We start from the raw sequence: 56721 nt of genomic DNA, 5'->3' as shown, positions 1-56721 counted from the left end.
TTGGGAGCAAACAATCACTGTGGATAAGGCTGGAGATTCAGATGCTTTTAAAAAAGGTGATGTCTTAGATTATACGCCTAACAATGAAGGCTTTACTATCAAGGCACACAGTGAATTCGGTGACATTAGTTTTACAAAAAATAAATAAAAAAGGAAATTAAAGGGGAATATAAATGACAAGAGCAGAATGGTTGGACTATTTTGAGACGGTAAACGGACGTAAGCCGAGTGTTCAGGAAATGGCGGATGCTTTGAAAGCTGGAGAGTTTGTTAATGAAGCACCAGCTAAAGCTGAAGATACAGCTACTACTGAACCTATTAAGGTTGAGGCAGAAATCGTCGAGACAAGCACTAGTCCTCTACCAACAGAAACGGCACCAGCGGTAACAACAACAGCACCTTCTATGGTTGCTTTTCCAGAAGGACAAGCAGCTATGGCAAATTTGGCTCCTAAAAAACCAATGGATCCCAAAAAGAAAAAACGCATCCTAGTCTCAGTTTTGTCAGCGGTAGTCCTCGTCTTCTTATGTATCGGTGGCTTTATGACTTACCGTTATGTGACAGGTAATATTGATGGCAAATGGTACAGTAGTTCTCTAGGTAGAGAGTATAGTTCAAGCATGTCTGAAAGTTTGACAGACTTGGATAGTAAGGAGCTTGAAAAGTACTTTACAGATACTGCTGTAACCATGAAGGTAAAAGGTAGTAATGCGAAGGTGACTGCTGGCTATACTTTTGACAAGAAAACTTACATCAAGGATTATCGTGAGAGGGTTCAGAAGTCCTTCTCAGCCTTTGGAGATTTATTTAAAGCCTTCTATGGAGATTCCTTTGAAAACTATTATAGTGAGGAAACTATAGAAAAAGAACTTGATGAAGCTCTTGAAAAAGCTGCAAAAGACAGCGGTCAAAAGTATGATTCGAAGACAGGCGAAACAACGACAACCCTTTTCAAAGGGAAGGTTAGTCGCTTGGGACATAAGATGACTGTTACTTCTGTCAACAAAGACGTTGATATTGATGGTCTCAATGTGAAAAAAGGCCAAGAGCTAAAAGTGACTAAAAAAGATAAGAAAGTAACGCTTAGTGGTGATGGCAAATCAAAAGATATTACTTTCTCAACTAAGAATGACACCAAAGATAAATTTTAAGATGACATCCGGAATAGCTATTCCGGATTTTTTCATGTCTTTGAGAGGAGAAAATAGGGTGATATCCGAATGATTTTCTCACAAGTCACAATACGTGTAGAAATATTCTGACAATTATGCTACAATAGAGCCACAGACTATCTAAAAAGAGGATTTACCATGACACTTGTATACCAATCAACACGTGACGAAAATAATAAAGTAACAGCTAGTCAAGCTATTCTTCAAGGTTTGGCAACAGATGGTGGCTTGTTCACACCGTTGTCAACGCCTGAGGTTGCTTTGGACTTTGATCAATTGAAAGACGCTTCTTATCAAGAAGTTGCTAAATTGGTCTTGTCAGCTTTCTTGGATGATTTTACTGAAGAGGAATTGGATTACTGTATCACAAATGCTTATGATGACAAGTTTGATACAGCTGCCATTGCACCAGTAGTTAAACTTAAGAACCACTACAACCTTGAACTTTTCCATGGTTCTACTATCGCTTTCAAAGATATGGCCCTTTCAATCTTGCCATACTTGCTAACAACATCAGCTAAAAAGCAAGGTGTTGATAATAAGATTGTCATCTTGACAGCGACATCAGGTGACACTGGTAAGGCTGCCATGGCTGGTTTTGCAGATGTTCCTGGAACTGAAATCATTGTCTTTTATCCAAAAGACGGTGTTTCAAAAATCCAAGAATTGCAAATGACCACTCAAACAGGAGCTAATACTCACGTTATTGCCATTGATGGTAACTTTGATGATGCTCAAACAGATGTGAAACGTATGTTTAATGATGTTGATTTGCGTGAGAAATTGTTGGCTCATCATACGCAATTCTCATCAGCTAACTCAATGAACGTTGGTCGTTTGGTACCGCAAGTGGTTTACTATGTATATGCCTATGCACAGTTGGTTAAGGCAGGTCATATCCAAAACGGAGATAAGGTGAACTTCACAGTACCAACAGGAAACTTTGGTAATATCTTGGCGGCTTATTATGCACGTCAGATTGGTGTTCCAGTTGGCAAATTAATCTGTGCTTCTAATGAAAATAACGTCCTTACAGACTTCTTCGCAACAGGTACTTATGACAAGAAACGTGACTTCAAGGTAACAACAAGCCCTTCTATGGATATCTTGGTATCTTCTAACTTGGAACGCTTGATTTTCCACCTTCTTGGTAATGATGCTACTAAGACTAAAGAGCTTATGGATGCACTTGTGACTAAGGGTGAGTATACTTTGGCTGATGCAGATAAAGATATTCTTGATTTGTTTGCAGCAGGTTTTGCAACTGAGGATGAAACAGCTGCTGAAATCAAGCGTGTCTATGATGAAGACAAGTATATCGAAGATCCTCATACAGCAGTTGCCTCAGCTGTTTACGAAGCATATGTTCAAAAGACAGATGACTACACACCAACAGTTATCGCTTCAACAGCTAGCCCATACAAATTCCCACGTGTGGCTGTTTCAGCTGTCACTGGTAAAGATAGTGGGGATGATTTCAAAGCAGTAGAAGATTTGCACCAACTTTCAGGTGTAGCTATCCCAGCTGCTGTAGATGGACTTGAACATGCAGAAGTTCGCCATAAAACAGTTGTTGCGGCAGCTGATATGCAAAAAGCAGTTGAAAGCTATCTTGGTGTATAAGAATAAAAAAATAGGAGCTGAGAAATCAGCCCTATTTTTATCAATATAGAAAAGAATATTATGACAGAAACAAAGAAAATTCTAAACATAGCCTTGCCTGCTATGGCCGAAAACCTTCTACAAATGTTGATGGGGGTTGTCGATTCTTACCTAGTGGCTCAGGTGGGTATTATCGCTATATCGGGGGTTTCCGTAGCCAATAATATCATTACGATTTACCAAGCTATCTTCATTGCTCTAGGAGCCTCAAGTGCCAGTGTCATTGCTAGAAGTCTAGGAAAAGGTGATGAAAAAGCGACTAACCGAGACACTTGGGATGCTATTATTATTACCCTTGCTCTTAGTCTCATCCTTGGTCTACTTTCCATTTTTGGTGGTGGGGCCATTCTTAATCTTTTAGGTACTGAGCAATCTGTGACTCAGGCTGGTAGTCTCTACCTTGCTCTTGTCGGTGGAGGAGTGGTCTTCTTAGCCTTGATGACTACTTTTGGTAACATCCTACGAGCCAAGGGACGACCTCGTATTTCCATGGTTGTCAGTCTTTTGACCAATGTTCTTAATGCTATTTTATCTTCTTTAGCCATCTTTGTGGGACATTGGGGGATTATTGGGGTCGCAACAGCTACGGTTTTCTCTCGTCTGGTTGGGACAGTGATACTCTGGCAAGCGATGAAACTGGATGTGAAGCAGCTTGAAATTACAAAACCTTTTAATAGAGAGTTGTTGGGGATTGCCCTGCCAGCAGCAGGTGAACGACTGATGATGCGTGCTGGAGATGTGGTCATCGTGGCTATTATTGTTACCTTTGGTACAGCCGTTGTCGGTGGTAACGCCATTGGTGAAAACCTCACCCAGTTTAACTATATGCCTGGTATGGGAGTCGCAACGGCTACGGTTATCTTGGTTGCCAATAGTCTGGGTCGAGGGGATAAGACGCAGATGAAGCGTATTATACGAGAGTCTTATTGGATTTCCATCTTCTTGATGGTTCTGGTTTCAGGGAGTATCTTGCTCTTTGGCCAAGGATTATCGGGTCTCTTTACAGATAATAAAGCAGCTATTGCGGCTAGTCAGGTAGTTATTCTTTATTCTTTCCTTGGGAATCCTGTGACTTCGGGGACTCTAGTCTACACAGCAGTTTGGCAAGGTCTGGGTAAGGCTAAGATGCCTTTCTATGCGACGACTATTGGGATGTGGATTATCCGAATTTTCTCAGGATACTTCCTTGGGGTGAGTCTAGGACTGGGTCTTGCCGGAGTCTGGATTGCAACCGTTGTTGATAATGTATGGCGTGCGATCTTCCTCTACGTGATGTACCGTCGTTATCTCGTAAAGAGAAAGTTTTAAGGATAAATACTGAGGAGATACTCTTATTCAAAGGGTATCTTCTTCTTATTTTTTACAAGTAGGCTCGAATATGGTAAAATAAGCTGATAAAAACTTTTTGAGGTAGTAATTATGACTGTAAAAATCAATACAAAAGATGGTCAAATCGAATTGTCAGATGATGTCATCGCAACAGTAGTTGGCGGTTCAGCAACAGAAATTTTTGGCGTTGTCGGTATGGCAAGTAAGAGTGCTATCCGAGATAATTTTCAAGCACTTCTTGGAAAAGAAAACTACGCAAAAGGAGTTGTCGTGAAATCTACTGATGCAGGTATCACTGTTGATGTCTACACTGTTATGAGTTACGGTGTTAAGATTAGTGAGGTTTCAAAAAATATTCAAGAACGTGTGAAATTTAATCTTGAGAATCAACTCGGTATCAAGGCTGAAACAGTAAATGTTTACGTTCAAAATATTAAAGTCGTAGGAGAAAACTAGTGTCTAAAATTACAACAAGCTTGCTTCAGGAGATGGTCCAAGCGGCAGCAACACGTCTAGGTAAGCAAGCAGAATATGTGAATTCACTCAATGTCTTCCCAGTACCAGATGGAGATACTGGAACAAACATGGGAATGACTATGGATAACGGAGCTAAAGCTGTCGCAGATCAATCAGCTTCAACAGTTGGTGAAGTTGGTCAGATTTTGTCTAAAGGTCTTTTGATGGGTGCCCGTGGTAACTCAGGTGTTATCACCTCACAATTGTTCCGTGGATTTGGTCAAAGTATCAAGGACAAAACGGAACTTGACGGCCAAGATCTAGCTCATGCCTTCCAAGCAGGGGTTGAAGTTGCTTATAAAGCTGTTATGAAACCTGTTGAAGGAACAATCCTTACAGTATCACGTGGTGCAGCTTCAGCAGCGATTAAGAAAGCTGAATCTACAAATGATGCTGTTGAGGTTATGCGTGCAGCTCTCGATGGAGCTAAGGCTGCCTTGGCTAAGACACCAGAGATGCTTCCAGTTTTGAAAGAAGTTGGTGTGGTAGACTCAGGTGGTCAAGGTTTGGTCTTCATTTATGAAGGTTTCTTGTCAGCCCTCACAGGTGAGTATATCGCTTCAGAGGACTTCCAAGCGACACCTGCTACGATGACAGAGATGATCAATGCAGAACATCATAAGTCAGTTGCTGGTCATGTTGCAACAGAAGACATTACTTTTGGTTACTGTACGGAAATCATGATTGGTCTCAAACAAGGTCCAACTTATGTGAAGGACTTTGACTATGAAGAGTTCCAAAATTACTTGAGCAACCTTGGGGATTCTCTCCTTGTTGTTAATGACGATGAAATTGTCAAAGTTCACGTCCACACTGAGGATCCAGGTCTTGTCATGCAAGAAGGTCTTAAATATGGGGCTCTTGTCAAAGTTAAGGTTGACAACATGCGTAACCAACACGATGCACAAGTTCAAAAAGAAGAAGCTATCCAAGCTGCACCTTCTGCTCCTAAAGACTTTGCTCTTATTGCAGTTGTTGCTGGAGATGGGCTTGCAGATATCTTCAAATCACAAGGTGTTGACTATGTGATTTCAGGTGGTCAAACAATGAACCCATCAACAGAAGATATTGTTAAGGCTATTGAGCAGGTTAATGCTAAGAATGTTATCATCTTGCCAAACAATAAAAACATCTTTATGGCAGCACAATCAGCTGCTGAAGTAGTAGATGTCAATGCGGCAGTTGTTGAAACGCGTACAGTACCACAAGGCTTTACAAGCTTGCTTGCTTTTGATCCTAGCCAAAGTATCGAAGCGAATGTTGAAGCTATGACAGCTAGTCTTTCAGATGTAACAAGTGGTAGCGTGACCTTGGCGGTACGTGACACAACTATTGACGGACTTGAGATTCATGAAAATGATATCCTTGGTATGGTTGATGGTAAGATCCTTGTGTCTACACCAGATATGGATCAAGCCCTTCTTGACACTTTTGACAAGATGATTGACGAAGACAGTGAAATTGTTATGATTTATGTCGGCGAAGAAGGTAATCAAGAACAAGCTCAAGCACTTGCGGAAAAATTGGAAGAGGCTCACGAAGGTATCGAAGTTGAAATCTTCCAAGGAGACCAACCAGTTTATCCATACCTCTTTAGTGTTGAATAATATTGAAATAATCATTTAGGAAGTCTTAGAGCTTCCTTTTTGTTTTGTCAGTTTTGATACGGCTGGGACATCTTTTCGAAATTACAGAAATATTCTGAAAATTCCTTGACATTACTTTCCAAAGTGGTAACATATGTTGTAAGAAATTTTATAGATTGAAGGTAACATCATGAGAAGTGATATGATCAAAGTTGGTGTTGATAAGGCACCAGCACGCGGACTTTTGTATGCGACTGGGCAAGTTAAATCTGCCAAGGATATGCAAAAGCCCTTCATTGCTATTTGTAACTCTTATATTGATATTGTTCCAGGGCATGTTCACTTGCGTGAATTAGCAGATATTGCCAAGGAAGCCATCCGTGAGGCTGGCGGTATTCCTTTTGAGTTTAATACCATTGGTGTGGACGATGGGATTGCCATGGGGCATATTGGGATGCGTTACAGTCTTCCATCTCGTGAATTGATTGCCGATTCTGCAGAAACAGTTATTAATGCTCACTGGTTTGACGGGGTTTTCTATATTCCTAACTGTGATAAGATTACGCCAGGGATGATTTTGGCAGCCATGCGTACTAATGTGCCAGCAGTATTTTGTTCTGGTGGCCCTATGAAGGGTGGCGTTGATATGACTGGTCATCAAGCGACGCTATCAAGTTTGTTTGAAGCTGTAGGTACCTATCAGGCTGGAGATATGAGCAAGGAAGAGCTCGATTATTTGGAGAAAAATGCTTGTCCAACTTGTGGTTCATGTTCAGGGATGTTTACCGCTAACTCAATGAACTGTTTGATGGAAGTTTTGGGTCTTGCCCTTCCAGGTAACGGGACTATCTTAGCTGTTTCAGATGAACGTCGTGAATTGGTTCGTCAAGCAGCCACAAAATTGATGGATAACATCAAAAATAATGTTCGCCCACGTGATATTGTGACCAAAGAAGCTATCGATGATGCGTTTGCTCTTGATATGGCCATGGGTGGTTCAACCAATACTGTCCTTCATACCCTTGCTATTGCGCGTGAGGCTGGTATTGACTATGACCTTAAGGACATTAACGAAATTGCCAAGAAGACACCTTATCTCTCTAAAATTGCCCCTTCAAGTGTTTACACCATGCATGATGTGCATGAAGCTGGTGGTGTTCCAGCCATTATCAATCAGTTGATTAAAAAGGGAGCCATTAAGGGTGATCGTATTACAGTTACTGGTAAAACCTTGAAAGAAAATGTAGCTGGTGCTGAAATCAAAAATGAAGAAATTATCCATCCGATTGAGCATCCTATTTCACCAGTTGGTGGTTTGTCTATTCTTTACGGAAATATTGCTCAGGATGGAGCTGTTATCAAGGTTGGTGGTGTAGATCCATCTGTTAAAACTTTCCGCGGTAAAGCTATTTGTTGTGATTCACAAGATCAAGCCCTTGAGTTGATTGACAATGGAACAGTTAAGAAGGGACATGTCGTTGTCATTCGATACGAAGGTCCTCAGGGTGGTCCTGGTATGCCAGAAATGTTGGCACCAACTTCTAAGATTGTCGGACGCGGTCTTGGTAAGGATGTGGCACTGATTACGGATGGCCGTTTCTCAGGAGCTACTCGTGGTATTGCTATTGGTCACGTTTCTCCAGAAGCAGCAGAAGGTGGTAATATCGCCCTAATCGAAGATGGCGATGAAATCGTGATTGATCTTCCAAACCGTACTCTTGATCTGCTTGTCGATGATGTAACCCTTGAAGAACGTCGCAAACATTTGAAACCTTTCAAATCAAAAATTTCAAGTGGTTGGTTGCGTCGCTATACAGCCTTTGCTAAATCAGCCAATGTCGGCGGAACTTTGATGAGTGACGAAGAATTCGAAGAACGTAAAGCAGAACGTCAAGCACAAGAAAAAAACTAAGAACATTCTTTCCGAAGAGTTTGTGATATTTTTCTCTGAAACCCTTGCAAATTTGGTTAAAAATGTTATCATAGTATACAAGGTTTTGAATTTTTAGACAATTCGAAAAAAACAACTACTAAAGGAGGTCCATGTGAAGAAAATTGAACTTGAAGAAGCACGCTCTGGTGCTGATTTGATTCTTGATACACTTCTTGAACTTGGGATTTCAACTATCTTTGGATATCCTGGCGGAGCGGTTCTTCCTTTGTATGATGCTATTTACAAAAATGACAAGATTAATCATATCTTATCTCGTCATGAGCAAGGAAGTCTGCACGAAGCTGAAGGTTATGCCAAATCAACTGGTAAACTCGGTGTTGCTCTTGTAACGAGTGGTCCTGGTGCCACTAACGCTATTACAGGGATTTCAGATGCTATGAGTGATAGCGTACCTCTCCTAGTCTTTACTGGTCAGGTCGCAACATCAGGTATTGGTAAGGATGCCTTCCAAGAGGCTGACATTGTCGGAATTACCATGCCGATTACAAAATACAATTATCAGATTCGCGATACAGCTGATATTCCTCGTATTATTAGGGAAGCGGTTCATATTGCAACAACTGGTCGTCCTGGTCCAGTTGTTATCGACCTCCCTAAAGATGTCGTAGCTAAGGAAACAGCCTTCATCAACAATCCTGAAATTAATCTTCCAAGTTACCAACCGACGCTAAGACCAAACGAAATGCAAATCAAGAAAATCTTGAAGCAGTTGGGTAAAGCTAAGAAGCCGGTTATTGTAGCTGGAGGTGGGGTGTCTTATTCTGAATCTGCTAAGGAGCTAGTTGCTTTTGCAGAACGCTACCAAATCCCAGTTGTCACAAGTCTTCTAGGACAAGGGACAATTGCTACTAGCCACCCCCTTTTCTTGGGTATGGGTGGTATGCACGGTTCATATGCGGCTAACATTGCTATGACCGATGCTGACTTTATGATTGCCATTGGTTGTCGTTTTGATGACCGTTTGACAGGTAATCCTAAAACATTTGCTAAGAATGCTAAGGTTGTCCATATTGATATAGATCCAGCTGAGATTGGTAAAATTATTGCAGTGGACCTTCCAGTTGTTGGTGATGCCAAGCAAGCTCTTGAAATGCTCTTAGCAGAACCAGTGGTTCAGAATAACACTGAAAAATGGATTGAAAAAGTCACAAAAGACAAAGAGCGTGTACGTTCTTACGATAAGAAAGAACGTATGGTACAGCCTCAGGCAGTTATCGAGCGTATCGGTGAATTGACTAAGGGTGATGCTGTTGTTGTTACTGACGTTGGTCAACATCAAATGTGGACAGCTCAGTATTATCCATACCAAAATGAGCGTCAACTGGTGACCTCAGGTGGTCTTGGAACAATGGGATTTGGTGTCCCAGCAGCAATTGGTGCCAAAATTGCTAATCCTGATAAAGAAGTTATCCTCTTTGTTGGTGATGGTGGTTTCCAAATGACGAACCAAGAATTGGCTATCTTAAATATTTACAAGGTGCCAATCAAGGTTGTTATGTTGAACAACCACTCACTTGGTATGGTACGTCAATGGCAAGAGTCCTTCTACGAAGGGCGTACATCAGAGTCAGTCTTTGATACCCTCCCAGATTTCCAATTGATGGCTCAAGCTTACGGCATTAAGTCCTACAAGTTTGATAATCCAGAGACAATTGATCAGGATTTGGAAGTTATCAAGGAAGACGTACCAATGTTCATCGAGGTGGATATCTCTCGTAAAGAGCATGTCTTGCCAATCGTTCCGGCTGGTAAGAGTAATCACGAAATGTTGGGGGTGAAGTTCAATGCGTAGAATGTTAACAGCTAAACTTCAGAACCGTTCGGGTGTCCTTAACCGCTTCACAGGTGTTCTTTCACGACGTCAAGTTAATATTGAAAGTATCTCTGTAGGGGCTTCTGAGGATCCTAACGTTTCACGTATTACGATTATTATTGATGTGAATTCTCAAAATGAAGTGGAACAAATCATCAAACAGCTTAATCGTCAGATTGATGTGATCCGTATCCGTGATATCACGGATCAGCCACACTTGGAACGTGAAGTTATCCTAGTTAAGGTATCAGCACCAACCTCTAAGCGTGCTGAAATCTTGGCGATTATTCAACCTTTCCGTGCTTCGGTGGTTGATGTGGCACCAAGCTCTATCACTATCCAGATGACTGGTGATGCTGAAAAGAGCGAGGCGCTTCTACGAGTTATTCGTCCTTACGGAATCAAGAATATCGCTCGTACGGGTGCTACTGGATTTACCCGTGATTAAAAAATCCAACCTAAATTTGTTAACCCAGCCTTAAAAAGGCAATAAAATATTTTTTAGAAAAGAGACATATTACTATGGCAGTTCAAATGGAATATGAAAAAGACGTAAAAGTAGCAGCACTTGACGGTAAAAAAATCGCCGTTATCGGTTACGGTTCACAAGGTCATGCGCATGCACAAAACTTGCGTGATTCAGGTCACGATGTGATCATCGGTGTTCGTCCAGGTAAATCATTTGATAAAGCTAAAGAAGATGGTTTTGATACTTACACAGTAGCAGAAGCAACTAAATTGGCTGATATCATTATGGTTTTGGCACCAGATGAAATTCAAAAAGATATCTATAAAGATGAAATTGAGCCAAACTTGAGTGCAGGCAAAGCTCTTGGTTTTGCACACGGATTTAACATCCACTTCGAATTCATCAAGGTTCCTAAAGATGTTGATGTCTTTATGGTTGCTCCTAAAGGACCAGGTCACTTGGTACGCCGTACATATACAGAAGGCTTTGGTGTTCCTGCACTTTACGCAGTATACCAAGATGCTACAGGTAATGCTAAAGATATCGCTATGGACTGGGCTAAAGGTATTGGTTCTGCACGTGTTGGATTACTTGTAACAACATTTAAAGAAGAAACTGAAGAAGATTTGTTTGGTGAACAAGCGGTTCTTATGGGTGGGTTGACACACCTTATTGAAGCTGGTTTTGAAGTCTTGACTGAAGCAGGCTATGCACCACAATTAGCTTACTTTGAAGTGCTTCACGAAATGAAATTGATTGTTGACTTGATCTACGAAGGTGGATTCAAGAAAATGCGTCAATCATGTTCAAATACTGCAGAATTTGGTGACTTTGTAACTGGTCCACGTGTCATCGGTCCAGAAGTCAAAGAAAACATGAAAGCTGCCCTTGCTGATATCCAATCAGGTAAATTTGCACGTGAATTCGTTGAAGACCATGATGCTGGCTTCCCACGTTTGAAAGCTTACCGTAAAGAAGCTGAAGAGCTTGAAATTGAAAAGATTGGTGCTGAATTGCGTAAAGCAATGCCATTCGTTGGTCAAAACGACGATGACGCATTCAAAATCTATAACTAATGTGATAGTCTCAAAAACCAGTCTAGTACTGGTTTTTTGTGTTCTGAAGAGAGTAGTTGGGAATCCGACTGCTCTTTTTGGGTAAAAAAACTCACTCCATTAAGGAGTGAGAATAGCCATAAAATTAGTAAGTCAAGACAAAGTTTTTCTTCTTACCGCGACGGATAACAGTAATTTCATTATCAATTTTATCTGCATCTGAGAGGGTGTAATCCAAGTCTTGTACACGTTCACCATTGATGTAGATAGCACCGTTTTGGACATCTTCACGTGCTTGGCGTTTAGAAGGTGAAATCTTAGCGTTGACGAGAAGTTCAACGATGTTCAGATTTTCATCTCCTGAGATCTCATAAGTTGGGACACCGTTAAGGGCAACTTTAAGGTCGCGTGCTGAGAGAGCTTTAAGATTACCAGCGAAGAGTTGTTCAGTGATGTGAACAGCTTGTTCGTAGGCTTCTTTACCGTGAACCAAAGTAACAACTTCACGAGCCAAAATCTTTTGTGCCAAACGTTGGTGACGAGCTTGGTCAAATTCTTTACCGATTTCTTCGATTTCTTCAAGTGACAAGAAAGTGAAAATCTTCAAGAAGCGGACAGCATCGTCATCCATAACATTGAGCCAGAATTGGTACATTTCGTAAGGTGTTGTTTTAGTAGCATCAAGCCAGACAGCGTTACCTTCAGATTTACCGAACTTTTTACCAGTTGAATCTGTGATAAGTGGCACTGTGATGACGTGTCCAGATTTATCTGCTTTACGACGCAAGAGCTCAGTACCTGCTGTCATGTTACCCCATTGGTCAGAACCACCAATTTGGAGGGTTACGCCGTACTTATCGTTGAGTTCATAGAAATCGTAACCTTGCATGATTTGGTAGGCAAACTCAGTGTAAGAGATACCTGTTTCGATACGTTTCTTAACAGATTCCTTACTCATCATGTAGTTAACTGTGAAGTATTTACCCACGTCACGCAAGAAATCGATGAAGCTGACTGAACCAAACCAATCATAGTTGTTAACCATAACGGCTTTATTGTCACCATTTTCAAAATCAAGGAAACGAGAGAGCTGACCTTGGATTTTTTCAACCCAACCTTCAACGGTTTCTTTGGTTTGGAGGCTACGTTCAGCATCTTTAAATGATGGGTCACCAATCAAACCTGTTGCACCACCAACGAGGGCGTAAGGTTTGTGTCCAGCCAATTGAAGTCGGCGACTTGTAAGGATAGCTACAAGGTGTCCAAGGTGGAGACTGTCTGCGGTTGGGTCATAACCAGTGTAGTATGAGACTGGTCCCTCTTCAAAGGCTTTTACAAGGGCTTCTTCATCTGTGGTTTGAAAAATCAAGCCACGTGCTTTTAGTTCTTCAAAAATTGTCATGATATTCTCCAGTAAAGTATATTCTGCACCATTATACCAAAAGAAAGTAGTCCTATGCAAGCTTTGTCAAAGTTTGTTATAATAGGCTTTGAGGTATTTCTATGAATTTTGAAAAAATAATAAATTATTTTAGACGACTAGGGCAGGCTATTCGCACAAAGTCTGCTGGTCCTAGGTCTAAAAGAGGAGATAAATCTTTTAATGAAAGGAAAGCTACGACTGATTCTAAGTGGAATCGTAAGCAAGGGAGAAAGTCGCCTGAGGACCGGATGACACTCTTAGACATGGGTGATGTTTTCTTAAAAACCTTAAAGCTCTTGTCTGATTTCTTTTATGTGGTTATTATCGTCCTTACCTTGTTCGGTGCAGGAATTGGTTTGGGTTATTTGGGGAGTCAAATTGAGTCTGTTCCGTCGATTAAGGACAAAACCTTGTTGAATCAGATTAGTGAGGTTAGTTTGGTATCTTCGATGAGCTATTCCGATTCCAAGAAGATTGCGGATATTGACACTGACTTGCTGAGAACGCCTATTGAGAGTGATGCGATTTCTAACAATGTCAAAAATGCCATCATTGCGACTGAGGATGAAAATTTTAAGAAGCATAAGGGTGTTGTGCCAAAGGCAGTATTTAGGGCTTTGGTGTCATCAGTTTTGGGAGTTGGCTCTTCAAGTGGTGGTTCGACGCTAACGCAGCAGTTAATCAAGCAACAGGTAACAGGAGATGCACCAACCTTTAAACGTAAGGCGGCAGAGATTATCTATGCCTTACAATTGGAGCGTCGTGTTTCTAAAAATGAAATTTTAACCGATTATCTGAACGTTTCTCCTTTTGGACGTAATAACAAGGGGAAAAATATTGCTGGAATTGAGGAGGCTGCTCAAGGTATCTTTGGGGTATCTGCGACGGATTTGACAGTTCCTCAGGCGGCCTATCTGGCAGGATTGCCACAGAGCCCGATTGTCTACTCACCTTATACAGCTGATGGACAATTAAAAAACGCAGAGGATCTTTCTTATGGCTTGGCACGTCAACAAGATGTACTCTACAATCTTTATCGCGGTGGCTATCTAGATAAGTCGCAGTACGAAAGCTATAAGAATTATGATATCACTAAAGATTTCAAGGCTGGTGAGAAGTCTGATGCCGTAAGTCATGACTATTTGTACTATTCTGTCATGTCTGAGGCTCAGGGTGTCATGTATGATTACCTCGTTAAACATGACAAGGTATCGAGTCAAGAGTTGAAAAATGATAAGACAAAGGAAAGCTATCGTGAGAGGGCTCTTCAAGAGCTCCAAACCGGTGGCTACAGCGTTAAGACAACTATTGACAATGCAGTTTATAATGCGATGCAAGATGCTGCGAGTCAATATGGTGGCCTCCTTGACCAAGGAGGTAATAGTGGAGTTGAAGTCGGAAATGTGCTCATGGATAATGCGACCGGAGCAATTCTAGGATTTGTTGGTGGTCGTAGTTACGAAAATAACCAAAATAACCATGCCTTTGATACGGCACGCTCCCCAGGTTCCTCTATTAAGCCTATTATCGCTTATGGAATTGCTATTGATCAAGGTTTGATGGGTAGCTCAAGTATCCTTTCTAACTACCCAACTAATTTTACGGGTGGAACGCCTATTCTCCATGATGGTGATAAGGGTACAGCTATGATGAACCTACAAGAGGCACTCAATACCTCATGGAACATTCCAGCCTTTTGGACTTATCAAATGCTTCAACGTCATGATGTTGATGTTGAGGGTTACATGACCAAGATGGGTTATAAGATTGCTAACTACAATATCGAAAGTTTACCTCTTGGCGGGGGAATTGAAACTACGGTTGCCCAGCAAGTAAATGCCTATCAAATGCTTTCCAATGGTGGCGTCTATGAGAAGGGCCATATGATTGATAGTATTACTGACCGGACTGGCGAAGTTATCTATCAGCATAAATCTGAAGGAGTTCAAGTTTTTTCAAGAGCTACGGCTAGTATCATGGATAACTTACTCAAAGAAGTGGTAGTTAAAGGAGCAACAACTCAATTTCATTCTGAATTGAAAAATGTCAATGGTGCAGCAGCCTCAGCGGACTGGATGGGTAAAACAGGAACGACAGATAACTTTGCGGATGCTTGGCTGATTGTGTCAACGCCTGGTATTACTCTTGGTGGTTGGGCCGGATATGATAATAATACACCAACCAATTCTAAAACGGGTTACATATATAATTCCCAATATATGGCTCGTTTGACTTCCGCTATCTATAATGCTAATCCAGGTATTTTTAAAACGGGAGATAAGTTTAATATCGATTCAAGTGCCATTAAGGCAAGTGTGCTTAAATCAACAGGTCTTAAACCAGCAACAGTGTCTGTCAATGGTCGTAATGTTTCTGTAAGTGGTGAAATGGTTGATACTTACTGGGCTAAAAATGGACCTGGAGATACGACTTACAAGTTTGCTATTGGTGGAACCGACAGTGACTATCAAAAAGCCTGGTCTAGCATTCTTGGAGGGCATTAGGAATTGCCAAGAAAACTTGCAAAAAAGTAAAAAATTAGGTATAATGTAGACAACTATTTGTCGTCTTACTTGGTTGAAATATTGTCCAATCAAGAGATACAGCAGTTAAATCAACGTTTTTTCGGTCAGATTTAGCTGCTATTTTTGTGCTTATTTTTAGGATTTCCAAGTGTTGTAACGCATATTTAAAGGTTCTAAAAATTCACAGATTAAGTTATCGCTTATCATTAATCAGTTAAGTGGATCTTAGTGTTTAATCACTTGTCAATGGGACAAGCAACTGAAAAAGGCAGAAGACAAATATTTAAAGTGCACGACTTGCAAAGCAGGTCTCGAATGTAGAAAAGGAGTAGAAGACTTGGCAGGACATGACGTTCAATACGGGAAACATCGTACCCGTCGTAGTTTTTCAAGAATCAAAGAAGTTCTTGATTTACCAAACTTGATTGAAATCCAAACGGATTCATTCAAAGAATTCTTGGATACTGGTCTTAAAGAGGTTTTTGAGGATGTACTTCCTATCTCAAACTTCACAGACACTATGGAATTGGAATTCGTTGGTTACGAATTGAAAGAGCCTAAGTATACACTTGAAGAAGCTCGTATCCACGATGCATCATACTCAGCACCTATCTTTGTGACTTTCCGTCTTATTAACAAAGAAACTGGTGAAATCAAAACTCAGGAAGTCTTCTTCGGAGATTTCCCTATTATGACTGAGATGGGTACTTTCATCATCAATGGTGGTGAACGTATTATTGTTTCTCAGTTGGTGCGCTCACCTGGTGTTTACTTTAACGATAAGGTTGATAAAAACGGCAAAGTGGGTTATGGATCAACAGTTATCCCTAACCGTGGGGCATGGCTTGAGCTCGAAACAGATTCAAAAGACATCGCCTACACTCGTATCGACCGTACACGTAAGATTCCATTCACAACGCTTGTGCGTGCGCTTGGATTCTCAGGTGATGACGAAATTGTTGATATCTTTGGTGATAGCGAGTTGGTTCGTAACACCATTGAAAAAGATATCCACAAAAACCCAGCAGATTCACGTACTGATGAAGCACTTAAAGAAATTTATGAACGTCTTCGTCCAGGTGAACCAAAAACTGCCGACAGCTCACGTAGCTTGCTTGTAGCTCGTTTCTTTGATCCACGTCGTTATGACTTGGCTGCTGTTGGTCGTTACAAAGTCAACAAAAAACTTAACATCAAGACACGTCTTTTGGGACAAACAATTGCTGAAAACTTGGTAGATCCTGAAACAGGTGAAATCCTTGTTGAAGCTGGTACTGAAATGACACGTGATGTGATTGATTCAATCGCAGAATACTTGGATGGTGATTTGAACAAATTTGTATACACACCAAACGATTATGCGGTGGTTACAGAACCTGTTGTTCTTCAAAAATTCAAGGTTGTTGCACCAAATGATCCAGATCGTGTGGTTACAATTGTTGGTAATGCCAACCCAGATGACAAAGTTCGTGCTTTGACAACAGCGGATATCTTAGCTGAAATGAGCTACTTCCTCAACCTTGCTGAAGGTATCGGTAAAGTAGACGATATCGACCACCTTGGTAACCGTCGTATCCGTGCCGTTGGTGAATTGCTTGCTAACCAATTCCGTATTGGTTTGGCTCGTATGGAACGTAACGTACGTGAGCGTATGTCAGTTCAAGATAACGAAGTCTTGACACCACAACAAATCATCAATATTCGCCCTGTAACTGCAGCTGTTAAAGAATTCTTTGGTTCTTCACAGTTGTCACAGTTCATGGACCAACACAACCCATTGTCAGAGTTGTCACACAAACGTCGTTTGTCAGCCTTGGGACCTGGTGGTTTGACACGTGACCGTGCCGGATATGAAGTTCGTGACGTGCACTATACGCACTACGGTCGTATGTGTCCAATTGAAACACCTGAAGGACCTAACATCGGTTTGATCAATAACTTGTCTTCGTACGGACACCTTAACAAGTATGGTTTCATTCAAACACCATATCGTAAGGTTGACCGTGCAACTGGTAAAGTAACCAACGAAGTAGTTTGGTTGACTGCCGACGAAGAAGATGAGTACACAGTTGCTCAGGCTAACTCTAAATTGAACGAAGATGGAACATTTGCAGAAGAAATCGTTATGGGTCGTCATCAAGGTAATAACCAAGAGTACCCATCACACCTTGTAGATTTCGTGGATGTTTCTCCTAAACAGGTAGTTGCCGTTGCGACAGCATGTATTCCTTTCTTGGAAAACGATGACTCTAACCGTGCCCTCATGGGTGCCAACATGCAACGTCAGGCTGTGCCTTTGATTGATCCTAAAGCACCTTATGTTGGTACTGGTATGGAATATCAAGCTGCCCACGATTCAGGAGCTGCAGTTATTGCTCAACACGACGGTAAAGTTGTCTACTCTGATGCTGATAAAGTTGAAGTTCGTCGTGAAGATGGTTCTCTTGATGTTTATACTATTCAAAAATTCCGTCGTTCAAACTCAGGTACTGCCTATAACCAACGTACTTTGGTTAAGGTTGGCGATATTGTTGAAAAAGGTGATTTTATCGCTGACGGTCCATCTATGGAAGGTGGAGAAATGGCCCTCGGTCAAAACCCTATTGTCGCATACATGACATGGGAAGGTTACAACTTCGAGGATGCCGTTATCATGAGTGAGCGTCTTGTGAAAGATGACGTTTATACATCTGTTCACTTGGAAGAATTCGAATCAGAAACACGTGATACAAAGCTTGGGCCTGAAGAAATCACACGTGAATTGCCAAACGTTGGTGAAGAAGCCCTCAAAGACCTTGACGAAATGGGTATTATCCGTATCGGTGCTGAGGTTAAAGAAGGTGACATTCTTGTTGGTAAGGTAACACCTAAGGGTGAAAAAGACCTTTCTGCTGAAGAACGTCTTCTCCACGCTATCTTTGGTGATAAATCTCGTGAAGTACGTGATACATCACTCCGTGTACCTCACGGTGGTGATGGTGTCGTTCGTGATGTTAAAATCTTCACACGTGCAAACGGTGATGAATTGCAATCAGGTGTTAACATGCTTGTTCGTGTTTACATCGCTCAAAAACGTAAGATCAAGGTCGGAGATAAGATGGCCGGTCGTCACGGTAACAAAGGGGTTGTTTCTCGTATTGTTCCTGTTGAAGACATGCCTTACCTTCCAGACGGTACACCAGTTGATATCATGTTGAACCCTCTTGGGGTGCCATCACGTATGAACATCGGTCAGGTTATGGAACTTCACCTTGGTATGGCTGCTCGTAACTTGGGTATCCACATCGCAACACCAGTCTTTGACGGGGCAAGCTCAGAAGACCTCTGGGATACTGTTCGTGAAGCAGGTATGGATAGTGATGCTAAGACAATCCTTTACGATGGACGTACAGGTGAACCATTTGATAACCGTGTGTCAGTTGGTGTCATGTACATGATCAAACTTCACCACATGGTTGATGATAAACTTCACGCTCGTTCAGTAGGTCCTTACTCACTTGTTACCCAACAACCTCTTGGTGGTAAAGCACAATTTGGTGGACAACGTTTCGGTGAGATGGAGGTTTGGGCCCTTGAAGCTTATGGTGCATCAAATATCCTTCAAGAAATCTTGACTTACAAGTCAGATGACGTTAACGGACGTTTGAAAGCCTATGAAGCTATCACTAAAGGTAAACCAATTCCAAAACCAGGCGTTCCAGAATCATTCCGAGTACTTGTTAAAGAATTGCAATCACTTGGTCTTGATATGCGTGTCCTTGATGAGGATGACTACGAAGTTGAATTGCGTGATCTTGATGAAGGTGAAGATGACGATGTCATGCACGTCGATGATCTTGAAAAAGCACGTGTACAACAAGCCAAAGAAGCTGCTGAATTAGAAAAAGCTAAAGAAGAAGCTTCAGATAAAACAGAATAAATAAGCTTTAGAGAGGGAGTTCACTCTCTCTGCTAAGGTAGCTGATAAAGGTGAGAATAGCGCTGCTATTGTCAATAGAACAAAAGAAAGGTAATACTAGTGGTTGACGTAAATCGATTTAAAAGTATGCAAATCACACTAGCTTCACCAACTAAGGTCCGTTCATGGTCTTATGGTGAAGTTAAGAAACCTGAAACAATCAACTACCGTACGCTCAAACCAGAACGCGAAGGTCTCTTCGACGAAGTAATCTTTGGTCCTACTAAAGACTGGGAATGTGCGTGTGGGAAATACAAACGTATCCGTTATAAAGGTATCGTTTGTGACCGCTGTGGTGTTGAAGTAACACGTGCTAAGGTTCGTCGTGAACGTATGGGTCACATCGAGTTGAAAGCACCAGTATCACACATCTGGTACTTCAAGGGAATCCCTTCTCGTATGGGATTGACTTTGGACATGAGTCCTCGTGCGCTTGAAGAAGTTATCTACTTCGCAGCTTACGTGGTTATCGATCCAAAGGAAACACCACTTGAACCAAAATCTCTCTTGACAGAACGTGAATATCGTGAAAAATTGCAAGAGTATGGACATGGTTCATTTGTCGCTAAAATGGGTGCAGAAGCTATCCAAGACCTCTTGAAACAAGTGGATTTGGAAGCTGAAATTGCTGAACTCAAAGAAGAGTTGAAGACAGCAACTGGTCAAAAACGTGTTAAAGCTGTTCGTCGTTTGGACGTTCTTGATGCCTTCTATAAGTCTGGTAACAAACCAGAATGGATGGTTCTTAACATCTTGCCAGTATTGCCACCAGACCTTCGTCCAATGGTTCAATTGGATGGTGGACGTTTTGCGGCATCAGACTTGAACGATCTTTATCGTCGTGTTATCAACCGTAACAACCGTTTGGCTCGTTTGCTTGAATTGAATGCTCCAGGTATCATCGTGCAAAACGAAAAACGTATGTTGCAAGAAGCGGTAGATGCCCTTATCGATAATGGACGTCGTGGTCGTCCAATCACTGGACCAGGTAGTCGTCCACTTAAATCTTTGAGCCACATGCTTAAAGGTAAACAAGGTCGTTTCCGTCAAAACTTGCTTGGTAAACGTGTTGACTTCTCTGGACGTTCCGTTATCGCCGTTGGTCCAACACTTAAAATGTACCAATGTGGTGTGCCACGTTTGATGGCCATCGAACTTTTCAAACCATTTGTGATGCGTGAAATCGTTGCGCGTGAATACGCAGGTAACGTGAAAGCCGCTAAACGTATGGTTGAACGTGGTGATGAACGTATTTGGGATATTCTTGAAGATGTTATCAAGGAACACCCAGTACTTCTTAACCGCGCACCTACCCTCCACCGTTTGGGTATCCAGGCCTTTGAACCTGTCTTGATTGATGGTAAGGCCCTTCGTCTTCACCCATTGGTATGTGAGGCCTACAATGCCGACTTTGACGGTGACCAAATGGCCATTCACGTTCCATTGTCTGAAGAAGCTCAAGCTGAAGCACGTTTGCTCCTTCTTGCGGCTGAACACATCCTTAACCCTAAAGACGGTAAACCGGTCGTAACGCCATCTCAGGATATGGTTCTTGGTAACTACTACTTGACTATGGAAGAAGAAGGCCGTGAGGGTGAAGGTATGGTCTTCAAGGATATTGATGAGGCAGTTATGGCTTATCGTAATGGTTATGTTCACTTGCATAGCCGTGTCGGTATCGCAGTAGACAGCATGCCTGATAAACCTTGGAAAGAAAACCAACTTCACAAGATTTTGGTTACAACTGTTGGTAAGATTCTCTTTAACTCAATCATCCCAGCAGAAATTCCATATCTTCAAGAAACAACAAATGAGAACTTGACAGATAGTACACCAGATAAGTACTTCCTTGAACCAGGTCAAGATATCCAAACAGTTATTGATAGTTTGGAAATTAATGCACCATTCAAGAAGAAAAATCTTGGTAACATCATCGCTGAAACCTTCAAACGTCTTCGTACAACTGAAACATCAGCCTTCCTTGACCGTTTGAAAGACCTTGGTTACTACCACTCAACACTTGCTGGTTTGACAGTGGGTATCGCCGATATCCCAGTTATCGATAATAAACAAGAAATTATCGATGCTGCTCACCACCGTGTTGAAGAAATTAACAAGGCCTTTCGTCGTGGTTTGATGACAGATGATGACCGTTATGTTGCTGTTACAACAACATGGCGTGAAGCGAAAGAAGCACTTGAAAAACGTCTGATTGAAACACAAGATCCTAAGAACCCAATCGTTATGATGATGGACTCAGGAGCTCGTGGTAACATCTCTAACTTCTCTCAACTTGCCGGTATGCGTGGTTTGATGGCCGCTCCTAACGGACGTATCATGGAATTGCCTATCCTTTCAAACTTCCGTGAAGGTTTGAGCGTTTTGGAAATGTTCTTCTCTACTCACGGTGCGCGTAAAGGTATGACCGATACGGCCCTTAAGACAGCCGACTCAGGTTACCTTACTCGTCGTTTGGTTGACGTTGCCCAAGATGTTATCATTCGTGAAGATGACTGTGGAACAGACCGAGGTCTTCTTATCCGTGCGATTACTGATGGTAAAGAAGTTACGGAAACACTTGAAGAACGTCTTCAAGGTCGTTACACTAAGAAATCAGTTAAGAATCCTACAACAGGTGAAGTAATCGTAGGTCCAGATACTTTGATTACTGAAGACATGGCTGCTGCTATTGTCAATGCTGGTGTTGAAGAAGTAACTATCCGTTCAGTCTTTACATGTAACACACGTCACGGTGTTTGCCGTCACTGTTACGGTATCAACTTGGCAACAGGTGATGCGGTTGAAGTTGGTGAAGCAGTTGGTACTATCGCCGCTCAATCTATCGGGGAACCTGGTACACAGCTTACTATGCGTACCTTCCACACCGGTGGGGTAGCCTCAAACACCGATATCACACAGGGTCTTCCACGTATCCAGGAAATCTTTGAAGCACGTAACCCTAAAGGGGAAGCGGTTATCACTGAAGTTAAGGGTACTGTTATTGAAATCGAAGAAGATGCTGCAACACGTACTAAGAAAGTCTTCGTTCAAGGTAAGACTGGAATGGGTGAATACGTTGTTCCATTTACAGCTCGTATGAAAGTTGAAGTGGGTGACGAAGTACACCGTGGTGCGGCCTTGACAGAAGGTTCAATCCAACCTAAACGTCTCCTTGAAGTACGTGATACCTTGTCAGTTGAAACTTATCTTCTTGCAGAAGTACAAAAAGTTTACCGCAGCCAAGGGGTAGAAATCGGTGACAAACACGTCGAAGTAATGGTTCGTCAAATGCTTCGTAAAGTACGTGTTATGGATCCAGGGGATACAGATCTCCTTCCAGGTACACTTATGGACATTTCTGACTTCACAGATGCTAACAAGGATATTGTTATCTCTGGTGGTGTTCCTGCAACATCTCGTCCAGTCCTTCTTGGTATTACGAAAGCCTCACTTGAAACAAATTCATTCTTGTCAGCGGCTTCCTTCCAAGAAACAACACGTGTCCTTACAGATGCAGCTATCCGTGGTAAGAAAGACCATCTCCTTGGTCTTAAAGAAAATGTTATCATTGGTAAGACTATCCCTGCTGGTACAGGTATGGCTCGTTACCGTAACATTGAACCGCTTTCAGTTAACGAAGTTGAAGTTATTGAAAACATTGCTGTTGATGAAGCAATTGTGGAATCATCTGAAGACTAAAACGAAAGCAAAAGAACTCACAATGAATTGTGGGTTCTTTTCGTATTTATATGACTAGAATTTCTTCTATTTTTGATAAATATAAAATATAAGACCATTTTTTTTATCTTTTCCAGAAAATTTTGTATAATAAGAACACCAAAGATGAAGTGAGAAAGAAAAATGTACCAAGTAGTTGAAATGAAAGGGGATTTGGAACCGTGGTGGTTCCTAGAAGGCTGGCAAGAGGATATCATCAGTACTAAGGAATTTGAAAATTTTTACGATGCCCTCAAGTACTATAAAAAACTTTGGTTTGCGATGGAAGAAACCTTGCCAAGTTATATCAGCCGTAGTAGTGTCATGACTGCTTTTTGGGATCAAGAGGATAAGCACTGGTGTGAGGAGTGTGACGAATACCTGCAGGTCTATCAATCGATTGCTCTTTTGGATGATTGGCAGGAAATTCCTGAGGAGAAATATCGTCCGGGATATGAAAAGCGAAATGACCTTCCAAATCATGCCCACTGTAAAATTAAACGTTAAATAATGCAGAAGCTCGAAATTTTCGAGCTTTTTTTCATTTTCTTAAACTTTTTACGAATAGGACTATGAGGAGGTCCTTATGGTAACAGAATTTGCTAAGGAAATGATCAAAAATGCTGATAGTTGTGGGGCTCAAGACATTTATGTCATTCCACGTCAGGATAATTACGAGCTCTATATGCGAGTTGGCCAGGAGAGGAGATTAATTGATGTATATCGGCCTGATTTCATGGCTAGTCTTATTGGTCACTTTAAATTTGTGGCGGGAATGATGGTAGGTGAGAAGCGTAGGAGTCAACTAGGTTCCTGTGACTATGATTGTGGTGATGGTCAAAGGGTTTCTCTGCGTTTGTCTACCGTTGGGGATTATCGCGGCTTAGAAAGTTTAGTTATTCGTGTTCTACATTCTGAACGTCGAGAATTAGTGTACTGGAATCAAGGAATCCAGCCTATTATGGATGCTTTGGATTATCGTGGCTTATATCTCTTTGCAGGTCCCGTTGGTTCTGGAAAGACTACGCTTATGCATGAGTTGGTTCAGGAGCGTTTTAAGGGGCAGCAGGTGATTTCGATTGAGGATCCTGTGGAAATTAAACAGGATAATGTTTTGCAACTACAGGTGAATCAAGCAATTGACATGACCTATGATAATTTGATTAAGCTATCACTACGCCATCGCCCGGATGTTTTGATTATTGGAGAAATTCGAGATAAGGAGACTGCTCGAGCGGTTATTAGAGCTAGTCTGACGGGGGTGACTGTTCTTTCAACTATTCACGCAAAGAGTGTTGCAGGTGTTTATGAGCGTCTTCTGGACCTCGGTGTAGATAAGTCTGAGTTGGATAATGCTCTTCAAGGGATTGTCTACATGCGTCTGATTAAGGGAGGAGGTGTGATTGATTTTGCCAGTGAAAATTTCCAAAGCCATTCGTCAACCAGCTGGAACCAGCAGTTGGAAGGTTTGGTTAAACAAGGATATCTCACTGAAGGGGATATCCAAGGGGAAAAAATTAAAGATTAATCAGCAACTAAAGGTTATCCAGCTCTTCAAACAACTTCTAAAGGCAGGGTTTACCTTGACTGAAATCGTAGCCTTTTTGGAGCGAAGTCACTTGTTGAAAGAATCGTCCTTGTCTCTTATGAAAGCGAGTTTAATGCGAGGCGACAGGTTGGACCAGATGTTTGCGGCAGTGGGCTTTTCGGACAATATTGTTACTCAGATTGCCCTTGCTGATAAGCACGGTAATCTTCTAGGAAGTCTAACCAAGATTGAAACCTACATGCTTCGTATGACCAAGGTTCGTAAGAAACTCATGGAGGTAGCAACCTACCCTATTCTACTTCTGGGTTTCCTAGTTCTGATTATGTTGGGGCTCAAAAATTATCTTCTGCCTCAACTGTTAGAGGGGTATGGTAAGGAGAATTGGACCGTACAGTTGGTTCAGATCTTTCCCCAGCTCTTTTTTGCGACTTTGTGCGGACTTCTTGTATTAAGCTTAATTCTCTACCTATGGGTCAAACGCCAGCCAGCTCTTGTCTTTTATCGACGAATGGCAAAAATCCCTTTTATAGGCCAAACTGTCAGGCTATATACGACCGCCTATTATGCTAGGGAATGGGGAAATCTCTTAGGGCAAGGTATTGACTTACTAGACTTAGTTGCTCTAATGAAAGAGCAAAAATCAAAGCTCTTTCGTGAGCTGGGGGCTGATTTAGAAGAAGCCTTGATGCTAGGACAGAGTTTTCCTGACCGTATTGCCAGTCACCCTTTCTTCACTAAGGAACTATCCTTAATTATTGCTTATGGAGAGGCTAATGCTAGGTTGGGCTATGAGTTAGAAGTCTATGCTGAAGAGGTTTGGCAGGCTTTCTTTAACCGTCTTAATAAGGCAACAACCTTTGTGCAACCCCTCATTTTTGTTATTGTTGCTGTCGTGATTGTAATGATCTATGCAGCCATGCTATTACCAATGTATCAAAATATGGAAGGAATGATGTCATGAAAATGATGTTGAAAAAATTGAATGCCGTTAAATTACGTGCTTTTACGTTGATTGAAATGCTGGTCGTGCTTCTCATTATCAGTATTCTCCTTTTGCTCTTTGTACCTAACTTGAGCAAGCAGAAGGATTCTGTTAAAGAGACTGGAAATGCGGCTGTGGTCAAGGTCGTGGATTCTCAAGCAGAACTTTATGAAATGAAGAATAATAAGACAGCTAGCTTAGCTGCTCTTGTTTCAGAAGGTCAAATCACGCAAAAACAGGCAGATTCATACAATGATTATTATGCGAAACATGGTGGCGAAAGCCGCTCAGTGGCCAATTAGAGCCTTTACCTTGTTGGAGAGTCTGGTGACTCTAGCAGTGGTTGCCTTTCTCACTCTAAGTTTGTCAGGCTCAGTCACTGGTATTTTTCAACAGGTTGAAACGAACCTTTTTTATCTGCGCTTTGAGTACCTATACCGAGATAGTCAGCGCTTGGCAGCGGCGGAAGGGTCCAATGTGGAATTGCAGTTGTCCAAGGATAAAATCAGTAACGGAAAATCCAGTCTGGTGATTCCTAAAAATATTCATCTGGATAAGGGGCAGACGCTAGTGTTTGATGCCAAAGGAGGCAACTCTAGCCTCACAAAGATTCGTTTTTCAAGTGATAAGGAGGTGGTGACCTATCAGCTTAACATGGGCAGCGGTAAATATAAAAAGACGGTCTCTTAGAGGCTATATTCTTATCGAAAGCTTGGTAGCAATGGCTGTCTTAGTACTCGTCAGTGGTCTTATCTTGGATCAGATCAATACCAATCGTAGGCTAATGGCTAGGAATCTCCACCAACAGGAGGTTTTGAGTGTGGCAACCATGGCAGTTCAGACCAAACAGGATCAGTTGACCTTAAATGGCATCACAGTGACAGTAAAACGTAGCAAGCAAGGTATCGCGGTTTACGAATCAGGAAAGGAGATTATTCATGTCTCTCAATAGTAAGGTTCGCGCCTTTACCCTCTTGGAATGTCTAGTGGCCTTGTTGGTGATTGCTGGTTCAGTTCAAGTTTATCAAGGTCTGACCACAGTATTGGTGAGCAATGTTAAGCAGGTCAAGCAACAAGAAAGCCAAGACTGGCTTCTATTTGTTCAACAAATGGAGGCAGAATTAGAAGGTTGTCAGTTGGTAAAGGTAGAGGGGAACAAACTCTATGTCAAGCAGGATAATCAAGACTTAGCTTTTGGACTATCAAGTGCTACTGATTTTCGAAAAACAAATGCTGACGGTCGAGGCTACCAACCAATGCTTTTTAATGTAAAAGCTAGTACAATTAGCCAAAATAAACAGATAGTCACCATCCAAGTGACGCTTAAAAATGGGCTACAAAGGAGTTTTGTTTATGCTTTTGAAAAAACAGGTTAGGGGAGGCGTTCTTCTCTACTCTCTTTTTATGGCTGGCATTTTCACACTTCTTCTGCATGTTTATCTGGAGCGGGTGGTTGCTAGCTCTAGACAGAACCAAGCGCAAATGATCTCCAGTCAAAGTCGACTCATGGCAGAGATGACCATGGACTTGGTAGACAAGGAAGCAGGTGCTTTTAGTTTTTCTCAGGGAACTACGACTTACGAGGTTAAGGACAAACAAGTGATTGTTAAAGTTGCCAGTAAAGGTCAAATCAAGACCTATCGTTATGTGAAGAAGCAGGAGCAGAAATAGAAATTCTCTTTCCTTTTTGATATGATAGAAGGACGGAGGAAATCATGAATTTTGAAGCAATTGAGACAGCCTTTGAGCTGTTGTTAGAAAATGTCCAAACCATTGAAAATGATCTTGGAACCCATGCTTACGATGCCCTTATTGAGCAAAATTCCTATTATTTGGGGGCTGAGGTAGCTAATGAAGTCATCATCAAAAACAACGAGAAATTACGTGCCCTTAATCTAAGCAAAGAGGAGTGGCGTCGTGCTTTTCAGTTCTTGTTTATCAAGCTAGGGCAATTGGAAGCCTTACAAGCCAATCACCAATTTACACCTGATGCTATTGGATTTATCATTCTTTACCTACTTGAAGGTTTGACCAAGGACGACCAATTAGATGTTTTGGAGATTGGTTCGGGGACAGGAAACTTGGCTGAAACTCTTCTAAATAATAGTCAGAAAAACCTTAATTATATGGGAATGGAAGTTGACGATCTCCTTATCGATTTGTCAGCTAGTATTGCTGATGTGGTGAATTCGAGTGCAGTTTACATCCAAGAAGATGCTGTTCGACCACATATTCTCAAAGAGAGTGATGTTATTATCAGTGACCTACCTGTTGGTTACTACCCTAATGATGAGATTGCGAGTCGTTTCAAGGTTGCAGCAACTGGTGAACACACCTATGCCCATCACCTTCTCATGGAGCAATCACTCAAGTACTTGAAGAAAGATGGTATTGCTATTCTTTTGGCACCAACTAATCTTTTGACAAGCCCACAAAGTGATTTGCTTAAGAAATGGCTATCAGGCTATGCTGATATTATTGCCGTTATCACTCTTCCAGAAGCAGCTTTTGGCAATAAACATAATATGAAGTCTATCTTTGTGCTTAAAAAACAAACTGAAAATGCTCCTGAGACCTTCGTTTATCCACTTAGTGATTTGCAAAACCCAGAGGTCCTCAAAGATTTTACAGAGAATTTCCAAAAATGGAAATCAGATAATTCCATTTTCTAGCAAAACATGTTAGAATAGGACTATATTATTGAAAGCGTTTTACAAAGAGGTGGCTTATGACAAAAACAATAGCAATTAATGCAGGAAGCTCAAGCTTGAAATGGCAACTATATGAGATGCCAGATGAAGTTGTTCTTGCTAAGGGTTTGATTGAACGTATCGGCTTGAAAGATTCTGTTTCAACAGTAAAATTTGATGACCGTTCAGAATCGCAAACTCTAGATATTGCTGACCATGTTCAGGCAGTAAAAATCTTGCTTGATGATTTGATTCGTTTTGATATTATCAAGAGCTATGATGAAATCACAGGTGTTGGTCACCGTGTGGTTGCTGGTGGAGAATATTTCAAAGAATCAAGCTTGGTGGATGAAGATGCCTTGGCTAAGATTGAAGAATTGTCAGCCTTAGCGCCTTTACACAATCCAGGTGCAGCTTCAGGGATTCGTGCCTTTAAGGAGCTCCTCCCAGATATTACAAGTGTTGCTGTTTTTGATACAGCCTTCCATACATCTATGCCAGAAGTGGCCTACCGTTATCCAGTGCCTAATCGTTACTATACAGACTACCAAGTCCGTAAGTATGGAGCACACGGAACTAGTCACCAATATGTTTCTCAAGAAGCAGCTAAGTTGTTAGGTAAGCCAATTGAAGAAACTAAGATTATCACAGCCCATGTGGGAAATGGTGTTTCAATTACTGCGGTTGATGGTGGTAAATCAGTAGACACATCAATGGGGTTGACACCACTTGGTGGCGTTATGATGGGAACACGTACTGGGGACCTTGACCCTGCGATTATTCCATTTGTTATTGATCGTGAGCCTGAAATGGCAGATGCTGAGCGTATCCGTCACGTCTTTAATAAAGAATCAGGTCTTCTTGGTATTTCTGAAAAATCAAGTGATATGCGTGATATCATTGCTGGTAAGAATGCTGGCGATGAAAAATGTGCCTTGGCTTATGATCTTTATGTGGATCGTTTGCGTAAATACATTGCTCAATACTTCGGTGTGTTGAACGGAGCGGATGCTATCGTCTTTACAGCAGGTATTGGTGAAAACTCTGCGGAAGTTCGTGCTTCAGTTTTGGATGGTCTCACTTGGTTTGGTATTGAAGTGGATCCTGAAAAGAATGTCTTCGGACATGTAGGCGACATTACAACAGCAGAGTCAGCTGTTAAAGTATTTGTTATCCCAACAGATGAAGAGTTGGTGATTGCGCGTGATGTTGAGCGCCTTAAAACTAAATAAGTTATCAAAAATTTGATAAGACCAGAAAAGTTGGCCGAGTGATTGGCCAGCTTTTTTGAATGTTCTGCAAGCATCATTCGTCGATGTCTATATATGTGTAATTCAATAAGTAAAGAAAACTTTACAAAAAATGTAAAAGAGACTTTACAAAATACGTAAAGTAGACTATACTATAAATGTAAAGTTAACTTAACAAAGAAAAGTAAGGAGTTTAACTATTTGAAAATAAACGATAAGGTTGAGGTACCACATGGAAACAAAAATTCAGGAACTTCGCAAGGCTAATAAGATTAGTCAGGCAGAGTTAGCAGATGAAATGGGGGTCACGAGACAGACCATCATTTCACTCGAAAAAGGTCGCTATAATGCGTCGCTGGAACTGGCTTTTAAAATTACTAGATATTTTGGAAAGACTATTGAAGAAGTCTTTATTTTTGAGGAAGATTAAGGAGAAAAGATATGTTTAAACAAGTCATGAAGAAAATTGGTGTTATTGTTTTAGCGCTCACTCTACTAATCTTAGATTTAACACTATTAGGTGCTTTCCCGCTACTTACTCAGGATGGTAAGTTTTCACTTGTCGAGCAAATAGGTTACGGTATTTGGGCATTAGGGAGTTTGGCTATTTTTATCGTGATTGCTTATAGATTTAAACTCTTATCGCTTAAAGAGATTAATTGGAGACGTCTCGTTGCGATTGCTTCTCTTAATCTCGTCATCTTTTTCCTAGGTGATCTTCTAGGGTATTTTATTGGTCAGTTAACACACAATGCGACTATGGAAAATCAAGATGCTTTAAATGATATCTTTGCCCACGTACCATTCTATCTTCACCTAGTAGTCGCCGGTTTTATTATTCCGATTATGGAAGAAATCATTTTTAGGGGACTCTTAGCCAAGGTGCTCTTTGGAAAATACTTTAAGACGGGTCTTGTTATTTCCAGTCTTCTCTTTATGGCTGGTCACTCAGCATTTACGCTTCAGACAATTGTCATCTATGGTATTATGTCAGCTGGTCTTGCGATAACATATTATAAGACTAAGCGTATCGAGTACAGTATGGGTGTTCATATCTTAAACAATAGCATAAGTGTACTACTCAGTCTTTTCGTTTAAGGTGAATAAGTGTTTAAAGTTGTCAGTGAAAAAAGTTATATTGCTCTTATAAAGGATAATAAAGGGAGTGTTAAGATATGTTAATAAAAATGTTATTAGGAAAAAGAAAAACAGAAGCCGAGTTTAAGAAATACATTACACGAGTAGCATGTTCTCTTTTTTGCTTGGGTGTTTTGGGCTTGTTTGTTGTTCGCTCTAACAGTCTTAGTGATTATGCTCTAGGCTTAGTATTGGGATTTACCATTGGGGTTTATGTCTTGTCAATCTATTATTTTGCTACACTTACCCATCCCAAACGTCTTCATCGGATGTATATTGCTGCCTACGATGAGCGAAATAAACAGATTTTAATGGCAACAGCAGTCGCAACTCTGATTTTAGAGTTTTTGCTTATCTTTGCTTTGATTGTCCTATATGCCTTTGTCAATATTCAGTTGCCATATGTTACAGTCTTATCAGTCTTGCTCTATGGCTTAGTATTGGGATTTGCTCTTATTCGTCTCATCCTATCTAAAATAGGATAAGAGCCTATATTATCTTGAAAAATTCACCTCTCGTTCTCTTATTGTCTTGTCAAATAAGTTATATTGTATTATAATAAAGGTACAAATAAATAATGAAAAGAGGTGGATTCTCATGGACAAAAGGTCAATTCTCAAACGCTTTCTTTATTTTTTACTAGCTTTCCTAATTTTCTATATTGAACAAATTCCAACTATCTATTTAGGTGTCAAAGATACAAGGCTGGTCTGTCTCTTAGTTGTTGTCTCACTTCTCATAAGCATAGGAGCTCTTTTCTTAGGAATTCGTCTTGGGCTTTTCGAAGGCTTTAAGTCCCTTTCTTCCTTGAAGGCCTGGGGAAAGATTGGCTTGACCTACCTAGGTATTTATATCATTACTAGGATTGGTACTATAGTCATGATGATGGAAGGTGTTAGTAATAGCACCAATCAGGCAGCCATAGAAAATGCCCATATGAATCCCTTCCTTCTCATAACGTTTACAGTAATTATGGCACCAATTGTGGAAGAGCTGGTTTTTCGCGGGCTCCTCATGGGATGCGTCTTTAATCCAGATTCTATTGTTGGCTTGATTGTTAGTAGTTTACTTTTTGGCCTTGTTCATATGCCGAATAGTATCGGTGTTTGGATTGTATATGCAGGTATGGGGCTTGCCCTTGGGATAGCATATCGTAAGTTTCAAAAGTTAGAGTACTGTATCATGGCCCATATCATTAACAATAGTATTGCGGTTTCAATGTTGTTACTCTTACAATTTTTAGCGCCATATATCAAATAAAGCTCGGAATCTTCCGAGCTTTTTTCTTATAGTTTTTTGGCTTTAGCAATAGTTGTATCAATACTTGAAACCACACTATGGGTGAGGCCTGTACGCTCAAGGTCCATGAGACCGGCGATAGTAGTCCCACCAGGGCTACATACCTTGTCAATAAGATCATGTGGACTGTCGCTACCAAGACTGAGATTTTCAGCGGTAGCTAGAACAGTCTGTGTGGCAATGGTCAGAGCAACCTGCTTACTTAGGCCATTTTTGACACCAGCCTTGGCTAGAGCCTCGATAAAGAGGGCGATGTAGGCAGGGCTAGAACCTGCTAAGGCAGTGAAGGTATCAAAGTCCTTCTCAGCCAATTCAACAGTGGTTCCAAAACTGTCTGTGATTTCCTTGGCAACTGCCAAAAGGTCCTCGGATACCTTATCATTAGTGCAAAGACCAGTAGTGCTTTTGAGAATCTGAGCATTAAGGTTCGGCATGATACGAATAAGAGGAAGGTCTGGACTGGTGAGGGAAGCAAGGCGTTCCAAGGTCACTCCAGCAGCCATACTTATGATAGGTTGATGGAAATTGAGATCGGCTAGTACCTTATCAAACATGTGAGGTTTGATACCAAGGATGACCAGGTCAGCATTATCCAACAATTCCTGATGGGAAGCAGCCGCTTCAACCTCTAGTTCCTCTGCAATCTGGCGTGAACGAGCCAAGGAAGACCCTGAAATAATGATACGATGTGAGCTTGTATTTAGGCCGTTGATAATGGCTGTTGCCATTTTTCCGACACCGATAAAACCTATAATCATGGGTTACTCCTTGTCTTAGTAGTTTTTAATTAAATCTACTGTTGAACGATCCAACTTCTTAACAATAGCTTGTAAGAAAGCCTGTGCTTCTAGGAAGTCATCCATCGCATAAAGGGTTTGGTGCGAGTGAATGTAGCGGGCACAAACACCGATAGTTGTTGATGGAACACCAGCATTCTGCAAGTGAGCGGCACCAGCATCTGTTCCGCCCGCAGCACAGTAGTATTGGTATTTGATACCAGCTTCTTCAGCTGTAGTCAAAAGGAAATCTTTCATATTTGGCAACATGATGTGACCTGGGTCAAAGAAACGAATAAGTGTACCATCACCTACCTTACCTTGATTACCATAGATATCACCTGCAGGAGAACAGTCCACTGCAAAGAAAACTTCAGGATTAAATTTAGTGGTAGAGACATGGGCACCACGTAAACCAACTTCTTCTTGAACATTGGCACCAGCAATTAGAGTATTATTGAGTTCTTGATCCTTAACGTTTTCCAAGAGTTCACGAATCATGAGAACACCATAACGGTTATCCCAAGCTTTAGAAATGACATTCTTTTGATTGGCTGAGAGAATCGTTTCTGATTCAGGAATGATGACGTCACCTGGGAAAACACCGTAGGCATTTGCTTCTTCTTGGTTAGCAAAACCAGCATCAAAGACGATATCAGAAACACTAGGAAGACTTGAAGCTCCGCCACTAGCACGTAAGAAATGAGGTGGCACTGAACCTGAGATGACAGGATAGATACGACCGTCACGAGTGTGTAGGGTGAAGCGTTGTGAGCTGACAACCAGTGGGTTCCAACCACCAAGTTCGACGACACGGAAAGTCCCGTCTGCTTTGATTTCCTTAATCATAAACCCAACTTCATCCATGTGGGCAGCCACAAGCACCTTAGGGGCATTTTCTACTTGGCTATGCTTGATACCGAAAATACCACCGAGACCATCTGTTTGGACCTCGTCTACAAGTGGAGTGATGTTGTTGCGAAGGTAGTCGCGTACAGGAGCTTCAAAGCCTGAAGTAGCACTGAGCTCGGTTACTTCTTTAATTTTGTCAAATAGGGTAGTCATAAAATCCTCCTTGAGTAGTACTTGCTACTATTTTAGCACGATTCTCAAGAGATAGGTAGCCTCTCCCCATTCGTCTAAAATTATGGTAAAATGTTTCTTATGAAACGTAAAACATTGGCCTTGTTTGCTGGAGGCGTAGGAGCTTTAGGTCTCTTGGCAATGGCAGAGAAGTATAGACAGTCACGTGCAGAAATGAAGAAGGCTGCATTAATCCAAGATATTAGACAAGAATTATCTCACTTGGGGACTATCGCAGTCCTTTATACAAATCCCACTGATAAGGAAAATCCAGGGCTTACAGGAGGTATCGTCTTAGAGGATGGGTGTGCCTATAGCTTTGTTTATGCAGAGGATATCTTGACCTATGAGGAGGAGCAGGCATGATTATTCCTAAGAATCTTGAAGAATTGGCTAGCTATGTTGAAAGTGATCAAAAGGTGGTTTTCTTTTTCACTGCTGATTGGTGTCCAGACTGCCAGTTTATCTATCCCGTTATGCCTGAAATTGAAGCCCTCCATCCAGATATGACCTTTGTGCGTGTCAACCGTGATGATTATATGGCTTTGGCGCAAACTTGGAATATTTTTGGTATCCCAAGTTTTGTCGTGACTCAGAAAGGTCAGGAATTGGGACGCTTGGTCAATAAAGCTCGTAAAACCAAAGAAGAAATCAATGCCTTTTTGGCAACAGTATAAGGAGAACCCATGATTTTTGCATACAATAAGGAACAAGTTGGCGACGTTTTGTTGGTTATCTTGGAAGATACTAAGGACATCAAACGTAGCGTAGAACGTAAAGGTAAAGTGGCGCGTGTCACAGCTGATGAAACAGGCAAGACTCTTGCTTGGAATATTTTTGAAGCGTCAAGCCTCATTGATATCGAAGGTAACGGTCAAGTTTTTTTGTCAGACCAAGATGTAGCTGTCTTGAACGAGGAATTGGCTAAAGAGGGCTTTGAAGAGCGTTTGGAAAACACACAAGGTCCAGTCTTTGTGGTTGGACAAATTGATGAAATGGTTGCACATCCAGACAGTGACCACCTTAACATCTGCCAAGTGAACATCGGTGATAAGAAGGTCCAAATCGTTGCAGGAGCACCAAACGCAGCGCTTGGGCTTAAAACTATCGTAGCACTTCCTGGTGCTATGATGCCTAGCGGTGCCCTTATCTTCCCAGGAAAACTTCGTGGTGAAGATAGTTATGGTATGATGTGTGCCCCACGTGAGTTGGCACTTCCAAATGCCCCACAAAAACGTGGTATTATTGAACTTGATGATTCAGCAGTAGTCGGTGAGACTTTTGATCCAGCCAAACACTGGAAAGGGTAAATAGTAAAAGAAGCGGTAAGTAAGCCGCTTTTTTGTTTGTCATAAAGAAAGTTTATAGCTAATCATAAAAAAGAAAGATTATGCAAGTTATAATATTTTTCTTAAAATGTAATCAATATTTACTTTAGGAGGTACTTATGCTTACAACTATTCTTTCTGGTGGGCTCATTGGTCTGATATTTGGATTCATTTTGCAACGAACTCGTTTCTGCTTGACTGGTGGTTTCCGAGATATGTATATTGCACGTAATAATACATTATTTTACGCTTTTCTTATTGCAATCACAGTAGAAAGTATAGGAGTACTTTCCCTGATTCAATTAGGTATTATTGGAAACCCTTATGAAGAATTTTCCGTGTTAGGAGCAATTGTGGGTTCCTATCTATTTGGTATTGGAATTGTTCTCGCTGGGGGGTGTGCCACAGGAACGTGGTATCGTGCTGGTGAAGGTCTCCTAGGTAGTTGGGTTGCACTATTCTTTTATATGACAAGTGCAGCGGCTATGAAATCAGGATTTCTTGTTCCTTTGAATCAATTAATAGCTAAGCGATGGGTAATTAATGATGATTTAGCTGGTCAATTAGGAATTCCGGTTTGGTATCTTCTTGTTTTCTTAGTAGCTATAACAAGTTTCATTGTCATTCGAGAGTTACGTAAGCCCAGACGTCAGATTGCTACGCTTCCATCAAAATATAAGGGAGTGAGACACTATCTTTTTGAGAAAACTTACCATAAATATTTTGCAGGATTTCTGATAGGTCTTGTTGCTTTAATTGCTTGGCCTGCTAGCCAGTTGACGGGTCGTGTTGGAGGGTTAGGGATTACAACTCCCTCAGCACATCTAATTAGTTATATTATTACAGGTGATAGTAAACAGCTTGGTTGGGGTGTTTTTCTTGTATTGGGGATTTTTCTTGGTTCCTTTCTTGCTGCAAAGGGTTCTCGAGAGTTTCGTTGGCGCTTGCCAGACTTGTCAACCATCGGTAAGAGCACACTAGGGGGTATTTTTATGGGAATCGGTGCTTCATGGGCTGGTGGCTGTACGATTGGTAATGGTTTAACAGCTACAGCAATTTTTTCTAGTAAGGGATGGATTGCTTTACCAGTGACTATTTTAGGTGTTTGGACAGCTTCCTATATTATCTTTGTAAAACCCAACAAAAATTAAGAGGAGAATATCATATGGCTTTGATAAAACTTGAAACGGGTGGATTGGTATGTCCATTCCCATTGATTGATGCGAAGAAAAAAATGGCTGAATTAGCTACTGGTGATGAGTTGTTGATAGCTTTCGATTGTACGCAAGCAACGGAAAGTATACCAAACTGGGCTGCAGATAATGATTATCCTGTGACGCGCTTTGAACAAGTCGGTCCTGCTTCATGGGAAATTGTGGTTTAAAAACGTTGAGCTAGCTAAACGAGTAGAGAAAATTTAACATTCAACTGCTGTCATGAAAATATCTGAGAGAGCAGTATTACTAGAAAAGTAATAGTCTCCTATTTTACTAGGAATATTAGGACAATTTGCTTATGTAGATTGGAGTATTAGTAAGGATACTCTCAAAGGAACCTGTAAAGCTATTTAAAATAATCTATTTTTTACTTCCGCTTACGAATAGATAGGTGGAGGTAAAAAAATGTATAACAAAGTTATTTTAATTGGACGTTTGACGGCGACTCCTGAAATGGTAAAAACTGCTAGCGATAGGTCTTTTACACGTGTCACAGTTGCGGTTAATCGTCGCTATAAGACGCAAAATGGTGAGCGTGAGGCTGACTTTATTACAGTGGTTGTCTGGGGGCGTTTGGCTGAGACCTTAGTATCTTATGCTAGCAAGGGGAGTTTAATTTCTCTTGATGGGGAGCTTCGTACCCGTAAGTACGATAAGGATGGTCAAACCCATTACGTTACTGAAGTGCTTTGTTCCTCTTTCCAACTTCTGGAGAGTCGTGCTCAGCGTGCTGTTAGGGAAAATAATCCTGATAATGACTTGGCTGACCTCGTCTTGGAAGAAGAACTTCCCTTCTAGTTTATCCTTTGACTAGCTATCTAGGTCTCCTATCTTTGAAGCAACCTCTCTAAAAAATCATTATCTTGTTCCATACCTTGTTTTAAAGAATTGTTGGAGATAAAATATTAAACACTTGTTAGACTAATAAATAGTAAAATTAGATAAGACTTAGGATGATAGGTGTTTAATAGTGTAGATAGACTAGAAAAAATAGTTTAACAAGCCCTAAAATGCTGATATATCAACGTTTTGAGTGTTAAGCTAAATATTCAAAATAATGCATACAATTAACAGTTGTTTCTAATCTATATCATTGTTTTATTACCGATTTTTAAATTAAATGATAGAGGTTTCATGATAAACTATAGATGGGTAAGGAAAAAGCTATAAAAGTTACTTTTATAGTAGGCATTATTTGTTTGGAAGGAAAGTGTGAAATATCACAACTATAACGCTATCCTTGCAATTGTTTGAGACAGTTGCATTTTTGTTTATCGTTGTGAGGCCATAGGCCTATATAATGATTTCACAGACAATTGACTATGACACTCCGACTGACATATGAATTAGGATGTTAAGCGGTCGTTGACTTTTCGTCTAGCCTTGGGGGAACACATTGGTGTGATTCCTAAGACTCACCAGACTAATGTGTTTGAAGCTAGGATGATTCGTCTTAGCTTTTTTTGTGTCCTTTAAAATGGAGGTCTTCGGTATTTCTTTTCTTATGCTATAATAGAAGGACTAAGTGAGATATTGTCTCGCAAATCTTGGAACGGGAGTGACACTAATGCTTGACTTTACCCAAGAAGAGAAAGACTTTTTTATGTCTGAAGCTCTTAAGGAGGCCGAAAAATCTCTAGATAAAGCAGAGATTCCAATTGGCTGTGTCATCGTTAAAGATGGCGAAGTCATAGGTCGTGGGCACAATGCACGTGAGGAGCTCAATCAAGCTATCATGCATGCGGAGGTCATGGCTATTCAAGAGGCTAATAGGACTGTAGGCAATTGGCGTTTGTTAGATTGTACCCTCTTTGTAACCATCGAACCCTGTGTCATGTGTAGTGGGGCAATTGGCTTGGCTCGTATTCCTAAAGTGATCTATGGAGCAAGCAATCAAAAGTTTGGTGGTGCGGGTAGCCTTTACGATATCCTAAGAGATGAGCGTCTCAACCATCGTGTAGAAGTAGAGACTGGTGTCATGGAGGAAGAGTGTGCTAAGATTATGCAAGACTTTTTCCGTCAGAGTCGTGAACGCAAAAAAGAAGCCAAACGATTGGCTAAATTGGAAACAAGGCAAGATATGTAAACAAAAGTGCAAGTCCAAAGGGCCTTGCACTTTTTAATGGAAGATGAGTTTTTGTTTTCCTGAAAGCAATTTAGGTCACTCTTTCTATGCTTTATTTTTTTCTTTCTCTCTTGTTAAAAGAAAAATAGGCATAAAGAGAATCAGAGTACCAAAAGCGGACTTCAAATTAGTATCAATAATTGGTGTTCCTAATCGTACATGAAAGATAAGGTTGATTAGGAGTATCAAAAGTAGGCTACCGATAATTCCAGCTAAAGCTATTTTTACGAGTAAATAGTTATTCGTTTTAGGTGATTGATTAGCAGTAGTATCATTTGTTTGATTTTTTGTATGTTTCATGAGTTATCATCCTCAAAATCTTTGAGATGTCAGGCGAGTTCTGTTAGTTAGTGGGTGAGGTTATAGAAAGACTTACCTGCAGCATAGCTAAGGTCATAAGTCAGTTTTGCAGCAGCAATGCCAACAGAAATAGCGGCCCAAGGAACCACTCCACCTGATATAGCTTCAAGTTCTTGAGTAGTCATGTTTTTACGATTGTTAATGGTCTTAGTCATTGTTCATATATCCTTTCTTTTATCGTGCAGAGTCCATATAGCCATTGTAGGCTCCAAGGCATACCATAGTTCCAATAGGTCCTGAAGCTAGGCAGAGCCCTCCAATGGCAAGGTTGGTCTTCCATCCGCCTCCTGTTACTGAGGCTAGCTCAGCTGCCTTCATTTCTTTATTAATCATTGTCATTCTCCTTTTTTTATTTTAGGTGAGTTTTTAAATCTCATACCCTCTCACCACGAGTTAAGAGATATGTTAAACATGACTTCTCCTTTAAATAAAGTCAGCCATGTCACTAGCTTTTGGTGCTTTCCTCAAGCTATGGATTTATTATAAGGTGTCGAGAAATAAAAAAGTAGTGACATAAATGTCACCATGGTAAGTCTTATGCTTTATCGAAGTTTAGACTGATAGAAAGAAATAATAGGAATTAATAGGGGTAGGTCTAGCTAGTCTTATCATAAGTTCTCTACTTGCAATCACTTCAATTTATGGTATAATATTTTTCGGAGCAACATCTGTGCGTGAAGCGGGTCAGGGGAGGAATCCAGCAGCCCTAAGCGATTTCAGGTGTGTGCTCTTTTTTTGTGTTAAGGAGGATTTATGGCCAAATTTAGTGTTTTTAAAGATCAAGAGAGTCTTTTTGCTTGTCCTATCTGTCAAGCGCCAATGCATTTGGATTTGTCTAGCTTGGTTTGTCAGAATAGGCATACCTTTAATATCGCCAAGCAGGGCTTTGTTAATTTTTTGAGACAGACCAAGGGAGATAAGCACTATGATATGGCTTCTTTTGAAAAGAGGAGTCAGATTCTTGCGGCAGGCTATTACGATCCTATTCTAGAGGTGATTTCAGAGCGCTTGCGTGACCTTCCTGGACACTCGCACGTTCTAGATGTTGCCTGTGGTGAGGGCTATTATAGCCGTCAGTTAGCTCAAGAGTTTGACAAGGATTTCATGGCCTTTGACTTGTCTAAGGATTCAATCCTTCTTGCGGCACGTCAAAATCCTCAGAAAAACGTAGCTTGGTTTGTTGGCGATTTGGCTCAATTGCCCTTACGTGAACACAGTATCGATGTGATTTTAGATATTTTTTCACCAGCTAATTATCAAGAATTTGGACGACTTTTGTCTGATCATGGCTTGATTTTTAAAGTTATTCCTCATGAGGATCATCTTAAAGAGTTTCGCCAATTGTTACCGGAGGCGCAGGCTTATTCGAACCAGGATGTTCTGGAACATTTTCAAGAGTCCTGTGACCTTTTGGAGCGTGTGACGATTGCTAAGACTTGGTCTATGCCATCAGAGCATGTTCAAACATTTGCCGAGATGACACCTCTTTTTTTCCATGCCAATAAGGATACTTTGGACTTGACTTCAGTGACGCAATTAACCGTTGCGGGAGAACTGCTGATTGGCCGTATTAGAGATGATAAGCAATCCTAACAATCGTTGGGATTTTTTGATGGGAAAATGTCTCAGTTAGCTTGTTTGGTCTTCCTAAAAGGTGTATGATGAGAGCAATAAGTAAGAAAGTTTCAGTAATGGGTAAAAAGCGATGAAAAATAGAGCCTATAGGAACTACATTTTTGATTTTTATGGTACCTTGGTTGATATCTTAACCGATGAGAAGGATCCTGTGTTATGGGATAAACTAGGCCAGCTATATCAAGCTTATGGAGCGGCTTATGAAGGTGATGTTCTTAAAAAGGCTTATGCTAAGCGCGTGGATCAGGCCCGTAAGGAGTTAATAGAGCTCAAAGGAGTTGCTTATCCAGAAATTGATTTAGCCCACATTTTTAACCAGCTTTATGTAGATGCTCGGCCTCAGTCTAGTAATTCTAATCAGCCGGAAGATTGGGGACAATTGATAGCAATGGTCTTTCGCGTCTTATCTCGCAAACATGTGACGGCTTATCCCCATACCAAGGAGGTGCTAGCCTTTCTAAAAGAGCAGGGCTGTCGGATTTATCTCTTGTCTAATGCTCAAGCAGCCTTTACTAACGCTGAGATTGACCTAATGGCGTTAAGACCTTATTTTGATGCTATTTACTTGTCTTCGGATGCCGGTATCTGTAAGCCGCAACCTGAATTTTTAAAGCAAGTTTTGGATGATCATGGGTTAAACCCGTCTGAGACTGTCATGGTTGGAAATGACTTAACGACTGATATTGCTGTGGCTGAAGCAGTTGGGATCGATGGTATTTTGCTGAATACCTTCCCTTATTCTCCTCGAGAGTTGGAGAATTCCCCAATCAAGCCAGACCGAGTGATTACTGATATAGAAGCTCTAAAGACCAATTTTACATAAAAATACACTGTATTTGGCAAAAGCAAAGACAATTATCAGAATTTTTGGTATAATAATTCCTAACTTTATGTGAATGGAGAATCTCATGACTGCACAAAAAATGTCTGCACAAGAAATTATCGCTTTTATCGGTAATGCTGAAAAGAAAACGAATGTTAAAGTAACTTTTGAAGGGGAATTGGCAACTGCTGTTCCAGCTTCTGTCACTAAACTTGGTAACGTTCTTTTCGGAGACTGGAAAGATATTGAACCACTTCTTGCTAACTTGACTGAAAACAAGGACTATGTTGTGGAACAAGATGGCCGTAACTCAGCTGTTCCATTGCTTGATAAACGTCACCTTAATGCACGTATCGAACCAGGCGCTATCATCCGTGACCAAGTAACTATCGAAGACAATGCTGTCGTTATGATGGGTGCTGTAATCAATATCGGTGCTGAAATTGGTGCTGGTACTATGATTGATATGGGTGCTATCCTTGGTGGTCGTGCTACTGTTGGTAAAAACAGCCACATCGGTGCGGGTGCAGTCCTTGCTGGAGTGATTGAACCAGCTTCAGCAGACCCAGTTCGTATCGGTGACAACGTTCTTGTTGGTGCTAATGCTGTTGTTATTGAAGGTGTTCAAGTTGGTAACGGTTCAGTCGTTGCTGCTGGAGCTATCGTTACTCAAGATGTTCCTGAAAATGTGGTTGTGGCTGGTGTTCCAGCTCGTATCATCAAGGAAATTGATGAGAAAACACAACAAAAAACAGCACTCGAAGATGCTTTGCGTAACTTGTAACATATTGATAGTAGAGGCCTGTAAGGCCTCTATTTCTAGATTCTCTATAAAATAAGACAAATAAAAAGGATAAAAACATGACACTTGATTTAATTAAAATCAGACGAGACCTTCACAAAATTCCTGAAATTGGTTTGGAAGAATTTAAAACTCAGGCTTATCTCTTAGAGCGTATTGCTGAAATGACTGAAGGTAAGGATTTTGTGGAGAAACGTACTTGGCGTACAGGGATTCTTGTCTATCTTCACGGGCATGCTCCTGAAAAGACTATTGGTTGGCGTACAGATATTGATGGTCTTCCAATCGTAGAGGAAACAGGTCTTGACTTCAAGTCTACTCATGAAGGTCGTATGCATGCTTGTGGACACGATATGCACATGACCACAGCGCTTGGTCTCTTGGATCAGATGCTTCAAGTACAGCCTAAAAATAACATGCTCTTCCTCTTCCAGCCGGCTGAAGAAAATGAAGCTGGTGGTATGCTTATGTATGAGGATGGTGCCTTTGGAGATTGGTTGCCAGATGAGTTCTATGGCCTTCACGTCCGTCCAGATTTCAAGGTAGGTGATATTGCGACTAACACAAGCACCCTTTTTGCTGGGACTTGTGAAGTCCTCGTTACTTTCAAGGGGAAAGGTGGACATGCAGCCTTTCCACATGAGGCCAATGATGCCCTTGTAGCAGCTTCTTACTTTATTACTCAGGTGCAAACGATTGTTAGTCGTAATGTTGACCCTATCCAGGGTGGGGTAGTTACCTTTGGTTCGTTCCATGCAGGAACTACTAATAATGTTATCGCTGAAACTGCAGAGGTTTATGGAACTATTCGTACCCTTACTCAGGAAATGAGTCTCCTTATCCAGAAGCGCGTGCGTCAGATTGCAGAAGGCGTGGCAGCTAGCTTTGGTATGGAAGTGGATATCATGTTGAAACAAGGTGGTTATCTTCCTGTGGAAAACAATCCAGCCTTGGCCAAAGAGTTGATGACTTTCTTTGATGCTAGCCCAGAGGTCAACCTGATCGATTGTCCACCAGCTATGACTGGAGAGGACTTTGGTTATTTGCTTAGTAAGGTTCCAGGTGTCATGTTCTGGTTGGGAATCGACACGCCATATGCACTTCACCATCCTAAGATGAGTCCAAATGAAGATGCCCTCGCTTTTGCAGTGGCTGAAATTGGAAAATTCCTTAAACACAAGGCAGAAGCCTAACCATAGTTGATACAGCTAAAAAATCTACCAAGTCTGACTTTTGGTAGCTTTTTTGATATGATAAACCTATGAAAAATGAACTTAGAAAAACAGTCTTGGCTCAGTTAACTTTACAAGATCCTGAGACTAAGGCTAAGATAGATAAATATCTTTTGGAGCAATTGATTGCCTTACCTGCTTATAAAGATGCCCAGGTGATTGCGACTTATTTGTCTTTTCCTCATGAATATGACACCAGTCTTTTAATCAATCAGGCTTTAAAGGATGGTAAACGACTGTTGATTCCTAAAACATATAAACAAGGTCGAATGATTTTTGTGGATTATGATCCAGATAATCTTGTTGCAACCTCTTTTGGCCTGATGGAACCTGCGTCTGATTTGGCTGTGGAAAAATCAGAGATTGATTTGATTCATGTGCCAGGAGTAGTTTTTAATGATGAAGGCTATCGCATTGGTTACGGAGCAGGTTACTATGACCGCTATTTGTCTGATTTTGAAGGGGAGACCGTTAGTACGGTTTATTCTTGCCAGAAACATGATTTTCAACCAGACAACTATGATATACCTGTTAAGGAGGTCGTTACATGCAAGTAAATGAGTGGAAGAAATATCCAGCAACCTATCTATTGTTGGGGCTTACGACGCTGACTTTCATCTGTCAATATCTTTTAAACGGCTTTCAAGCGACCTCGCCTTTGAGCCTCTTTAAGATGGGGGCTATGTACGGTGCTTTTGTTCGGTACAGCCCACTGAACCTCTGGCGTCTTGTAACACCAATTTTTGTGCATATAGGTGTTGAGCATTTTCTATTTAATATGCTTGCTCTTTACTTTATGGGGAAAATGGCTGAGCAGATTTTTGGGACTCTACGTTTTCTAGGGCTTTATTTGTTAGCTGGTGTTATGGGAAATGCCTTGACCTTACTTTTTACGCCTAATGTTATTGCGGCTGGTGCTTCGACATCCTTGTTTGGACTTTTTGCGGCTGTTGTGATTCTTGGCTATTATAGTCATAGTCCTTTACTTAATCAGTTAGGTCGCAATTACTTGGCTTTGATTGTTATTAACTTAATTTTCAACCTTTTTACACCTAGTGTTGGGATTACAGGCCATCTCGGTGGTTTAGTTGGTGGTGCTCTTGCAGCTATCTTTTTGGCCAACAAGGTCGAAAGTCGCTTATTTAGTAAAGGTTGGCGTTCTACAGCTCTTTTGACCTACATTTTACTATTGCTGATTCTTCTAGGATTCACTTATTTTTAAGTCATATGAAAAATCCATCGAATGTCATGTTCGATGGATTTTATATTAGTCTTTTTTAGCTGGTTTGCCTTCAAGTTTGTGACCCAAGTCAATGAGGTATTGCTTGAGGTCATCTTTAATTTGAGGATGTTTAAGCGCATAATCGATAGACGTTTTCATGAATCCGAATTTGTCACCGACATCATAACGGTCTCCAGTAAATTCGCGAGCAAAGACGCGTTGTGTCTTGTTAAGCGTATCGATAGCATCAGTCAATTGGACTTCGTTTCCAGCACCTGGTTCTTGAGTTTCCAAAATACCGAAAATTTCAGGTGTTAGAAGGTAACGTCCGATGATAGCAAGATCACTTGGTGCATCCTCTGGATTTGGTTTTTCAACGAAAGTTTCAACGCTATAACGTCCATTTTCGCCTTCGCCTTGAGGGGCGATGACACCATAAGAAGAAACTTCTTCGTGTGGTACAGGCATAACTGCAATGGTTGATGCGTGTGTTTCCTCATAATCGTTAATGAGCTGTTTAGTCAATGGTACAGCTTTATCGTTAGTGATATCCATAAGGTCATCACCAAGCATAACAACAAATGGCTCATTCCCGACAAATGCTTTAGCTTGAAGAACAGCATCTCCAAGGCCACGTGGGTGGCTTTGGCGGATAAAGTGGAGGTTAATAGCAGTAGTGTCATTAACCAATTTCAACAGGTCTGTCTTACCTTTTTGTTCCAAGTTATATTCTAACTCGAAGTTTGAATCAAAGTGGTCTTCGATAGAACGTTTTGATTTACCAGTCACCACCAAGATATCTTCGATACCTGATTTGAGGGCTTCTTCAACGATAAATTGAATAGTTGGTTTGTCAACGATTGGCAACATTTCTTTGGCCAAGGCTTTAGTAGCTGGTAAAAAGCGTGTTCCGAGTCCTGCAGCGGGGATGATAGCTTTTCTAACTTTTTGATTCTTCATGAGAACTCCTTAGATTTTATTTTTTATCCCATTCATTTTCAGAGCGCAATTCATTGGACATCATATTGAGAATAGATTCCTTAATATCAGCACCCTCATAGATAGACTTGTAGATTGCTGTTGTAATTGGCATGTAGACGCCGAGTTCTTGGGCGATTTCGTAGGCAACCTTTGTGGTTGAAATACCTTCGATAACCATTCCCATGTTACGTTCAATGTCTTCTAGTTTTTCTCCACGACCGAGCGCATCCCCAGCACGCCAGTTACGTGAATGGATAGAAGTTCCTGTAACAATAAGGTCACCAACCCCAGATAGACCGCTGTAAGTCAAAGGATCAGCCCCAAGTTTCACACCAAGACGAGTAATTTCCGCAAGTCCACGAGTAATAACGGCTGCTTTGGCATTGTCCCCATAACCCATACCGTGGAGGGCACCAGCACCTACCGCGATAATGTTTTTAAGAGCACCAGCTGTTTCAACACCAATCACATCTGAATTGGTGTAGAGGCGGAAGTAGCTATTGCTGAAAATACCTTGGACATAGCGTGCCGCTTCAAGATCCTTAGATGCTGCTGTAATCAAAGTGATATCGCGAACGATAGTTTCTTCAGCATGGCTTGGACCAGATACGACAACAATCTCACTACGAAGTTCCTTAGGAATCTCTTCTTCAAGGATTGTTGAAAGACGTTCGTGTGTTCCAGGTTCCAAACCTTTGGAAGCATGCATGACAACAACTTCGTGGTCCAAAAGTTCAGCAACTTGCTTAGCAACTAAGCGAGTGACCTTGGTTGGAACAACAAAGAGAACAGCGTCGACACCATCTAGGGCTTCAGATAGCTCTTTGTAGGCTTTAATGTTTTCATCCAAAACCACATCCTTGAAGTAGCGGGTATTGGTGTGGTTCTCGTTAATTTCATCAATTTGTTCAGGGATGTTTCCCCAAATACGGACCTCGTGTCCGTTGTCGTTGAGTACCTGAGCAAGGGCAGTTCCCCATGAACCAGGGCCCAAGACAGCGATTTTTTGTTTTTTCATCATTAGGTCTCCCTTTAGGTCCTTTCTAACAAAGTAGAAAAAGACTGTATTCTTTCTCATTATAACATAAGAAAAGCATGTTTGTCTTGTACTCTCTGTTAGGAGGGCTGATGGCTATTTATTTTTTCAGCCAATTTTGGGCAATGTAGCCCCCAATGAGAGCAGCCATGAGCGTTCCTCCAATCAGGATTAAGACATGACTGGCTGTAAAGGGAACCATAACTTGATTTACATAATCTTGAGTTTTCCCTTTGGCTAGGAGCTGTGCGATATAGGCTTTGGGCGCGAGCCACATGGTGATAATGGGTGCTAAGTTCCCTAGGGAAAAGATCATATAGGAAAGTAAATTAAGTTTACTATTCTCATAGTTCCCTTTCTTAGCTAGAAAGTCAGCGACAAGGCCAGCTAGAAAGCTAGGAAGAAAGGCTAGAACAAAGTGCCCAGAGGCAAAGAAGAAGAGGGACATAAAGATACCCAGACAGGTAATTGCTCCAAATTGTTTTGTCTTTCTGATAAGCCCCAAGTAGACCCAGCCTGCAAAGATAGCCGCTAAAGCAGGCGTATGATACATATTTTTGACTTTGTAAAAGATTAAATCAATAGCCACTGCAAGGGCTAGGCAAATAAAATACAGTAGAATAGCTAGGCTGGTTTGTTTGATGAATGTTTTTTGACGCATGTGGTCTCCTAATCAATGTGAGGTGTTTTAGTTTTATTGAGCCAAGAGTATGCCAAACCAATGAAAATACCTCCGCCAATCCAGTTACCGAAGAAAACGACTACCCACTGACGTAGAATATTTGCCAAAGTGAAATTATCTACAGCGTCACGCACACCGTTGAAACCGAGCAACATGAAAGAAGCAAAGTTCGCAATCAAGTGTTCATTAATCAAAAATACAAACATAAAGATAGCTGATAGCGCAATGAAAATTTTAGCAGATTCTTCTTTGAGGAGCATGTAGCCCAAGATGGCAATATTAACGAACATATTAGCTGTAATACCTTCTGTAAAGTTCATCCAATCTGTTTTTCCAAGCTTGGTTGAGACAGCAGTAACTAAGAAACTCTTGTCAGTCAAATGTTGGAAAGAGAAGGATTGGTTGAAGAACCAGGCCAAGATAAGGGCACCGACAAAGTTAAAGAAGGTACAGTAGAGGAGGATGGTACACATCTTGCTCCATTTGATTTTACCATAATAGGCACCACTGGTCAGGAACATCATGTTTGAAGTAGCCAACTCTCCATTGAATATGAGAACGAAGACCAGTCCGATGGCAAAGATAAAGGCGAAGACAAAACGAGAAAGGGCTGGGATACCTGTAGCGATAACATCCGCACCAATAATTCCTACAGCAGTTGACATGGTAAGATAAGCTCCTGCAAGCATAGAACGCAAGGCATAGCGCCCCAGACTTTCGTCAAAGAGAGCTTCTTTTTTAGCACAAGCAGCGAATACTTTTTCTTGAAATTGAGACATAGGTTTACCTCTAAAATGTGTGGTTTGGAGCATGGCAAATGCGCAAGCTCGAGTGAAAATGAATCTAAGATGACCATGAAAAAAAGTCAGGACAGTTGTCCCAACTTTTCCAAGTCTTAATATGAGGATGCTCCAGATGTTGCATCTGCGGCTGGGGCTGCGTCGCCACCATGACCACCCGCATCTGATGCACCAGATGTGGCGTCGCTACCGCCATGACTAGCTGCAGCTGGTGCAAAAGGACCGCTTCCTCCGACAAGGCGTTGACCAGTTGTTTCGAGATACCAGTCAAGCCATGGTTTAAAGTTAAAGACGATTTCATTGATTCCTGCATAAGAACCATCATCATAGTACATAGCCTGATAGTTATGCGTATTGATAACTCCTTCAGGTGACCCTGGAACAATCGTACGAACATATTCTTGGTTACCATTACGAAGTGTACCGATAACCCATTCTACATTTTTCATACGAGCTGGTGGAAGTGAGCCGTGAACAGTTGACATACGGCTACCAGATTGAGGTGGCACACGTTTGGCAAACATAGTGTCAGGATCTTGATGGGCGTTATTGTAGTAGAGGAACTGGTTATTATCATCGGCATAGGTCAATTCAAACGGCATGGCCTTGAGGAACATGTCAATTTGATTAACTGTCAAAATACCGTGATCCAATTTCACGTAGGTATCACCAGATACCGCACCAGTGATTTCAGCTACTTTTTCTACCCATTCAGGATCATCAGGGTCAACCTCAGTAACAGTTGTAGCGATTGGGTTGTTACAATCCAAGTCTTCAGGTTCAATTGGTTTTGGTTTTTTCAATTTAGAAACCACTCCTACATATTGGATGAAATTATCTAAGCATTGTTCAAGGAAGTTAATAGTGCCTTCGTTAGTAATGTTCCCCTCAAGGTCAAAGGCTTCTTTAGCCTTTCCAAGCAAGAATTCATTACCTGGAAGTGTATAGGCATTGACACCAGGTGCTTCAAGGATTTTACGCAAATGCACTTGGGCACGTGAAGTCCCTTGGTCGTAGTATGAAGCACCAACAATCATTACAGGCTTGTTTTCAAATGGGTGCACTTCGAATGAGAGCCACTCCAAAACTGATTTAAGTGCTGCAGAGATAGTGTGGTTATGTTCAGGTGTTGCAATGATAACACCATCAGCGCGTGTAATTTTGTTATTAAGTAAGCGAAGTTGGAAGCTTTCATCCCATTTTTCATCTTGGTTAAACATAGGAACTTCATCAATTTCCAAAACTTCAAGTTCAAATTTTATTTTAAAATGTCTTCTGATAAATTCGAGCAGTTTACGGTTATATGATTGGTCATAATTTGCTCCAACGAGTCCAACAAATTTCATAGTTTCTATTCTCCTGTCCTATAGGCTTTCCCAGTCGAAGTCTTCAGCTTCTTTGTGTAGCAACTCTGTAGCATGTGAGAGTTTACCAGTAATTTTGACGTAGAGACGGAAGTCATCGAAAATAGCATCTAGTTTTTTGATGACATCAAGGTCGACTAAATCACCATTGCTATCAAAAGCTTGTAGGGAGTGTGAGAGTAAGAATTCGTCTGGAAGCACATTAGCTTTGATTTCTGGAGCATTCAAGATTTGACGAAGTTGTAACTGTGCACGAGAAGCCCCGAGTGTTCCGTAAGATGCTCCTGTAATCATAACTGGCTTATTCAAAAGAGGGAAAACACCGTATGAAACCCAAGCTAAAGCGTTCATGAGAACGGCAGGAATTGAGTGGTCATACTCAGGTGTTCCAATAATAACACCATCAGCCTCATCGATTTTTTTAACGATTTCAAGGACACTTTCTGGCAATTGTTTGTTAGCGGGTTTGTTAAAGACAGGAAGGTCTTTGATTTCAACAAGTTCGATGTCTGCCTTATCTGCAAAATGTTTCTGAATATATTGCAATAATTGTCTATTAGTTGAACGTTTTGAATTCGTACCAACAAGTCCGATGAATTTCATGACAATTCTCCTTAAAAGTATTATATCTAGTACTATGTTAGCGTTTTCCTGGTTAAAAGTCAATCTTCGTTTAATGAGAAAGTGATTAGACTATTACCTTTGTCATCTTATTTCGAATAGATTATAATAGGATAGATTTAAAAGTCTGAAGCTAGCATGGCTAGTTTATACAAATACTAGTCAATAGATGTATTGAAAGGAAAAATAATGACAAAAATTCGTGGATTTGAACTCGTATCAACGTATAACAATCAGGAATTGCTTCCAAAACGTGAGACAGCTCATGCTGCAGGTTATGACTTAAAGGTGGCAGAGAACACTGTCATTGCTCCTGGGGAAATTGTTCTCGTCCCAACAGGTGTTAAGGCTTACATGCAACCTGGTGAGGTCCTCTATCTCTATGACCGTTCGTCAAACCCTCGTAAAAAAGGTCTGGTCTTGATCAACTCAGTTGGCGTTATTGACGGCGATTACTATGGAAATCCAGGAAATGAAGGTCATATCTTCGCCCAGATGAAAAATATTACTGATCAGCCCGTGACTCTTGAAGTTGGCGAACGCATCGTTCAAGGTGTCTTTATGCCCTTCTTGATTGTAGATGGGGACGAAGCTGATGGTGTTCGTACAGGTGGTTTTGGATCGACAGGAAAATAGAGGAAGCAAAGTGGCAGATTATTTGTTAGTAATCGATATGCAGTCAGATTATGTTGCTGTAGGAAAAGCATATCATGAAGAACTGATTGTAGCTGTAAATGACAAAATTGCTACCTATCCGAGCGACCGAGTTATCTATATTCTCAATCGTTTTTTCTGGGAGAGAAAAGATAGAAAGAAGAAATTTGCGACCGGCTTGCTGCTTGTACCTTCTCGTATCTTTGAGAAGCGTCGGGCTTCTTGTTTCACCAATCTGGATTTAAAAGATTTTTTAGAGGGAAATGGTGCTAAAAGCATAGAGTTTATAGGGGTAGATGGCAATGGCTGTGTTAAGGCTTCCGTTTTAGCGGCTCTCAAGGAGAATTATCAGGTTTCCGTCGATTTGTCCGCTGTCGGAGTTGCCAACCAGAAGAAATTTCAAAAAACATTGCATAAGTGGCACTCTGCTGGAGTAAGCGTAGAAGGAGAATTATCATAGCTAAGAAAAAATCAACTTTTGTTTGTCGAGAATGTGGCTACAATTCACCCAAATATCTAGGGCGTTGCCCCAACTGTTCTTCTTGGTCCTCTTTTGAGGAGGAAGTTGAGGTGCAGGAGGTAAAAAATGCTCGTGTCAGTTTAACGGGTGAAAAGTCCAAACCTACTAAATTAAAAGAAGTCTCTTCAATTAATTATGCCCGCATAAAGACTGACATGGATGAGTTTAACCGTGTTCTAGGTGGCGGTGTGGTTCCGGGTAGCCTGGTTCTTATTGGAGGAGATCCAGGGATAGGGAAATCAACTCTTCTCTTACAAGTGTCAACACAGCTGGCTAACAAGGGAACTGTCCTCTATGTTTCTGGGGAAGAATCTGCCGAGCAAATCAAATTGCGGAGCGAACGTTTAGGTGATATTGATAACGAATTTTATCTTTATGCTGAGACCAATATGCAAGCCGTTCGTAGCCAAGTGGAGGCTATAAAACCCGATTTCCTCATTATCGACTCTATTCAGACCATCATGAGTCCAGAGATTTCTGGCGTTCAAGGCTCTGTATCTCAGGTTCGTGAAGTTACTGCTGAACTCATGCAGATTGCCAAAACCAATAACATTGCCACATTTATTGTTGGGCATGTGACCAAGGAGGGACAGTTGGCTGGACCACGTATGTTGGAACACATGGTGGATACTGTGCTCTATTTTGAGGGTGAACGTCATCATACCTTCCGTATTTTACGAGCAGTCAAAAACCGTTTTGGTTCAACTAATGAGATTGGGATTTTTGAGATGCAGTCTGGTGGTTTGGTAGAAGTGCTAAATCCTAGCCAAGTTTTCTTAGAGGAACGCCTAGACGGAGCCACAGGTTCTGCCATTGTTGTAACAATGGAAGGTAGCAGACCTATCTTAGCTGAAGTTCAAGCCTTGGTGACCCCAACCGTCTTTGGTAATGCTAAGCGGACAACAACGGGACTGGATTTTAACCGCGTCAGCCTCATTATGGCTGTTTTAGAGAAACGTTGTGGCCTTCTTCTCCAAAATCAAGATGCTTATTTAAAATCAGCTGGTGGTGTCAAATTGGACGAGCCGGCTATTGACCTTGCTGTTGCCGTTGCCATTGCTTCTAGTTACAAGGAGCTTCCAACCAATCCACAAGAAGCCTTTATAGGAGAAATTGGCTTGACCGGAGAGATACGCCGAGTAACTCGCATTGAACAGCGTATTAATGAAGCTGCTAAACTAGGTTTTACTAAGATTTATGCTCCCAAAAATTCTCTGCACGGCATGAAAATTCCAGAAGGTATCCAGGTGGTTGGCGTTACGACAGTGGGAGAAGTACTCAAAAAAGTCTTTTCTTAAAAAAGTGATAAAAAAGCCAATTTGAAAACGTTTGCAAAATTATATCTCCAATGCTATACTTTTCCTAAGGATAGGGAGGTATTTATTATGCAATTTTTCACAGACAGCAACATGCAATTCCCTTTGGTAGAGCTATCTCTCAATCAAGGTGAAACGGTCTTTATCCAGCGGGGCAGTATGGTGTATCACACACCTAATGTGACGCTGAGTACTAAATTAAATGCCAGTGGTTCAGGTCTGGGCCGCTTTGTAAAAGCCGTTGGGCGTTCAATGGTTTCGGGTGAAAGTAGCTTTATTACTCAGGTTGTCTCACAGTCCAATAATGGTTATATAGCCTTGGCCCCTGATTCTCCAGGTCAGGTCATTCCCCTTTATTTGGGAGAAAAGCAGTACCGACTTAATGATGGTGCCTTTCTAGCATTGGATGGAACGGCCTACTATACGATGGAGCTCCAGTCTGTTGGTAAGGCTCTTTTTGGTGGGCAAGGAGGTTTCTTTGTGATGACAACCCAAGGTCAAGGGACACTCTTGGCGAATGCCTACGGTTCTATTAAAAAAATTGAGCTAAACAACCAAGAAGTGACTATTGATAATGCCCATGTCGTTGCCTGGAGCCAGACACTAGATTACGATATTCACTTGGAAAATGGTTTCTGGCAGTCTATTGGGACAGGAGAGGGTGTTGTGAATACCTTTAGAGGAACAGGTGAAATTTATGTTCAAAGTCTCAATCTTCAAACCTTTGCAGGCTTACTTAATAGATACTTACCAAAACGTTCATAATATAAATTGAAGGAGGGTGGATGCTTGTTAGCATCTATTCTCCTTTTTACATTGCAAACTCAATAGCTGACAAGTTAATAAAAAGATGATAATATAGTGTGTAAATAATTTGATAGTCAAATTATTTTCTTCATTAGAAAGTGAGTTATTATGTCTTATTTTGAAAACTTTCTCAATGCCAACAAAGCCTATGTTGACCTCCACGGGACAGCCCATCTTCCCTTGAAACCAAAGACTAAGGTGGCTATTGTGACTTGTATGGATTCACGCCTTCACGTTGCTCAGGCCTTGGGGTTGGCCCTAGGTGACGCTCATATTTTGCGTAATGCGGGTGGTCGTGTAACGGAAGATATGATTCGTTCTTTGGTCATTTCTCAACAACAGATGGGGACACGAGAAATCGTAGTTCTTCACCATACAGATTGTGGTGCTCAGACCTTTAAGAACGATGAGTTTACCGCCTATCTCAATAAGGAACTTGGTGTTGATGTGTCTGATCAAGATTTTCTTCCATTCACAGATGTAGAAGAGAGTGTTCGTGAAGATATGGCGATTCTTCGTCAGTCACCGCTTATTCCTGAGGATGTTATCATCTCTGGTGCGGTTTATGATGTAGATACTGGTCGAATGACTCAAGTTCATCCCTAATACCGAAAAATTAAGCAGGCATGATTGCCTGCTTTTTTCATGGTTTGACATAAAAAACTCAGCATAAAATATAAATGCTGAGTTAATCTAGTTTTTAAGAAACGATAAAAATAAGAATCACGGTCCCCAAATAGAAAAGACTAGTGATAAAAAAGCTTATACGCCAGAACAACTTAAGAAAACGTTTAAACTTGAAAGATTGTGTTTTTCTTAGCATCTGAATCGTGATAATGATAGCCGCCAAGGATAATAAGATGGTGATGTAAGGCAAAAAGCTATGGGTAAAGAAACGGGCTGACACAGCAACCACCTCAATAAAATAAAGTGGGAAGGTAAGGTCAGCAAAATTAAGCCCAAGGTATTTTAAACTAAAGAATCGGTGGATAATAAAAGCAAAGATAGGTGTTAAAATCAAAAATGCTATAGCAAAGAATTTATATAGAATCATAAGTCTATTTTACCTCGAAAAGGCCTTTATGTAAATTTTTTCCTAAACTTAATAAGAAATTCTTGCATCTAAAAAGAATTTCTGTATAATAGATAAGGTATGTAAAAACATACTTGTGGGAGGTAACAAAACTTACTTACCGCCAAAACCACAATAGGAGGAAATTACAAAATGGCTAAAAAAGTCGAAAACATCGTAAAACTTCAGATTCCTGCTGGTAAAGCGACTCCAGCTCCACCAGTTGGACCAGCTCTTGGTCAAGCCGGAATCAACATCATGGGATTCACTAAAGAGTTTAACGCTCGTACAGCTGACCAAGCTGGTATGATCATCCCAGTTGTTATCTCTGTGTATGAAGATAAATCATTTGATTTCATCACTAAAACACCACCAGCTGCTGTTCTTTTGAAAAAAGCTGCAGGTGTTGAAAAAGGTTCAGGTACTCCAAACTCAGTTAAAGTTGCTTCAGTAACTCGTGCACAAGTACAAGAAATTGCTGAAACTAAAATGCCTGACTTGAACGCTGCAAACATCGAATCAGCTATGCGTATGATCGAAGGTACTGCACGTTCAATGGGATTCACTGTTACTGACTAATTCAGTTAACAAGAAAACCACAGACGTCGTCTCACTTCGCTGAGTGACGTGGAAGATGAAAGTCGTTATGACCACATTACACAAGGAGAAATAATTAACATGGCTAAAAAAAGCAAACAAATGCGTGCTGCTCTTGAGAAAATTGACAGCACAAAAGCTTACAGCGTAGAAGAAGCTGTAGCTCTTGCACAAGAAACTAACTTCGCAAAATTCGATGCTACTGTTGAAGTATCATACAACCTTAACATCGACGTTAAGAAAGCTGACCAACAAATCCGTGGTGCAATGGTATTGCCAAACGGAACTGGTAAAACAGCTCGCGTACTTGTATTTGCACGTGGTGCAAAAGCTGAAGAAGCAAAAGCAGCTGGTGCAGACTTCGTAGGTGAAGATGACCTTGTTGCGAAAATCAACGATGGTTGGTTGGACTTCGACGTTGTTATCGCTACACCTGACATGATGGCTCTTGTTGGACGTCTTGGACGTGTCCTTGGACCACGTAACTTGATGCCAAACCCTAAAACTGGTACAGTAACAATGGATGTTGCGAAAGCAGTTGAAGAGTCTAAAGGTGGTAAAATCACTTACCGTGCTGATAAAGCAGGTATCGTTCAAGCGATCATCGGTAAAGTTTCATTCGATGATACTAAATTGGTTGAAAACTTTAAAGCTTTCAACGACACAATCCAAAAAGCAAAACCAGCTACAGCTAAAGGTACTTACGTAACTAGCTTGACTTTGACTACAACTCAAGGTCCTGGTATCAAAGTTGATCCTAACTCATTGTAAGAGTAGTAGAAACCTATCTTCGGATAGGTTTTTTTCTTACTCTGGACACGAAATTTGAGTAGAAAATAAAAAATATTCAGAAAGTAGTGTTGCTTTTTCGAATTTATGGTATAATTTAAGCGTATACACATAATTATTGATTTTTGAACTTTTTACGTTGCGAATTTAAGGAGGCAATGAATGAAAAAGAGTAAGGTATTTTTACTGGCAGCCGTAGGCCTGTTATCTGTAGGTGTTTTAACGGCTTGCTCGTCATCAAGTAAGACGTCTGGTAAGACTTATAATTATGTCTATGGTAGTGACCCTGCAACCTTGGACTATCTTGCTACAAACAAGAAAAATATGACTACAGCTGTTAGTAACGGTGTTGATGGTTTGTTTGAAAATGACCAATATGGGAATTTAAAACCTTCTGTCGCTGAAGACTGGTCTGTTTCTCAAGATGGTTTGACATATACTTACAAGATTCGTAAGGGACTTAAATGGTACACTTCAGATGGCGAAGAATATGCCAATGTAACAGCTAAGGACTTTGTAACAGGTCTTAAGCATGCTGCGGATACAAATTCTGAAGCGATTTATTTGCTACAAAACTCAGTTAAGGGCTTGAATGATTACCTTTCAGGTGCCAACAAGGACTTTTCAAATGTAGGTATCAAGGCTGTTGATGATTACACCTTGCAATATACACTTAGTCAACCAGAACCTTACTGGAATTCAAAATTGACTTACTCTGTTACTTGGCCTGTTAATGGAGACTTCTTGAAATCTAAAGGTAAAGATTTTGGTAAGTCAACAGACCCAACATCTA

61 protein-coding genes and 1 other RNA gene (1 of these 62 only partly in view) are annotated in these 56721 nt (G+C 41.0%); 49 read left to right on the top strand and 13 right to left on the bottom strand.

Going from position 1 to position 56721, the window contains the following annotated elements; translation table 11 throughout:
* The 10 genes from HMPREF2697_RS04685 to ilvC form a co-directional block, all read left to right on the top strand.
* On the top strand, positions 1–148 hold the end of the coding sequence (locus tag HMPREF2697_RS04685) for a hypothetical protein (RefSeq protein WP_070849795.1). 698 nt of this gene lie to the left of the window's left edge; only the last 148 of its 846 coding nucleotides appear in the window; its start codon lies beyond the left edge, outside the window; the stop codon is at positions 146–148.
* Between the two features lie 25 nt (positions 149–173).
* Positions 174–1151, top strand: coding sequence for a hypothetical protein (locus tag HMPREF2697_RS04680; protein WP_014632533.1), 978 nt, complete (start codon positions 174–176; stop codon positions 1149–1151).
* A gap of 159 nt (positions 1152–1310) precedes the next feature.
* Positions 1311–2795 carry a threonine synthase gene (gene thrC, locus HMPREF2697_RS04675; protein WP_013991276.1) on the top strand — a complete coding sequence of 495 codons (1485 nt, stop codon included), beginning with the start codon at positions 1311–1313 and terminating at the stop codon, positions 2793–2795.
* A gap of 60 nt (positions 2796–2855) precedes the next feature.
* Positions 2856–4142, top strand: a complete 1287-nt coding sequence (locus HMPREF2697_RS04670; protein WP_070849792.1) for an MATE family efflux transporter — start codon at positions 2856–2858, stop codon at positions 4140–4142.
* A 111-nt stretch (positions 4143–4253) separates the two neighbouring features.
* Complete coding sequence (locus HMPREF2697_RS04665; RefSeq protein WP_002885694.1) at positions 4254–4619, top strand: Asp23/Gls24 family envelope stress response protein; 366 nt, start codon at positions 4254–4256, stop codon at positions 4617–4619.
* Complete coding sequence (locus tag HMPREF2697_RS04660; RefSeq protein ID WP_014632536.1) at positions 4619–6286, top strand: DAK2 domain-containing protein; 1668 nt, start codon at positions 4619–4621, stop codon at positions 6284–6286. The genes HMPREF2697_RS04665 and HMPREF2697_RS04660 overlap by 1 nt, the downstream gene beginning before the upstream one ends.
* Positions 6287–6455: 169 nt before the next feature.
* A complete protein-coding gene (ilvD, locus tag HMPREF2697_RS04655) occupies positions 6456–8177 on the top strand; it encodes a dihydroxy-acid dehydratase (RefSeq protein WP_002887027.1) in 1722 nt (573 codons plus the stop codon).
* 133 nt (positions 8178–8310) lie between these two features.
* A complete protein-coding gene (locus tag HMPREF2697_RS04650) occupies positions 8311–10011 on the top strand; it encodes an acetolactate synthase large subunit (RefSeq protein WP_070849790.1) in 1701 nt (566 codons plus the stop codon).
* A complete protein-coding gene (ilvN, locus tag HMPREF2697_RS04645) occupies positions 10004–10480 on the top strand; it encodes an acetolactate synthase small subunit (protein WP_002887025.1) in 477 nt (158 codons plus the stop codon). Before HMPREF2697_RS04650 ends, ilvN begins: the two co-directional genes overlap by 8 nt.
* Positions 10481–10554: 74 nt before the next feature.
* Positions 10555–11577 carry a ketol-acid reductoisomerase gene (gene ilvC, locus HMPREF2697_RS04640; RefSeq protein ID WP_002887024.1) on the top strand — a complete coding sequence of 341 codons (1023 nt, stop codon included), beginning with the start codon at positions 10555–10557 and terminating at the stop codon, positions 11575–11577.
* A gap of 124 nt (positions 11578–11701) precedes the next feature.
* Here ilvC and tyrS read toward each other — a convergent pair whose 3' ends face one another.
* Positions 11702–12958 carry a tyrosine--tRNA ligase gene (gene tyrS, locus HMPREF2697_RS04635; protein ID WP_013991271.1) on the bottom strand — a complete coding sequence of 419 codons (1257 nt, stop codon included), beginning with the start codon at positions 12956–12958 and terminating at the stop codon, positions 11702–11704.
* Positions 12959–13059: 101 nt separating this feature from the next.
* On the opposite strand from tyrS, the gene pbp1b reads away from it, so the two are divergent.
* The 17 genes from pbp1b (at position 13060) to HMPREF2697_RS04550 (ending at position 32047) form a co-directional block, all read left to right on the top strand.
* Entirely contained in the window at positions 13060–15483 is a 2424-nt protein-coding gene (gene pbp1b / locus HMPREF2697_RS04630; RefSeq protein WP_045771804.1) for a penicillin-binding protein PBP1B, read from the top strand.
* 358 nt (positions 15484–15841) lie between these two features.
* Complete coding sequence (rpoB, locus tag HMPREF2697_RS04625) at positions 15842–19423, top strand: DNA-directed RNA polymerase subunit beta (RefSeq protein ID WP_002885744.1); 3582 nt, start codon at positions 15842–15844, stop codon at positions 19421–19423.
* Between the two features lie 99 nt (positions 19424–19522).
* Entirely contained in the window at positions 19523–23161 is a 3639-nt protein-coding gene (rpoC, locus tag HMPREF2697_RS04620; protein WP_002887020.1) for a DNA-directed RNA polymerase subunit beta', read from the top strand.
* 162 nt (positions 23162–23323) lie between these two features.
* Positions 23324–23686, top strand: coding sequence for a DUF1033 family protein (locus HMPREF2697_RS04615; RefSeq protein ID WP_002887019.1), 363 nt, complete (start codon positions 23324–23326; stop codon positions 23684–23686).
* A gap of 79 nt (positions 23687–23765) precedes the next feature.
* Positions 23766–24707 (top strand): competence type IV pilus ATPase ComGA, encoded by a 942-nt coding sequence (comGA, locus tag HMPREF2697_RS04610; protein ID WP_045771803.1) that lies wholly within the window; start codon positions 23766–23768, stop codon positions 24705–24707.
* Positions 24589–25689, top strand: coding sequence for a competence type IV pilus assembly protein ComGB (gene comGB / locus HMPREF2697_RS04605; protein WP_118058136.1), 1101 nt, complete (start codon positions 24589–24591; stop codon positions 25687–25689). The genes comGA and comGB overlap by 119 nt, the downstream gene beginning before the upstream one ends.
* An 8-nt stretch (positions 25690–25697) precedes the next feature.
* Complete coding sequence (gene comGC / locus HMPREF2697_RS04600) at positions 25698–26012, top strand: competence type IV pilus major pilin ComGC (protein ID WP_037611125.1); 315 nt, start codon at positions 25698–25700, stop codon at positions 26010–26012.
* Positions 25972–26400 carry a competence type IV pilus minor pilin ComGD gene (gene comGD, locus HMPREF2697_RS04595; protein ID WP_014632541.1) on the top strand — a complete coding sequence of 143 codons (429 nt, stop codon included), beginning with the start codon at positions 25972–25974 and terminating at the stop codon, positions 26398–26400. Before comGC ends, comGD begins: the two co-directional genes overlap by 41 nt.
* Before the next feature lie 31 nt (positions 26401–26431).
* Positions 26432–26662: a competence type IV pilus minor pilin ComGE gene (comGE, locus tag HMPREF2697_RS04590; protein WP_013991265.1), complete on the top strand. Its 231-nt coding sequence runs from the start codon at positions 26432–26434 to the stop codon at positions 26660–26662.
* Complete coding sequence (gene comGF / locus HMPREF2697_RS04585; protein WP_014632542.1) at positions 26649–27086, top strand: competence type IV pilus minor pilin ComGF; 438 nt, start codon at positions 26649–26651, stop codon at positions 27084–27086. The genes comGE and comGF overlap by 14 nt, the downstream gene beginning before the upstream one ends.
* Positions 27064–27381 carry a competence type IV pilus minor pilin ComGG gene (comGG, locus tag HMPREF2697_RS04580; protein ID WP_070849787.1) on the top strand — a complete coding sequence of 106 codons (318 nt, stop codon included), beginning with the start codon at positions 27064–27066 and terminating at the stop codon, positions 27379–27381. Before comGF ends, comGG begins: the two co-directional genes overlap by 23 nt.
* 44 nt (positions 27382–27425) lie before the next feature.
* Positions 27426–28382, top strand: coding sequence for a class I SAM-dependent methyltransferase (locus HMPREF2697_RS04575; RefSeq protein WP_014632544.1), 957 nt, complete (start codon positions 27426–27428; stop codon positions 28380–28382).
* A 56-nt stretch (positions 28383–28438) separates the two neighbouring features.
* Positions 28439–29632 carry an acetate kinase gene (locus HMPREF2697_RS04570; RefSeq protein WP_002885831.1) on the top strand — a complete coding sequence of 398 codons (1194 nt, stop codon included), beginning with the start codon at positions 28439–28441 and terminating at the stop codon, positions 29630–29632.
* A 250-nt stretch (positions 29633–29882) separates the two neighbouring features.
* Positions 29883–30080 carry a helix-turn-helix transcriptional regulator gene (locus tag HMPREF2697_RS04565; protein WP_070849783.1) on the top strand — a complete coding sequence of 66 codons (198 nt, stop codon included), beginning with the start codon at positions 29883–29885 and terminating at the stop codon, positions 30078–30080.
* An 11-nt stretch (positions 30081–30091) separates the two neighbouring features.
* On the top strand, positions 30092–30748 hold the full coding sequence (locus HMPREF2697_RS04560; RefSeq protein WP_014632546.1) for a CPBP family intramembrane glutamic endopeptidase: 657 nt from the start codon (positions 30092–30094) through the stop codon (positions 30746–30748).
* Between the two features lie 77 nt (positions 30749–30825).
* The gene (locus HMPREF2697_RS04555) at positions 30826–31272 is read left to right on the top strand and encodes a hypothetical protein (RefSeq protein ID WP_045001368.1); all 447 of its coding nucleotides are present in this window, start codon (positions 30826–30828) and stop codon (positions 31270–31272) included.
* A gap of 112 nt (positions 31273–31384) precedes the next feature.
* The gene (locus tag HMPREF2697_RS04550; RefSeq protein WP_014632548.1) at positions 31385–32047 is read left to right on the top strand and encodes a CPBP family intramembrane glutamic endopeptidase; all 663 of its coding nucleotides are present in this window, start codon (positions 31385–31387) and stop codon (positions 32045–32047) included.
* Between the two features lie 26 nt (positions 32048–32073).
* Here the strand turns inward: HMPREF2697_RS04550 and proC are convergent, their stop codons facing one another.
* Together proC and pepA are read right to left on the bottom strand one after the other, a co-directional pair.
* Positions 32074–32844, bottom strand: a complete 771-nt coding sequence (proC, locus tag HMPREF2697_RS04545) for a pyrroline-5-carboxylate reductase (protein WP_014632549.1) — start codon at positions 32842–32844, stop codon at positions 32074–32076.
* 15 nt (positions 32845–32859) lie between these two features.
* The gene (gene pepA, locus HMPREF2697_RS04540; protein ID WP_045771800.1) at positions 32860–33927 is read right to left on the bottom strand and encodes a glutamyl aminopeptidase; all 1068 of its coding nucleotides are present in this window, start codon (positions 33925–33927) and stop codon (positions 32860–32862) included.
* A 99-nt stretch (positions 33928–34026) separates the two neighbouring features.
* Between pepA and HMPREF2697_RS04535 the strand changes: the two genes are divergently transcribed.
* The 7 genes from HMPREF2697_RS04535 (at position 34027) to tadA (ending at position 38576) form a co-directional block, all read left to right on the top strand.
* Positions 34027–34311: a DUF4651 domain-containing protein gene (locus HMPREF2697_RS04535; protein ID WP_045771799.1), complete on the top strand. Its 285-nt coding sequence runs from the start codon at positions 34027–34029 to the stop codon at positions 34309–34311.
* A complete protein-coding gene (locus HMPREF2697_RS04530) occupies positions 34308–34622 on the top strand; it encodes a thioredoxin family protein (protein WP_045771798.1) in 315 nt (104 codons plus the stop codon). The genes HMPREF2697_RS04535 and HMPREF2697_RS04530 overlap by 4 nt, the downstream gene beginning before the upstream one ends.
* A gap of 9 nt (positions 34623–34631) precedes the next feature.
* Positions 34632–35255, top strand: coding sequence for a YtpR family tRNA-binding protein (ytpR, locus tag HMPREF2697_RS04525; protein ID WP_049529270.1), 624 nt, complete (start codon positions 34632–34634; stop codon positions 35253–35255).
* 137 nt (positions 35256–35392) lie between these two features.
* On the top strand, positions 35393–36424 hold the full coding sequence (locus HMPREF2697_RS04520; RefSeq protein WP_021144677.1) for a YeeE/YedE family protein: 1032 nt from the start codon (positions 35393–35395) through the stop codon (positions 36422–36424).
* Positions 36425–36438: 14 nt separating this feature from the next.
* Entirely contained in the window at positions 36439–36657 is a 219-nt protein-coding gene (locus HMPREF2697_RS04515; protein ID WP_045771796.1) for a sulfurtransferase TusA family protein, read from the top strand.
* A gap of 238 nt (positions 36658–36895) precedes the next feature.
* Positions 36896–37288, top strand: a complete 393-nt coding sequence (locus tag HMPREF2697_RS04510; protein ID WP_037601494.1) for a single-stranded DNA-binding protein — start codon at positions 36896–36898, stop codon at positions 37286–37288.
* Positions 37289–38057: 769 nt separating this feature from the next.
* Complete coding sequence (tadA, locus tag HMPREF2697_RS04505) at positions 38058–38576, top strand: tRNA adenosine(34) deaminase TadA (RefSeq protein WP_014635105.1); 519 nt, start codon at positions 38058–38060, stop codon at positions 38574–38576.
* A gap of 84 nt (positions 38577–38660) precedes the next feature.
* Here the strand turns inward: tadA and HMPREF2697_RS04500 are convergent, their stop codons facing one another.
* The 3 genes from HMPREF2697_RS04500 to HMPREF2697_RS04490 are packed head-to-tail and all read right to left on the bottom strand — an operon-like array spanning position 38661 to position 39308.
* Positions 38661–38915, bottom strand: coding sequence for a hypothetical protein (locus tag HMPREF2697_RS04500; protein ID WP_070847037.1), 255 nt, complete (start codon positions 38913–38915; stop codon positions 38661–38663).
* A 47-nt stretch (positions 38916–38962) separates the two neighbouring features.
* Positions 38963–39130 carry a class IIb bacteriocin, lactobin A/cerein 7B family gene (locus HMPREF2697_RS04495; protein WP_070849781.1) on the bottom strand — a complete coding sequence of 56 codons (168 nt, stop codon included), beginning with the start codon at positions 39128–39130 and terminating at the stop codon, positions 38963–38965.
* Positions 39131–39149: 19 nt separating this feature from the next.
* Positions 39150–39308 carry a class IIb bacteriocin, lactobin A/cerein 7B family gene (locus HMPREF2697_RS04490; RefSeq protein ID WP_045771794.1) on the bottom strand — a complete coding sequence of 53 codons (159 nt, stop codon included), beginning with the start codon at positions 39306–39308 and terminating at the stop codon, positions 39150–39152.
* 320 nt (positions 39309–39628) lie between these two features.
* On the opposite strand from HMPREF2697_RS04490, the gene ffs reads away from it, so the two are divergent.
* The 7 genes from ffs (at position 39629) to HMPREF2697_RS04455 (ending at position 44689) form a co-directional block, all read left to right on the top strand.
* Positions 39629–39714: signal recognition particle sRNA small type (ffs, locus tag HMPREF2697_RS04485), an RNA gene on the top strand.
* Positions 39715–39728: 14 nt separating this feature from the next.
* Complete coding sequence (locus HMPREF2697_RS04480; protein ID WP_045771793.1) at positions 39729–40568, top strand: methyltransferase domain-containing protein; 840 nt, start codon at positions 39729–39731, stop codon at positions 40566–40568.
* Between the two features lie 112 nt (positions 40569–40680).
* Positions 40681–41433, top strand: coding sequence for an HAD family hydrolase (locus HMPREF2697_RS04475; protein WP_045771792.1), 753 nt, complete (start codon positions 40681–40683; stop codon positions 41431–41433).
* A gap of 85 nt (positions 41434–41518) precedes the next feature.
* Positions 41519–42217 (top strand): 2,3,4,5-tetrahydropyridine-2,6-dicarboxylate N-acetyltransferase, encoded by a 699-nt coding sequence (gene dapD / locus HMPREF2697_RS04470; RefSeq protein ID WP_002886999.1) that lies wholly within the window; start codon positions 41519–41521, stop codon positions 42215–42217.
* A 77-nt stretch (positions 42218–42294) separates the two neighbouring features.
* Positions 42295–43428 carry an N-acetyldiaminopimelate deacetylase gene (locus tag HMPREF2697_RS04465; protein WP_045769392.1) on the top strand — a complete coding sequence of 378 codons (1134 nt, stop codon included), beginning with the start codon at positions 42295–42297 and terminating at the stop codon, positions 43426–43428.
* 68 nt (positions 43429–43496) lie between these two features.
* A complete protein-coding gene (locus HMPREF2697_RS04460; RefSeq protein ID WP_045769393.1) occupies positions 43497–44024 on the top strand; it encodes a 5-formyltetrahydrofolate cyclo-ligase in 528 nt (175 codons plus the stop codon).
* Positions 44015–44689: a rhomboid family intramembrane serine protease gene (locus tag HMPREF2697_RS04455; RefSeq protein ID WP_013991242.1), complete on the top strand. Its 675-nt coding sequence runs from the start codon at positions 44015–44017 to the stop codon at positions 44687–44689. Before HMPREF2697_RS04460 ends, HMPREF2697_RS04455 begins: the two co-directional genes overlap by 10 nt.
* 45 nt (positions 44690–44734) lie before the next feature.
* On the opposite strand, the gene galU is transcribed toward HMPREF2697_RS04455, so the two are convergent.
* The 6 genes from galU to HMPREF2697_RS04425 all read right to left on the bottom strand — a co-directional run bounded on the left by galU (position 44735) and on the right by HMPREF2697_RS04425 (position 50155).
* The gene (galU, locus tag HMPREF2697_RS04450; RefSeq protein ID WP_002886993.1) at positions 44735–45649 is read right to left on the bottom strand and encodes a UTP--glucose-1-phosphate uridylyltransferase GalU; all 915 of its coding nucleotides are present in this window, start codon (positions 45647–45649) and stop codon (positions 44735–44737) included.
* A gap of 16 nt (positions 45650–45665) precedes the next feature.
* Positions 45666–46688: an NAD(P)H-dependent glycerol-3-phosphate dehydrogenase gene (locus HMPREF2697_RS04445; RefSeq protein WP_045769394.1), complete on the bottom strand. Its 1023-nt coding sequence runs from the start codon at positions 46686–46688 to the stop codon at positions 45666–45668.
* A 118-nt stretch (positions 46689–46806) separates the two neighbouring features.
* Positions 46807–47367, bottom strand: a complete 561-nt coding sequence (locus HMPREF2697_RS04440) for an MptD family putative ECF transporter S component (RefSeq protein WP_013991240.1) — start codon at positions 47365–47367, stop codon at positions 46807–46809.
* A gap of 8 nt (positions 47368–47375) precedes the next feature.
* Positions 47376–48167, bottom strand: a complete 792-nt coding sequence (locus tag HMPREF2697_RS04435; RefSeq protein ID WP_013991239.1) for a formate/nitrite transporter family protein — start codon at positions 48165–48167, stop codon at positions 47376–47378.
* Positions 48168–48283: 116 nt separating this feature from the next.
* Positions 48284–49534 (bottom strand): NAD(P)H-dependent oxidoreductase, encoded by a 1251-nt coding sequence (locus HMPREF2697_RS04430; RefSeq protein ID WP_002885631.1) that lies wholly within the window; start codon positions 49532–49534, stop codon positions 48284–48286.
* Between the two features lie 18 nt (positions 49535–49552).
* Positions 49553–50155, bottom strand: a complete 603-nt coding sequence (locus HMPREF2697_RS04425; RefSeq protein WP_002886986.1) for an NADPH-dependent FMN reductase — start codon at positions 50153–50155, stop codon at positions 49553–49555.
* Between the two features lie 207 nt (positions 50156–50362).
* Between HMPREF2697_RS04425 and HMPREF2697_RS04420 the strand changes: the two genes are divergently transcribed.
* The 5 genes from HMPREF2697_RS04420 (at position 50363) to HMPREF2697_RS04400 (ending at position 54076) form a co-directional block, all read left to right on the top strand.
* Positions 50363–50809, top strand: coding sequence for a dUTP diphosphatase (locus HMPREF2697_RS04420; RefSeq protein ID WP_045769395.1), 447 nt, complete (start codon positions 50363–50365; stop codon positions 50807–50809).
* Positions 50810–50819: 10 nt separating this feature from the next.
* On the top strand, positions 50820–51287 hold the full coding sequence (locus HMPREF2697_RS04415) for an isochorismatase family protein (RefSeq protein ID WP_013991237.1): 468 nt from the start codon (positions 50820–50822) through the stop codon (positions 51285–51287).
* Positions 51284–52645: a DNA repair protein RadA gene (gene radA / locus HMPREF2697_RS04410; RefSeq protein WP_072903619.1), complete on the top strand. Its 1362-nt coding sequence runs from the start codon at positions 51284–51286 to the stop codon at positions 52643–52645. The genes HMPREF2697_RS04415 and radA overlap by 4 nt, the downstream gene beginning before the upstream one ends.
* An 87-nt stretch (positions 52646–52732) precedes the next feature.
* The gene (locus HMPREF2697_RS04405) at positions 52733–53428 is read left to right on the top strand and encodes a TIGR00266 family protein (RefSeq protein ID WP_013991235.1); all 696 of its coding nucleotides are present in this window, start codon (positions 52733–52735) and stop codon (positions 53426–53428) included.
* 150 nt (positions 53429–53578) lie between these two features.
* On the top strand, positions 53579–54076 hold the full coding sequence (locus HMPREF2697_RS04400; protein ID WP_002885818.1) for a beta-class carbonic anhydrase: 498 nt from the start codon (positions 53579–53581) through the stop codon (positions 54074–54076).
* Between the two features lie 94 nt (positions 54077–54170).
* On the opposite strand, the gene HMPREF2697_RS04395 is transcribed toward HMPREF2697_RS04400, so the two are convergent.
* Entirely contained in the window at positions 54171–54524 is a 354-nt protein-coding gene (locus HMPREF2697_RS04395) for a DUF3397 domain-containing protein (RefSeq protein WP_002885872.1), read from the bottom strand.
* Between the two features lie 171 nt (positions 54525–54695).
* On the opposite strand from HMPREF2697_RS04395, the gene rplK reads away from it, so the two are divergent.
* From rplK to HMPREF2697_RS04380, 3 genes are all read left to right on the top strand, one after another.
* A complete protein-coding gene (rplK, locus tag HMPREF2697_RS04390; protein ID WP_002885648.1) occupies positions 54696–55121 on the top strand; it encodes a 50S ribosomal protein L11 in 426 nt (141 codons plus the stop codon).
* A gap of 99 nt (positions 55122–55220) precedes the next feature.
* The gene (rplA, locus tag HMPREF2697_RS04385) at positions 55221–55910 is read left to right on the top strand and encodes a 50S ribosomal protein L1 (RefSeq protein WP_070849773.1); all 690 of its coding nucleotides are present in this window, start codon (positions 55221–55223) and stop codon (positions 55908–55910) included.
* Between the two features lie 180 nt (positions 55911–56090).
* A partial coding sequence (locus HMPREF2697_RS04380) for an ABC transporter substrate-binding protein (protein ID WP_257375240.1) occupies positions 56091–56721 on the top strand: 631 nt, incomplete at its 3' end.

It is taken from the genome of Streptococcus sp. HMSC064D12 (assembly GCF_001837205.1).
Classification (GTDB): domain Bacteria; phylum Bacillota; class Bacilli; order Lactobacillales; family Streptococcaceae; genus Streptococcus; species Streptococcus salivarius_D.
The sequence above is the reverse complement of the archived record's forward strand: the minus strand, read 5'-3'. Positions and strand labels throughout refer to the sequence as shown.

Excerpts from the sequence above, each read along its gene's own strand:
- HMPREF2697_RS04680 (WP_014632533.1), top strand. The coding sequence starts at position 174 with ATGACAAGAGCAGAATGGTTGGACTATTTTGAGACGGTAAACGGACGT.
- HMPREF2697_RS04535 (WP_045771799.1), top strand. The coding sequence starts at position 34,027 with ATGAAACGTAAAACATTGGCCTTGTTTGCTGGAGGCGTAGGAGCTTTA.
- HMPREF2697_RS04560 (WP_014632546.1), top strand. The coding sequence starts at position 30,092 with ATGTTTAAACAAGTCATGAAGAAAATTGGTGTTATTGTTTTAGCGCTC.
- comGE (WP_013991265.1), top strand. The coding sequence starts at position 26,432 with ATGGCTGTCTTAGTACTCGTCAGTGGTCTTATCTTGGATCAGATCAAT.
- HMPREF2697_RS04400 (WP_002885818.1), top strand. The coding sequence starts at position 53,579 with ATGTCTTATTTTGAAAACTTTCTCAATGCCAACAAAGCCTATGTTGAC.
- thrC (WP_013991276.1), top strand. The coding sequence starts at position 1,311 with ATGACACTTGTATACCAATCAACACGTGACGAAAATAATAAAGTAACA.
- HMPREF2697_RS04510 (WP_037601494.1), top strand. The coding sequence starts at position 36,896 with ATGTATAACAAAGTTATTTTAATTGGACGTTTGACGGCGACTCCTGAA.
- rplA (WP_070849773.1), top strand. The coding sequence starts at position 55,221 with ATGGCTAAAAAAAGCAAACAAATGCGTGCTGCTCTTGAGAAAATTGAC.
- HMPREF2697_RS04555 (WP_045001368.1), top strand. The coding sequence starts at position 30,826 with ATGTTAATAAAAATGTTATTAGGAAAAAGAAAAACAGAAGCCGAGTTT.
- pbp1b (WP_045771804.1), top strand. The coding sequence starts at position 13,060 with ATGAATTTTGAAAAAATAATAAATTATTTTAGACGACTAGGGCAGGCT.
- ilvN (WP_002887025.1), top strand. The coding sequence starts at position 10,004 with ATGCGTAGAATGTTAACAGCTAAACTTCAGAACCGTTCGGGTGTCCTT.
- HMPREF2697_RS04460 (WP_045769393.1), top strand. The coding sequence starts at position 43,497 with ATGAAAAATGAACTTAGAAAAACAGTCTTGGCTCAGTTAACTTTACAA.
- HMPREF2697_RS04420 (WP_045769395.1), top strand. The coding sequence starts at position 50,363 with ATGACAAAAATTCGTGGATTTGAACTCGTATCAACGTATAACAATCAG.
- comGD (WP_014632541.1), top strand. The coding sequence starts at position 25,972 with ATGCGAAACATGGTGGCGAAAGCCGCTCAGTGGCCAATTAGAGCCTTT.
- HMPREF2697_RS04515 (WP_045771796.1), top strand. The coding sequence starts at position 36,439 with ATGGCTTTGATAAAACTTGAAACGGGTGGATTGGTATGTCCATTCCCA.
- comGG (WP_070849787.1), top strand. The coding sequence starts at position 27,064 with ATGCTTTTGAAAAAACAGGTTAGGGGAGGCGTTCTTCTCTACTCTCTT.
- dapD (WP_002886999.1), top strand. The coding sequence starts at position 41,519 with ATGACTGCACAAAAAATGTCTGCACAAGAAATTATCGCTTTTATCGGT.
- ilvD (WP_002887027.1), top strand. The coding sequence starts at position 6,456 with ATGAGAAGTGATATGATCAAAGTTGGTGTTGATAAGGCACCAGCACGC.
- HMPREF2697_RS04405 (WP_013991235.1), top strand. The coding sequence starts at position 52,733 with ATGCAATTTTTCACAGACAGCAACATGCAATTCCCTTTGGTAGAGCTA.
- HMPREF2697_RS04530 (WP_045771798.1), top strand. The coding sequence starts at position 34,308 with ATGATTATTCCTAAGAATCTTGAAGAATTGGCTAGCTATGTTGAAAGT.
- HMPREF2697_RS04430 (WP_002885631.1), bottom strand. The coding sequence starts at position 49,534 with ATGAAATTTGTTGGACTCGTTGGAGCAAATTATGACCAATCATATAAC.
- ilvC (WP_002887024.1), top strand. The coding sequence starts at position 10,555 with ATGGCAGTTCAAATGGAATATGAAAAAGACGTAAAAGTAGCAGCACTT.
- HMPREF2697_RS04395 (WP_002885872.1), bottom strand. The coding sequence starts at position 54,524 with ATGATTCTATATAAATTCTTTGCTATAGCATTTTTGATTTTAACACCT.
- galU (WP_002886993.1), bottom strand. The coding sequence starts at position 45,649 with ATGAAGAATCAAAAAGTTAGAAAAGCTATCATCCCCGCTGCAGGACTC.
- HMPREF2697_RS04570 (WP_002885831.1), top strand. The coding sequence starts at position 28,439 with ATGACAAAAACAATAGCAATTAATGCAGGAAGCTCAAGCTTGAAATGG.
- tyrS (WP_013991271.1), bottom strand. The coding sequence starts at position 12,958 with ATGACAATTTTTGAAGAACTAAAAGCACGTGGCTTGATTTTTCAAACC.
- HMPREF2697_RS04435 (WP_013991239.1), bottom strand. The coding sequence starts at position 48,167 with ATGTCTCAATTTCAAGAAAAAGTATTCGCTGCTTGTGCTAAAAAAGAA.
- ytpR (WP_049529270.1), top strand. The coding sequence starts at position 34,632 with ATGATTTTTGCATACAATAAGGAACAAGTTGGCGACGTTTTGTTGGTT.
- HMPREF2697_RS04455 (WP_013991242.1), top strand. The coding sequence starts at position 44,015 with ATGCAAGTAAATGAGTGGAAGAAATATCCAGCAACCTATCTATTGTTG.
- HMPREF2697_RS04425 (WP_002886986.1), bottom strand. The coding sequence starts at position 50,155 with ATGAAATTCATCGGACTTGTTGGTACGAATTCAAAACGTTCAACTAAT.
- HMPREF2697_RS04475 (WP_045771792.1), top strand. The coding sequence starts at position 40,681 with ATGAAAAATAGAGCCTATAGGAACTACATTTTTGATTTTTATGGTACC.
- HMPREF2697_RS04575 (WP_014632544.1), top strand. The coding sequence starts at position 27,426 with ATGAATTTTGAAGCAATTGAGACAGCCTTTGAGCTGTTGTTAGAAAAT.
- comGF (WP_014632542.1), top strand. The coding sequence starts at position 26,649 with ATGTCTCTCAATAGTAAGGTTCGCGCCTTTACCCTCTTGGAATGTCTA.
- HMPREF2697_RS04445 (WP_045769394.1), bottom strand. The coding sequence starts at position 46,688 with ATGAAAAAACAAAAAATCGCTGTCTTGGGCCCTGGTTCATGGGGAACT.
- HMPREF2697_RS04440 (WP_013991240.1), bottom strand. The coding sequence starts at position 47,367 with ATGCGTCAAAAAACATTCATCAAACAAACCAGCCTAGCTATTCTACTG.
- HMPREF2697_RS04670 (WP_070849792.1), top strand. The coding sequence starts at position 2,856 with ATGACAGAAACAAAGAAAATTCTAAACATAGCCTTGCCTGCTATGGCC.
- HMPREF2697_RS04490 (WP_045771794.1), bottom strand. The coding sequence starts at position 39,308 with ATGATTAATAAAGAAATGAAGGCAGCTGAGCTAGCCTCAGTAACAGGA.
- comGA (WP_045771803.1), top strand. The coding sequence starts at position 23,766 with ATGGTAACAGAATTTGCTAAGGAAATGATCAAAAATGCTGATAGTTGT.
- HMPREF2697_RS04500 (WP_070847037.1), bottom strand. The coding sequence starts at position 38,915 with ATGAAACATACAAAAAATCAAACAAATGATACTACTGCTAATCAATCA.
- HMPREF2697_RS04520 (WP_021144677.1), top strand. The coding sequence starts at position 35,393 with ATGCTTACAACTATTCTTTCTGGTGGGCTCATTGGTCTGATATTTGGA.
- proC (WP_014632549.1), bottom strand. The coding sequence starts at position 32,844 with ATGATTATAGGTTTTATCGGTGTCGGAAAAATGGCAACAGCCATTATC.
- HMPREF2697_RS04480 (WP_045771793.1), top strand. The coding sequence starts at position 39,729 with ATGGCCAAATTTAGTGTTTTTAAAGATCAAGAGAGTCTTTTTGCTTGT.
- rplK (WP_002885648.1), top strand. The coding sequence starts at position 54,696 with ATGGCTAAAAAAGTCGAAAACATCGTAAAACTTCAGATTCCTGCTGGT.
- HMPREF2697_RS04665 (WP_002885694.1), top strand. The coding sequence starts at position 4,254 with ATGACTGTAAAAATCAATACAAAAGATGGTCAAATCGAATTGTCAGAT.
- pepA (WP_045771800.1), bottom strand. The coding sequence starts at position 33,927 with ATGACTACCCTATTTGACAAAATTAAAGAAGTAACCGAGCTCAGTGCT.
- HMPREF2697_RS04465 (WP_045769392.1), top strand. The coding sequence starts at position 42,295 with ATGACACTTGATTTAATTAAAATCAGACGAGACCTTCACAAAATTCCT.
- HMPREF2697_RS04495 (WP_070849781.1), bottom strand. The coding sequence starts at position 39,130 with ATGACTAAGACCATTAACAATCGTAAAAACATGACTACTCAAGAACTT.
- HMPREF2697_RS04565 (WP_070849783.1), top strand. The coding sequence starts at position 29,883 with ATGGAAACAAAAATTCAGGAACTTCGCAAGGCTAATAAGATTAGTCAG.
- HMPREF2697_RS04550 (WP_014632548.1), top strand. The coding sequence starts at position 31,385 with ATGGACAAAAGGTCAATTCTCAAACGCTTTCTTTATTTTTTACTAGCT.
- tadA (WP_014635105.1), top strand. The coding sequence starts at position 38,058 with ATGCTTGACTTTACCCAAGAAGAGAAAGACTTTTTTATGTCTGAAGCT.
- HMPREF2697_RS04615 (WP_002887019.1), top strand. The coding sequence starts at position 23,324 with ATGTACCAAGTAGTTGAAATGAAAGGGGATTTGGAACCGTGGTGGTTC.